The organism is Pseudomonas sp. S31, from assembly GCF_016648105.1.
Lineage (GTDB): Bacteria > Pseudomonadota > Gammaproteobacteria > Pseudomonadales > Pseudomonadaceae > Aquipseudomonas.
Genome location: NZ_JACVVE010000020.1, coordinates 57,672 through 110,375 on the forward strand (window position 1 = coordinate 57,672; position 52,704 = coordinate 110,375).

At 64.4% G+C, this 52,704-nt stretch carries 44 protein-coding genes and 2 pseudogenes (1 of these 46 cut by a window edge); 35 read left to right on the top strand and 11 right to left on the bottom strand.

Going from position 1 to position 52,704, the window contains the following annotated elements; genetic code table 11:
• Nucleotides 1–487, top strand: the final stretch of a protein-coding gene (gene glnL / locus IAE37_RS16025; RefSeq protein ID WP_201175114.1) for a nitrogen regulation protein NR(II). 599 nt of this gene lie to the left of the window's left edge; only the last 487 of its 1,086 coding nucleotides appear in the window; its start codon lies off the left edge, out of view; its stop codon occupies nt 485–487.
• Nucleotides 484–1,920, top strand: a complete 1,437-nt coding sequence (gene ntrC, locus IAE37_RS16030; protein ID WP_201175115.1) for a nitrogen regulation protein NR(I) — start codon at nt 484–486, stop codon at nt 1,918–1,920. Before glnL ends, ntrC begins: the two co-directional genes overlap by 4 nt.
• Nucleotides 1,921–2,254: 334 nt before the next feature.
• Here ntrC and IAE37_RS16035 read toward each other — a convergent pair whose 3' ends face one another.
• Nucleotides 2,255–2,692 (bottom strand): hypothetical protein, encoded by a 438-nt coding sequence (locus IAE37_RS16035; protein WP_201175116.1) that lies wholly within the window; start codon nt 2,690–2,692, stop codon nt 2,255–2,257.
• On the opposite strand from IAE37_RS16035, the gene trmL reads away from it, so the two are divergent.
• Nucleotides 2,691–3,152 carry a tRNA (uridine(34)/cytosine(34)/5-carboxymethylaminomethyluridine(34)-2'-O)-methyltransferase TrmL gene (gene trmL, locus IAE37_RS16040; RefSeq protein ID WP_201175117.1) on the top strand — a complete coding sequence of 154 codons (462 nt, stop codon included), beginning with the start codon at nt 2,691–2,693 and terminating at the stop codon, nt 3,150–3,152. The genes IAE37_RS16035 and trmL overlap by 2 nt on opposite strands.
• A gap of 144 nt (nt 3,153–3,296) precedes the next feature.
• On the opposite strand, the gene secB is transcribed toward trmL, so the two are convergent.
• From secB to IAE37_RS16055, 3 genes are read right to left on the bottom strand one after another with little or no spacing between them, the layout of a single operon-like run.
• Nucleotides 3,297–3,788: a protein-export chaperone SecB gene (secB, locus tag IAE37_RS16045; protein WP_201175118.1), complete on the bottom strand. Its 492-nt coding sequence runs from the start codon at nt 3,786–3,788 to the stop codon at nt 3,297–3,299.
• 39 nt (nt 3,789–3,827) lie between these two features.
• On the bottom strand, nt 3,828–4,082 hold the full coding sequence (gene grxC, locus IAE37_RS16050; protein WP_003249204.1) for a glutaredoxin 3: 255 nt from the start codon (nt 4,080–4,082) through the stop codon (nt 3,828–3,830).
• Between the two features lies 1 nt (nt 4,083).
• Nucleotides 4,084–4,497, bottom strand: a complete 414-nt coding sequence (locus IAE37_RS16055; protein WP_201175119.1) for a rhodanese-like domain-containing protein — start codon at nt 4,495–4,497, stop codon at nt 4,084–4,086.
• A 206-nt stretch (nt 4,498–4,703) separates the two neighbouring features.
• On the opposite strand from IAE37_RS16055, the gene gpmI reads away from it, so the two are divergent.
• The 4 genes from gpmI to IAE37_RS16075 all read left to right on the top strand — a co-directional run bounded on the left by gpmI (nt 4,704) and on the right by IAE37_RS16075 (nt 9,880).
• Nucleotides 4,704–6,239, top strand: coding sequence for a 2,3-bisphosphoglycerate-independent phosphoglycerate mutase (gene gpmI, locus IAE37_RS16060; RefSeq protein ID WP_201175120.1), 1,536 nt, complete (start codon nt 4,704–4,706; stop codon nt 6,237–6,239).
• A 141-nt stretch (nt 6,240–6,380) separates the two neighbouring features.
• Complete coding sequence (locus IAE37_RS16065) at nt 6,381–7,670, top strand: murein hydrolase activator EnvC family protein (protein WP_201175121.1); 1,290 nt, start codon at nt 6,381–6,383, stop codon at nt 7,668–7,670.
• A gap of 93 nt (nt 7,671–7,763) precedes the next feature.
• Nucleotides 7,764–9,083: a S41 family peptidase gene (locus tag IAE37_RS16070; protein ID WP_201175122.1), complete on the top strand. Its 1,320-nt coding sequence runs from the start codon at nt 7,764–7,766 to the stop codon at nt 9,081–9,083.
• A gap of 8 nt (nt 9,084–9,091) precedes the next feature.
• On the top strand, nt 9,092–9,880 hold the full coding sequence (locus tag IAE37_RS16075; RefSeq protein ID WP_201175123.1) for a divergent polysaccharide deacetylase family protein: 789 nt from the start codon (nt 9,092–9,094) through the stop codon (nt 9,878–9,880).
• Here IAE37_RS16075 and IAE37_RS16080 read toward each other — a convergent pair.
• From IAE37_RS16080 to IAE37_RS16090, 3 genes and pseudogenes are all read right to left on the bottom strand, one after another.
• The gene (locus IAE37_RS16080; RefSeq protein WP_236409998.1) at nt 9,864–14,591 is read right to left on the bottom strand and encodes a DUF6543 domain-containing protein; all 4,728 of its coding nucleotides are present in this window, start codon (nt 14,589–14,591) and stop codon (nt 9,864–9,866) included. The two genes, IAE37_RS16075 and IAE37_RS16080, sit on opposite strands and share 17 nt — an antisense overlap.
• A 67-nt stretch (nt 14,592–14,658) precedes the next feature.
• Entirely contained in the window at nt 14,659–14,850 is a 192-nt protein-coding gene (locus IAE37_RS16085) for a hypothetical protein (RefSeq protein WP_201175124.1), read from the bottom strand.
• Between the two features lie 232 nt (nt 14,851–15,082).
• Nucleotides 15,083–16,605, bottom strand: a pseudogene (locus IAE37_RS16090) (BCCT family transporter); the annotation flags it as partial.
• 360 nt (nt 16,606–16,965) lie between these two features.
• Here IAE37_RS16090 and betI point away from each other — a divergent pair.
• The 3 genes from betI (at nt 16,966) to betA (ending at nt 20,907) form a co-directional block, all read left to right on the top strand.
• Entirely contained in the window at nt 16,966–17,622 is a 657-nt protein-coding gene (gene betI / locus IAE37_RS16095) for a transcriptional regulator BetI (RefSeq protein WP_201175125.1), read from the top strand.
• A 38-nt stretch (nt 17,623–17,660) separates the two neighbouring features.
• On the top strand, nt 17,661–19,133 hold the full coding sequence (betB, locus tag IAE37_RS16100; RefSeq protein ID WP_201175126.1) for a betaine-aldehyde dehydrogenase: 1,473 nt from the start codon (nt 17,661–17,663) through the stop codon (nt 19,131–19,133).
• Nucleotides 19,134–19,209: 76 nt separating this feature from the next.
• Complete coding sequence (betA, locus tag IAE37_RS16105) at nt 19,210–20,907, top strand: choline dehydrogenase (protein ID WP_201175127.1); 1,698 nt, start codon at nt 19,210–19,212, stop codon at nt 20,905–20,907.
• Between the two features lie 56 nt (nt 20,908–20,963).
• Here betA and IAE37_RS16110 read toward each other — a convergent pair whose 3' ends face one another.
• Nucleotides 20,964–24,125: a DUF308 domain-containing protein gene (locus tag IAE37_RS16110; protein WP_201175128.1), complete on the bottom strand. Its 3,162-nt coding sequence runs from the start codon at nt 24,123–24,125 to the stop codon at nt 20,964–20,966.
• 193 nt (nt 24,126–24,318) lie between these two features.
• On the opposite strand from IAE37_RS16110, the gene IAE37_RS16115 reads away from it, so the two are divergent.
• From IAE37_RS16115 to trxC, 4 genes are all read left to right on the top strand, one after another.
• Entirely contained in the window at nt 24,319–26,061 is a 1,743-nt protein-coding gene (locus IAE37_RS16115) for a potassium/proton antiporter (protein ID WP_201175129.1), read from the top strand.
• A gap of 35 nt (nt 26,062–26,096) precedes the next feature.
• Nucleotides 26,097–29,405 (top strand): mechanosensitive channel MscK, encoded by a 3,309-nt coding sequence (mscK, locus tag IAE37_RS16120; RefSeq protein WP_201175130.1) that lies wholly within the window; start codon nt 26,097–26,099, stop codon nt 29,403–29,405.
• A gap of 180 nt (nt 29,406–29,585) precedes the next feature.
• On the top strand, nt 29,586–31,046 hold the full coding sequence (gene selO / locus IAE37_RS16125; protein WP_201175132.1) for a protein adenylyltransferase SelO: 1,461 nt from the start codon (nt 29,586–29,588) through the stop codon (nt 31,044–31,046).
• 129 nt (nt 31,047–31,175) lie between these two features.
• Nucleotides 31,176–31,610, top strand: a complete 435-nt coding sequence (gene trxC / locus IAE37_RS16130; RefSeq protein ID WP_201175134.1) for a thioredoxin TrxC — start codon at nt 31,176–31,178, stop codon at nt 31,608–31,610.
• Here trxC and IAE37_RS28830 read toward each other — a convergent pair.
• Both IAE37_RS28830 and IAE37_RS16140 read right to left on the bottom strand, forming a co-directional pair.
• Nucleotides 31,607–31,963, bottom strand: a pseudogene (locus tag IAE37_RS28830) (helix-turn-helix domain-containing protein). The gene trxC and the pseudogene IAE37_RS28830 sit on opposite strands and share 4 nt — an antisense overlap.
• A gap of 121 nt (nt 31,964–32,084) precedes the next feature.
• Nucleotides 32,085–32,858: a ParA family protein gene (locus IAE37_RS16140; RefSeq protein ID WP_201175138.1), complete on the bottom strand. Its 774-nt coding sequence runs from the start codon at nt 32,856–32,858 to the stop codon at nt 32,085–32,087.
• Between the two features lie 315 nt (nt 32,859–33,173).
• Here IAE37_RS16140 and IAE37_RS16145 point away from each other — a divergent pair, with 315 nt between their 5' ends.
• From IAE37_RS16145 to IAE37_RS16245, 21 genes are read left to right on the top strand one after another with little or no spacing between them, the layout of a single operon-like run.
• Nucleotides 33,174–33,890, top strand: a complete 717-nt coding sequence (locus IAE37_RS16145; RefSeq protein ID WP_201175140.1) for a beta-ketoacyl synthase chain length factor — start codon at nt 33,174–33,176, stop codon at nt 33,888–33,890.
• Nucleotides 33,866–34,684, top strand: coding sequence for a lysophospholipid acyltransferase family protein (locus IAE37_RS16150; RefSeq protein ID WP_201175142.1), 819 nt, complete (start codon nt 33,866–33,868; stop codon nt 34,682–34,684). The genes IAE37_RS16145 and IAE37_RS16150 overlap by 25 nt, the downstream gene beginning before the upstream one ends.
• Nucleotides 34,653–34,925 carry a phosphopantetheine-binding protein gene (locus IAE37_RS16155; protein WP_201175143.1) on the top strand — a complete coding sequence of 91 codons (273 nt, stop codon included), beginning with the start codon at nt 34,653–34,655 and terminating at the stop codon, nt 34,923–34,925. The genes IAE37_RS16150 and IAE37_RS16155 overlap by 32 nt, the downstream gene beginning before the upstream one ends.
• Before the next feature lie 9 nt (nt 34,926–34,934).
• Nucleotides 34,935–35,189 (top strand): acyl carrier protein, encoded by a 255-nt coding sequence (locus IAE37_RS16160; RefSeq protein WP_201175144.1) that lies wholly within the window; start codon nt 34,935–34,937, stop codon nt 35,187–35,189.
• Nucleotides 35,186–35,731 (top strand): hypothetical protein, encoded by a 546-nt coding sequence (locus tag IAE37_RS16165; protein ID WP_201175145.1) that lies wholly within the window; start codon nt 35,186–35,188, stop codon nt 35,729–35,731. Before IAE37_RS16160 ends, IAE37_RS16165 begins: the two co-directional genes overlap by 4 nt.
• Nucleotides 35,728–37,407, top strand: a complete 1,680-nt coding sequence (locus IAE37_RS16170) for an ApeI family dehydratase (RefSeq protein ID WP_201175146.1) — start codon at nt 35,728–35,730, stop codon at nt 37,405–37,407. The genes IAE37_RS16165 and IAE37_RS16170 overlap by 4 nt, the downstream gene beginning before the upstream one ends.
• Nucleotides 37,400–38,134, top strand: a complete 735-nt coding sequence (locus tag IAE37_RS16175; protein WP_201175147.1) for a glycosyltransferase family 2 protein — start codon at nt 37,400–37,402, stop codon at nt 38,132–38,134. Before IAE37_RS16170 ends, IAE37_RS16175 begins: the two co-directional genes overlap by 8 nt.
• Entirely contained in the window at nt 38,131–39,069 is a 939-nt protein-coding gene (locus IAE37_RS16180) for an LpxL/LpxP family acyltransferase (RefSeq protein WP_201175148.1), read from the top strand. Before IAE37_RS16175 ends, IAE37_RS16180 begins: the two co-directional genes overlap by 4 nt.
• Nucleotides 39,050–40,594 carry an HAL/PAL/TAL family ammonia-lyase gene (locus IAE37_RS16185; protein ID WP_201175150.1) on the top strand — a complete coding sequence of 515 codons (1,545 nt, stop codon included), beginning with the start codon at nt 39,050–39,052 and terminating at the stop codon, nt 40,592–40,594. The genes IAE37_RS16180 and IAE37_RS16185 overlap by 20 nt, the downstream gene beginning before the upstream one ends.
• Nucleotides 40,587–41,012 (top strand): acyl-CoA thioesterase, encoded by a 426-nt coding sequence (locus IAE37_RS16190; protein ID WP_201175152.1) that lies wholly within the window; start codon nt 40,587–40,589, stop codon nt 41,010–41,012. The genes IAE37_RS16185 and IAE37_RS16190 overlap by 8 nt, the downstream gene beginning before the upstream one ends.
• Entirely contained in the window at nt 41,009–41,602 is a 594-nt protein-coding gene (locus IAE37_RS16195) for an outer membrane lipoprotein carrier protein LolA (RefSeq protein ID WP_201175154.1), read from the top strand. Before IAE37_RS16190 ends, IAE37_RS16195 begins: the two co-directional genes overlap by 4 nt.
• Nucleotides 41,592–43,913, top strand: a complete 2,322-nt coding sequence (locus tag IAE37_RS16200) for an MMPL family transporter (protein ID WP_201175182.1) — start codon at nt 41,592–41,594, stop codon at nt 43,911–43,913. Before IAE37_RS16195 ends, IAE37_RS16200 begins: the two co-directional genes overlap by 11 nt.
• Nucleotides 43,910–45,067 (top strand): sodium:proton antiporter, encoded by a 1,158-nt coding sequence (locus tag IAE37_RS16205; RefSeq protein ID WP_201175155.1) that lies wholly within the window; start codon nt 43,910–43,912, stop codon nt 45,065–45,067. Before IAE37_RS16200 ends, IAE37_RS16205 begins: the two co-directional genes overlap by 4 nt.
• Nucleotides 45,054–46,301, top strand: a complete 1,248-nt coding sequence (locus IAE37_RS16210) for an NAD(P)/FAD-dependent oxidoreductase (protein ID WP_201175156.1) — start codon at nt 45,054–45,056, stop codon at nt 46,299–46,301. Before IAE37_RS16205 ends, IAE37_RS16210 begins: the two co-directional genes overlap by 14 nt.
• On the top strand, nt 46,298–47,029 hold the full coding sequence (locus tag IAE37_RS16215) for a class I SAM-dependent methyltransferase (RefSeq protein WP_201175157.1): 732 nt from the start codon (nt 46,298–46,300) through the stop codon (nt 47,027–47,029). The genes IAE37_RS16210 and IAE37_RS16215 overlap by 4 nt, the downstream gene beginning before the upstream one ends.
• On the top strand, nt 47,026–47,511 hold the full coding sequence (locus tag IAE37_RS16220; RefSeq protein WP_201175158.1) for a hypothetical protein: 486 nt from the start codon (nt 47,026–47,028) through the stop codon (nt 47,509–47,511). The genes IAE37_RS16215 and IAE37_RS16220 overlap by 4 nt, the downstream gene beginning before the upstream one ends.
• Complete coding sequence (locus IAE37_RS16225; RefSeq protein WP_201175159.1) at nt 47,508–48,701, top strand: beta-ketoacyl-[acyl-carrier-protein] synthase family protein; 1,194 nt, start codon at nt 47,508–47,510, stop codon at nt 48,699–48,701. The genes IAE37_RS16220 and IAE37_RS16225 overlap by 4 nt, the downstream gene beginning before the upstream one ends.
• The gene (locus IAE37_RS16230; RefSeq protein WP_201175160.1) at nt 48,698–49,168 is read left to right on the top strand and encodes a hotdog family protein; all 471 of its coding nucleotides are present in this window, start codon (nt 48,698–48,700) and stop codon (nt 49,166–49,168) included. Before IAE37_RS16225 ends, IAE37_RS16230 begins: the two co-directional genes overlap by 4 nt.
• Nucleotides 49,161–49,889, top strand: a complete 729-nt coding sequence (fabG, locus tag IAE37_RS16235) for a 3-oxoacyl-ACP reductase FabG (protein WP_201175162.1) — start codon at nt 49,161–49,163, stop codon at nt 49,887–49,889. Before IAE37_RS16230 ends, fabG begins: the two co-directional genes overlap by 8 nt.
• On the top strand, nt 49,889–51,115 hold the full coding sequence (locus IAE37_RS16240; RefSeq protein WP_201175164.1) for a beta-ketoacyl-ACP synthase: 1,227 nt from the start codon (nt 49,889–49,891) through the stop codon (nt 51,113–51,115). The genes fabG and IAE37_RS16240 overlap by 1 nt, the downstream gene beginning before the upstream one ends.
• Nucleotides 51,116–51,145: 30 nt before the next feature.
• The gene (locus tag IAE37_RS16245; RefSeq protein WP_201175166.1) at nt 51,146–51,592 is read left to right on the top strand and encodes an excinuclease; all 447 of its coding nucleotides are present in this window, start codon (nt 51,146–51,148) and stop codon (nt 51,590–51,592) included.
• Nucleotides 51,593–51,616: 24 nt separating this feature from the next.
• On the opposite strand, the gene IAE37_RS16250 is transcribed toward IAE37_RS16245, so the two are convergent.
• Complete coding sequence (locus IAE37_RS16250; RefSeq protein ID WP_201175168.1) at nt 51,617–52,510, bottom strand: LysR family transcriptional regulator; 894 nt, start codon at nt 52,508–52,510, stop codon at nt 51,617–51,619.
• Nucleotides 52,511–52,704 lie beyond the last annotated feature (194 nt).

Consider the following 52,704-nt stretch of genomic DNA (forward strand, 5'->3'; position numbering starts at 1 on the left):
CAACATCCACGAAGTGCTGGAGCGGGTCTGCAGCCTGGTCGAGGCGGAAAGCCAGGGCTGCATCACTTTGGTGCGTGACTACGACCCGAGCCTGCCGGACGTGCTGATCGACCGCGAGCAGATGATCCAGGCGGTGCTCAACATCGTTCGCAACGCCATGCAGGCGATCAGCTCGCAGAACGAACTGCGCCTGGGCCGCATCACCTTGCGCAGCCGCGCGATGCGCCAATTCACCATCGGCCATGTGCGCCACCGCCTGGTGGCCCGTGTCGAGATCATCGACAACGGCCCAGGCATTCCTGCGGAACTGCAGGACACTCTCTTCTATCCCATGGTCAGCGGACGCCCGGATGGCACCGGGCTGGGCCTGGCCATTACCCAGAACATCATCAGCCAGCACCAGGGCCTGATCGAGTGTGAAAGCCACGCAGGGCACACCGCCTTCTCGATCTTCCTGCCCCTGGAACAAGGAGCCACCGCCTCATGAGCCGAAGTGAAACCGTATGGATCGTCGATGATGATCGCTCCATCCGCTGGGTACTGGAAAAAGCCCTGCAACAGGAAGGCATGACCACCCAGAGCTTCGACAGCGCCGATGGCGTGATGGGCCGCCTGGCCCGGCAGCAGCCCGACGTGATCATCTCCGACATCCGCATGCCCGGCGCCAGTGGTCTCGATCTGCTGGCACAGATCCGCGAGCAGCACCCGCGCCTGCCGGTCATCATCATGACGGCGCACTCCGACCTGGACAGCGCCGTGGCGTCCTACCAGGGCGGCGCGTTCGAGTACCTGCCCAAGCCGTTCGACGTCGACGAGGCGGTGTCGCTGGTCAAGCGCGCCAACCAGCACGCCCAGGAACAGCAAGGCCTGGAAGAGCCACAGGCGCTGACCCGCACGCCGGAAATCATCGGCGAAGCACCGGCCATGCAGGAGGTGTTCCGCGCCATCGGTCGCCTCAGCCACTCCAACATCACCGTGCTGATCAACGGCGAATCGGGCACCGGCAAAGAGCTGGTGGCCCACGCCCTGCACCGCCACAGCCCGCGCGCGGCCTCGCCGTTCATCGCCCTGAACATGGCGGCGATTCCCAAGGACTTGATGGAGTCGGAACTGTTCGGCCATGAAAAAGGCGCCTTCACCGGCGCGGCCAACCTGCGTCGCGGGCGCTTCGAGCAAGCCGATGGCGGCACGCTGTTCCTCGACGAGATCGGCGACATGCCGGCCGACACCCAGACCCGCCTGCTGCGCGTGCTGGCCGACGGCGAGTTCTACCGCGTCGGGGGCCATGTGCCGGTCAAGGTCGACGTACGCATCATCGCCGCCACCCACCAGAACCTGGAGTCGCTGGTGCAGGCCGGCAAGTTCCGCGAAGACTTGTTCCACCGCCTCAACGTGATTCGTATCCATATTCCGCGCCTGGCCGACCGCCGCGAGGACATCCCGGCACTGGCCCGGCACTTCCTCGGCCGCGCGGCCCAGGAACTGGCGGTGGAGCCCAAGCTGCTCAAGCCGGAAACCGAGGAATTCATCCGCAACCTGCCCTGGCCCGGCAACGTGCGCCAGCTGGAGAACACCTGCCGCTGGATCACCGTGATGGCGTCCAGCCGCGAAGTGCTGATCGGTGACCTGCCGCCCGAATTGCTCAACCTGCCGCAGGACGCGGCACCGGTCACCAATTGGGAACAGGCACTGCGCCAGTGGGCCGACCAGGCACTGGCCCGCGGCCAGTCGAACCTGCTCGACAGCGCCGTGCCCAGTTTCGAACGGATCATGATCGAGACCGCCCTCAAGCATACCGCCGGGCGCCGGCGCGATGCGGCGCTGCTGCTGGGCTGGGGGCGCAATACCCTGACGCGCAAGATCAAGGAACTGGGGATGAACGTGGATGGCGGGGATGATGATGACGGCGACGATCATTAATCCCTAGGCAGCCTGCCCTGACGCATTCGCGGGTAAACCCGCTCCTACACGGCATCGTCTGTAGGAGCGGGTTTACCCGCGAATGCGTTCAGGGCTCCATGCACTGATGTTGTGCTTCACGCACCCCGCTAAGGCACAAATCCCCTCAAAACCTGGCCAAATCACCTGCAAACGCCGTGTTTACAGGGTTTTCAAAGTTGGCACGCCACCTGCAATAAGTACTGTATCTCCAGTTTTGGGGGCCTCGGTACAGGCAGGCCGGGTGAACCCCCCTTTTATTCGCAGTACGCCGTTTTGGGGACCTCGGTACAGGCAGGCCGGGAAATCCCCTCTTTTATTCGTGCAGCCTCACCTGCACACGCCAACGCCCAGCGTCCTCTGCACCGGCCCACTCGGCGTGCAGGGGACGCGCGGCAACCACCGTCAGCAACAACCCTTCCTTGCTCCTGCGCAGTTGCCAAGCCACCGGCTTGCCCTGCAAGTCGAGCTGCCCGCGCTGCACCTTGCCCTCGGCCTCGAACAACAGCGCCACGGTACCTTCCACGTTTTCGCCATGCAGCCTGGGTTCTTCGTTGAACCACAGGTCCAGGCCATCCTGCACCACCGCCACCTGCTCCAGCATGCGCTCATCAGGGGCAGTAAGGCGGCCGATCATCAGACCTACCAGCATGCCGAAAATGGCCAACGAAAACAGCACGCGCGGCCAAGCCTTCGAACGCTCGTCCGGTTCGAGGGTAGAATGCTCGTCATCTTCACGCTTGGAGCCGTGCATGTTTCACGTCATCCTTTTTCAACCTGAAATTCCGCCGAATACCGGCAATATCATTCGCCTCTGCGCCAACAGCGGTTGCGACCTGCACCTGATCGAGCCGATCGGCTTCGAACTGGATGACAAACGCCTACGCCGCGCTGGGTTGGACTACCATGAGTATGCCACGCTCAAGCGCCACGAAAGCCTGGCCGCATGCCTGGAAAGCCTGGGCAACCCGCGCCTGTTCGCCTTCACCACCAAGGGCTCGCACGCCTTCCACGAAACCACCTACCGGCCCGGCGACGCCTTCCTGTTCGGGCCCGAGAGCCGCGGCCTGCCGGCCGAGGTGCTGGACAGCCTGCCAGGCGAGCAGCGCCTGCGCCTGCCGATGCGGCCGGGGTGCCGTAGCCTTAACCTGTCCAACACGGTGGCGGTGACCGTGTATGAGGCCTGGCGGCAGAATGGGTTTGCCGGGAGTTGATCTACCGCCCGATGCGGCCCTTTCGCGGCTAAAGCCGCTCCTACAGGATGCGCACTGCTCGTGTAGGAGCGGCTTTAGCCGCGAAAGGGCCAGCACAGGCAACAAAAAAGCGCCCCGAAAGGCGCTTTTCTGAAACCAGCAAACTTACTGCACGGTCGGCGCTTCGCCAGCTTCCTGCATGCGCTGCATCTCTTGCGCGTACAGGGCATCGAAGTTGACCGGCGACAGCATCAGTGCCGGGAACGAACCACGGGTCACCAGGCTGTCGAGGGTCTCACGGGCGTACGGGAACAGGATGTTCGGGCAGAATGCGCCGAGGGTGTGACTCATCGAGGCCGCGTCGAGGTTCTTGATCAGGAAGATACCCGCCTGCTGCACTTCGGCGATGAAGGCCACTTCGTCACCGTTCTTGACGGTGACCGACAGGGTCAGCACCACTTCGTGGAAGTCGCCTTCCAGGGCCTTTTGCTTGGTGTTCAGGTCCAGCGCGACGCTCGGCTCCCACTGCTGGCGGAAGATCTGCGGGCTCTTCGGTGCCTCGAACGACAGGTCGCGCACGTAGATGCGCTGCATGGAGAACTGTGGGCTGTTGTCGTCTTCGGTGGCAGCAGCGCCGTTGGTCTGTTGGTCAGTCATGGCAGATCCTTATCCTAATGTTTTTCAATGCAGAGCAATTCAGGCCGCCAGCAGCGCGTCGAGCTTGCCGGCGCGCTCCAGGGCATAGAGGTCATCGCATCCACCGACGTGCGTGCTGCCGATCCAGATCTGCGGCACCGATGTGCGGCCGGCCTTCTGGCTCATCTCGGCACGCACCTGCGGCTTGCCGTCGACCTTGATTTCTTCGAACGCCACGCCCTTGCTCTCGAGCAGGTACTTGGCGCGCATGCAGTAGGGGCAATAGTCGCTGGAATAGACGATGACAGGCTTCATATCACTTCACCAAAGGCAGGTTATCGGCTTTCCAGCTGGAAACACCACCGCTGAGCTTGGCAGCGGTGTAGCCAGCCTTGAGCAGCTCGCGGCAGAGGGTGCCGGACTGCTGGCCCATCGCGTCGACGACGATCAGGGTCTTTTCCTTGTGCTTGTCCAGCTCGGTCATGCGGTTGACCAGCTTGTCCTGCGGGATGTTCAGCGCGCCGACGATGTGGCCGGTGGCGTATTCCTTGGCCGGGCGGATGTCGATGACCACGGCCTTGTCGGCGTTGACCAGCGCGGTCAGCTGGCCGTTGCTCAGGCTCTGGCCGCCACGGCGGACTTCATTGATGAGCAGCAGGACCAGCAGAACAACGAAAATCGCGACCAGGATGTAGTGATCTGTCGCGAATTGAATCAGGTGAGCAACCATCAGCGGTGTTCCAGGCGATTGAAAATGCCGGCCAGTATACACAGCCCCCCAGTGCCACCAAAGCCCGACGGGCGGGCGGCAAAGGTACCTTCATGTTGCCAGGTTGTCCGCGCCGGTCGGCCGGCGGGACGAATATTCGCCGTTGCTGGCGTATTTGCCCTAAAATGCGTGTCTTTATCATCTTTGAACAACCGTGAGTTTGATTGATGACGAGTACGCCCAAACCCCTGGTCCTGATCATCCTGGATGGATTCGGCCATAGCGAAAGCCCCGAATACAACGCCATCTACGCCGCCAACACACCGGTCTACGACCGCCTGCGCGCCACCCAGCCGCATGGCCTGATTTCCGGTTCCGGCATGGATGTCGGCCTGCCAGACGGGCAGATGGGCAACTCCGAAGTCGGCCACATGAACCTCGGTGCCGGCCGTGTCGTCTACCAGGACTTCACCCGGGTGACCAAGGCCATCCGTGACGGCGAGTTCTTCCACAACTCGGTGCTCACCGGCGCGGTAGACAAGGCCGCCAGTGCCGGCAAGGCCGTGCACATCCTCGGCCTGCTGTCCGACGGCGGCGTGCACAGCCACCAGGATCACCTGGTGGCCATGGCCGAACTGGCCGCGCAGCGTGGCGCCGAGAAGATCTACCTGCACGCCTTCCTCGACGGCCGTGATACCCCGCCGCGCAGCGCGCAGTCGTCGATCGAGCTGCTCGACGCGACCTTCGCCAAGCTCGGCAAAGGCCGCATCGCCAGCCTGATCGGCCGTTACTACGCGATGGACCGCGACAACCGCTGGGATCGGGTCAGCGCCGCCTACAACCTGATCGTCGACAGCACCGCCGAGTACACCGCCGACAGCGCCCTGGCAGGCCTGGAAGCGGCCTACGCCCGTGACGAGAGCGACGAGTTCGTCAAGGCCACGCGCATCGGCGAAGCGGTCAAGGTCGAGGACGGCGACGCGGTGATCTTCATGAACTTCCGCGCCGACCGTGCCCGCGAACTGTCGCGGGTGTTCGTCGAGCCCGACTTCAACGAGTTTCCGCGCCCGCGCCTGCCCAAGCTCGCGGCCTACATCGGCCTGACCCAGTATTCGGCGAAGATCCCGGCCCCGGCGGCGTTCGCCCCGGCCAGCCTGCACAACGTGCTCGGCGAATACCTGGCGAAGAACGGCAAGACCCAGCTGCGCATCGCCGAGACCGAGAAGTACGCCCACGTCACCTTCTTCTTCTCCGGCGGGCGTGAAGAACCGTTCGAAGGCGAGGAGCGCATCCTGATACCATCGCCGAAGGTCGCCACCTACGACCTGCAGCCGGAGATGAGCGCGCCGGAGGTCACCGACCGCATCGTCGAGGCCATCGAACAGCAGCGCTTCGACGTGATCGTGGTCAACTACGCCAACGGCGACATGGTCGGCCACACCGGCGTGTTCGACGCCGCGGTCAAGGCCGTCGAGGCCCTGGATGGCTGCGTCGGGCGCATCGTCGCGGCGCTGGACAAGGTCGGCGGCGAAGCGCTGATCACCGCCGACCACGGCAACGTCGAGCAGATGGAAGACGAATGCACCGGCCAGGCGCACACCGCGCACACCACCGAGCCGGTACCGTTCATCTACGTCGGCAAGCGCCCGGTGCAGGTCCGTGAAGGCGGCGTGCTGGCCGATGTGGCGCCGACCATGCTGAAGCTGCTGGGGCTGGAGAAGCCGGCCGAGATGACCGGCACCTCGATCCTGGTCGACGCCTGAATCGGTGCATCGGGGCCGCGTTGCGACCCCCTTGCACATGAATTCCAGACAAACGCCCCGCTGCGGCCCCAGCGAGGCGTTTTTTTTGCACGCCCAGGCGGGCATACTAGGCCAGTCTCCATCCTTGGTACGCCCAACCCCATGCTTCGCGCCCTGATCCCACTCGCCTTGTCATGCCTGCTCAGCCCGGCTTTCGCCGATGAGCGCGCACAGACCCAGCAACAACTGGACGCCACGCGCCAGGACATCGCCGAGCTCAAGAAAACCCTGGGCAAGCTCCAGGAAGAGAGGTCCGGCGTACAAAAGGACCTCAAGGCCACCGAGACCGACATCGGCAACCTCGAAAAACAGGTGGAGGCGCTGCAGCAAGAACTAAAAAAGACCGAGGGCGAGCTGGAGCGCCTTGATACCGAGAAAAAAAAACTCCAGAGCGCCCGCGTTGAACAACAGCGACTGATCGCCATCCAGGCCCGTTCGGCCTACCAGAACGGCCGCGAGGAATACCTCAAGCTGCTGCTCAACCAGCAGAACCCCGAGAAGTTCGCCCGCACCCTCACCTATTACGATTACCTCAGCAAGGCGCGCCTGGAGCAACTGCGCGCCTTCAACGAGACTTTGCGCCAGCTGGCCAATGTCGAACAGGACATCGGTCGCCAGCAGGAGCAACTGCTGACCCAGCGCGCCGACCTCGACACGCGCCGCCAGACCCTCGACGCCGAGCGCAGCAAGCGCCAGCAGGTCCTGGCCAAGCTCAACAGCGACATGAAGGACCGCGACCAGAAGCTCCAGGCTCGCCAGCAGGACCAGGCCGACCTGGCCAAGGTCCTCAAGACCATCGAGGAAACCCTGGCGCGCCAGGCCCGCGAAGCCGAGCAAGCGCGCCAGAAGGCCCTGCTCGCCCAGCAGGAAGCGGAAAAACGCCGCCAGCAGGAGGCCCTGGCCGCCCGCGATGCCGCCGACACCGAGCCGCCGAAGAAAGCCCGTACCACCCTCGGCCCGCTGGTTTCCAGCGATGGCGCGAGCTATGGCGGGGCTTTTTCTGCAGCGCGTGGAAAACTTCCTTGGCCAGTCAATGGTCGATTGCTGGCACGCTTCGGTGAAGCCCGCGGCAGCGACGCCCGTGCCAAGTGGGACGGGGTGATGATCAGCGCCAGCCCCGGCACCCAGGTACACGCCGTGCACGGCGGGCGCGTGGTGTTCGCCGATTGGTTGCGCGGCGCCGGGCTTCTGGTCATTCTCGACCACGGCAATGGTTACCTGAGCCTGTACGGCCACAACCAGAGCCTGCTCAAGAGCGCCGGCGACATCGTCAAGGCCGGCGAGGCCATCTCCACCGTTGGCGACAGCGGTGGCCAGGACAGCGCGGGCTTGTACTTCGCCATTCGCCAGCAGGGCCGGCCAACCGACCCTTCGCAATGGTGCCGGGGGTAGGGTTAAAAGCCTAAATCCATTTTGCCCGGCGTAGCGCTTGCGCTACGCCGATGCTCCGCAGGGAGCGCCTACAGGATCAGGAGTTCGTTCGACATGCTGCACTCGTCTCGCCTCACCCAGCTGGCCCTGGCCATCGCCCTGGTGGTCGCTGCGCCCCTGGCCACCGCCGCCGAGTCGGCAACGGTCAAGCCTGCCGCATCGCCAGCAACCGAGGCCGCCAAGGCGCCGCTGCCGCTGGAAGAGCTGCGCACCTTCGCCGAGGTCATGGACCGCATCAAGGCCGCCTATGTCGAGCCGGTGGATGACAAGACCCTGCTGGAGAACGCCATCAAGGGCATGCTCAGCAACCTCGACCCGCACTCTGCCTACCTGGGCCCCGAGGACTTCCAGGAGCTGCAGGAAAGCACCAGCGGCGAGTTCGGCGGCCTGGGCATCGAAGTGGGCCAGGAGGATGGCTTCATCAAGGTGGTGTCGCCGATCGACGATACCCCTGCCTCGCGCGCCGGCGTCCAGGCCGGTGACCTGATCGTCAAGATCAACGGCGCCCCGACCCGCGGCCAGAGCATGACCGAGGCGGTCGACAAGATGCGTGGCAAGGTCGGCGAGAAGATCACCCTGACCCTGGTACGCGACGGCGGCACGCCATTCGACGTGACCCTCGCCCGTGCGGTGATCCAGGTCAAGAGCGTGAAGAGCCAGCTGTTGGAGAACGACTACGGCTACATCCGCATCACCCAGTTCCAGGTCAAGACCGGCGAGGAAGTCGGCAAGGCCCTGGCCAAGCTGCGCAAGGACAACGGCAAGAAACTGCGCGGGGTGGTCCTCGACCTGCGCAACAATCCCGGTGGCGTGCTGCAGTCGGCAGTGGAAGTGGCCGACCACTTCCTGACCAAGGGCCTGATCGTCTATACCAAGGGCCGCATCGCCAACTCCGAACTGCGCTTCTCCGCCGACCCGGCCGACGCCAGCGAAGGCGTGCCGCTGGTGGTGCTGATCAACGGCGGCAGCGCCTCGGCCTCGGAAATCGTCGCCGGCGCCCTGCAAGACCAGAAACGCGCCGTGCTGATGGGTACCGACAGCTTTGGCAAGGGCTCGGTGCAAACCGTGCTGCCACTGGCCAACGACCGTGCGCTGAAGCTCACCACCGCGCTGTACTTCACGCCGAACGGCCGTTCGATCCAGGCCCAGGGCATCGTCCCCGATATCGAAGTGCGCCCAGCCAAGCTCACCGCTGAAGTCGACACAGAAAACTTCAAGGAAGCCGACCTGCAGGGCCACCTGGGCAACGGTAACGGCGGCGCCGACCGACCGACCGGCAGCAGCAAGCGCAAAGAGCGGCCACAGGATGATGACTTCCAGCTGAGCCAGGCACTGAGCCTGCTCAAGGGCCTGAACATCACCTCGGGCAAATGATCCAGCCCATGCGCTGTATGCTGTGCCTGCTGTTCTTTTTGTCGGCCGGTGTCGTATGTGCGGCGCCGGCCGGCAAGGCCTACATGAGTATCATCATCGACGACCTTGGCCAGAGCCCCGAGCGTGACAGCCGTACCCTGGCCCTGCCGGGGCCGGTGACCATGGCGATCATGCCAGACACCCCGCATGCCACCGATTTCGCACGTCAGGCGCACAAGGCTGGCAAAACGGTGATCCTGCACATGCCCATGGACCCGGCCAGCGGGCCGTATGCCTGGCACCCCGACTTGCCGATCGAGGTGCTGGCCCGGCGCCTGGACGCCGCGTTGGCCAAAGTGCCCCATGTGTCGGGGGTCAACAATCACATGGGCAGCCGTATGACCGCGGAGCCCGAGGCCATGGCCTGGCTGATGGGCGAGCTGCAGCGTAGGCACCTGTTCTTCGTCGACAGCCGCACCAGTGCAGCCACCGTGGCGGCGCCCAAGGCGCAGGCGATAGGGCTGGCGCATGTTTCGCGGGATGTGTTCCTGGACAACGTCCGCACCCCCGAGGCCATTGCCGCTGCGTTGCAGCAAGGTATCGAGCTGGCCCGCAGGCAGGGAACGGCGGTATTGATCGGCCATCCCTACCCACAAACCCTGGAAGTGCTCGCGCGAGAAATATCTCGCCTCAAGGGCCAAGGTATCGAGCTGATCACGCTGGAACAGATGATTGCCGAGCGAGGCAACCAGACGATGCCGGCTCACGCCGTGCATCGCTCCACCCCGGCGGTTAGGCGCATCAGCGGAAGGGAATGATCCCCCTGGCTTGCTCCAGGGTCAGCTTGCCGCGGTGTACCCGCTCGTTCGACCCCACTTCTCGGCTGCCGCTCATTTGCCCCTGACGCCAGGTCTTCAGGTGCCCTTGGGTGAACTCCTCGGCGAACGCGTCGGCTGATGGCAGGTGGAAGTGCGCAACCCACAGGTTACGCCCCCGCGCAGCGCCGGGCGTCGCCAGGCGCATGATCTTGTATTCGTCGAAGAAGCTGCCGTTGGCCATGGTCTTTCTCGCGACGTATTCCACCTTGAGCAGTTGCTGCGCGTGCAGGAACCGTAGCGCCTCGGCAGAGGGGTAGCGCGTATCGGTATAGAGCGTGGTCAGCAGCAGGTTCTTTTGCGAACGCAGCCGGTCGCCAGCCTTCTCCAGCGCCCTGACGAGGCTGTCGCTCACGCCCTCGTCACGCAAGCTGCCCATCGTCAGGTCGAGCTTCTCGAGCTGGCGCTCGAGCAGCAGCACCAACAATGAACCTTTGATATCGTTCGCCACGTACTCCTGAGCCTTGTCGAAGACAGCCTCGTTCTCATCCAGCAACGCCTGCACGCGCAGGCTGCTGTCCACCGGCGCCGAATCATCGGTCGAGGTCGTCCGCTCACGTCGACGCTGGCGCCACTCGCCATCGACCCAGTCGAACACGGCCAGTACAGCTTTGCTGAAAGACTCACGCACCTCGACGATACGCTGCCCCTCTTGCTCGATTTCCGTGCCAATGAGCAACTGCCCTTCTCTGTTACGTACCACTCGCTGCGCCTCACCTGACACGCGGTAAGGCGTGCGCCTGCTGGGCGCGCCGTCCCCTTCCTGCTCGCGGATCGCGTCCACCAGCCTACGACCGGCATCCAGCTTGAGTTTCCCTACATGCTCGCGGTAACGCTCAAGCATCTGGGGGTCTATCAATGCCCCGCCGGTCTTGTGAATACGTTCGCTGTTCAGCAGCGCAGCGGTGTATTCGTCCCAGGCTTCTTGCAAGATGGTGATCCTGTCCTCCAGCGAAAGGTTGGCGAGGTCGAGGTCGCCGTGCGCCTCCGCCGCGCTACGCAGAGAAATGCCTGACAACTCTTCACGGTATCCGAAGAGCAGGCTCTGGCTCGTGCCGTGGTCAAGGTGCAGGGCCAGGTCGCCCAGGTTGAGAACCTGCTGGAAGCGCAACTCCACCGTGCAGAACTGGCGTCGGTCGATCATCTGCCCGACCGTCTGCGCCTGCTCAGGCTTCGCGCCGGTAATGAGCAACTCCTCGGGGGCATCGGCCAACAGTTCATCCAAGTATTCGCCCATGACCAGCATACGGTCCTGGAAGTCCACGACCCTTCGCAGCTCATGACGAAATTCGACATAGCGGTCGACGACCTGTGGCAGGGGCTGCCCATCGATCTCTGCTTGCAGTTCGGCGAGGTGCTGGTAGTCCACCAGATCCAAGAGTTCGTTGAAAATTAACTCGCTATTACGGATCACGTTCACCTGAACGATAACCTGGCGCTGCGACAGCATTTCATCCCAATTGCCGAGCTGGCGCTCGCTGGCGAACTTGGGTTCGCGTAGGGTCGCCAACAGCGGGATCATCGCCATATCGCCGTGCACGGCCTTCTCCAAGTGCTGGATAGATTCGTTGCGTAAGCGGGTGATTTGCGCCTGCCACTCGGCGAGTCGTGTTTCATATTGCCCGATGAGCGCCAGGGAGGTTGTCGTGTCGCCAGCCTCTGGCGTTGCGTCGAGTTTTTCCTGCTCCTTTTCCTTGAGGCTCTTGAGCTTGCGGTGTCTATCCTGCAAAGCGAACAGGCTGTCGTTGAGCATGGAGAATTCGAGCGTCGCGCTCCTGATCTCCCGGTCGAGCCTGGCGGCGTCCTCACGTAGCGCCAGGAAGCGCTTGGCGAGCCGTGCCCGGCTGGTCTTCATTCCGCCAGCAAGACGAAGCGAGGCATCCACCCGCCAAGCCCCCTCGCTGAACACCAGCCAGGGCCCCTGGACACCCTGCTCATCGACGACACGAACACCGTCCGCCAGCAATTCCACTGGGTAGGTGTCCCCGGCCATGGCCACGTAGAGCCGCCCGTCGAGGCGGTACAGCCCCTCGCCAGCACCAGACGCTATCGGCGTCAGTCCATTGAGCGCTACGTTCGAGCGCATGCCCTGCAACATCCGGCGCCGCTCAGCAGGCAACCAGTTGAAGCCTTGCTGCCCGCGCCAGGCAAACTCCAGGCGCCGCTCAGGCAAGCTGGGCAGCGCCTGCGGCCCCATCGACGAACCTCCGACAGGCACCACGGCGATTTCGGAAAACGCCCCTCGCTGCGCAGCCGGCCCCTCGAGCATGGAGGTCTCGGGCAATGTCTCGACGGTGGTAAGCGCCTGAGCAGGCTGGCGCGCATGCAGCAACACCATCCCCATGTTCAGCAACAGATCGGCTATGGCGCCAGAGCGCTCGAACTCCCCGCCCTGTTCGAGCGCCCGCAGGTCGTTCTCCAGGGAAGCCAGCAATTGCACCAGCCATGCCACGCTAGCCACTGGCCCCCGCACTGCCAGGGTGACGACGTCGAACAGCAGCCAGGCGCCCTCGCACAAGGATTGCCAACGGTATTGCGCATTGGAAACCGACTGCATGCCGGCCAGTTCGACGAGTAGGTCACGGTTCGCCGTGTAGAGCCGCTCGTCCAGGTCGTTGTTCCAGAACTCGATGTCGAGCACAGCCGGCGCAGGCCGTTCAGGCAACGTATAAGGGTCAAGGCCCACGCTGGCGATGTGTGGCTCCATGAAGCCACCGAAGTCATAGATCGGTCGTACCTGTGGTGCCAGCCAATCGAGCAGGCTTTTCTGCAACAAGCTCGACTCACGGATGTGCTCCAGCAATGCACCGAGGCTTGCGTACTCTCGCACGGTATCCTGCTGGTACAAAGGCCGATAGAGCAGCACCCGCGCGGGCTCGGCACAGAACAGCAGGTACATGCCCCGCACCCTGTCGCGCTCAGCGGAGTGGGCGCTGCGCCTGAATGCCAACGGAATCAGCACTATCCTGGGGGTCGCTGGATCCAGGTGCCCTGAGCAGAAGTCGACCACACACTGCAGACCGACCTCCGAAACCTTGCCATCGAGCTTGGCGGAAACCGCGCTGAACAGCAGCGCGCTACGCCATTCCCTGGCAAAGCGCCCGACACGCTCCGCACGTCGTCCAGCGTCGTCCATTTCGCGGGCCACGTAAGCAGGGTAATGCGCGCCGATATCCACCTGGGTGACCAGCGCCTTGGCCGTGTCCGCGTTCAGCCATCCGGGGGCTTCACCGCCGTTCGCTCGACGCACCCGCCGAATGAGAGCGCCGTTGAGGGAGCCGAGGTTGCCTATAGCGAACTCGGTGAGGGTCTTGCTGCCCACGAACACCAGCGGTTCCCCACCACCGGTGCCGGTGGCCGCGCCTCCCGGCACGCCATGCGCCAGATACAAATCCAGCACCAGGTCATCCGCCGGGCTGTCGTCGCCGTGTGTCTGGCGTATCTGCTCGTCCAGTCGCTGGCGCGCGTAGTCGGTCAACGATTGCATGCCATCAAGAGCGGCAACGCCATCAGCCTCGAGCTGCTCGAGGGCGAGCCACAGCAACGCGGCGCTACAGGCAAAGCTGTCGGCCTCGCTGCCCAGCGCCAGGCCAGCGGGAGGCTTCAGCGCCGGGGTGTCGTCGAGGTAGCGAGCGAACCATAGCGCTGGGTCGCTCAGTTCGGCGAAACGGCGCTCCAGCTCGGCGCTATCGGCCAGTCGCCCATAGCGCAAACGTTCGATGCGATCGAACAGGCGCTCCAACAGCAACGCGGCCTGCTGGGCAAATACATTGCCTTCGACCGGAAGGCGCCGCCAGGACATCCGCTCGAAACGGTAACGCTGTGCCAATTCGTCCCTCAGGGCTTGGCCAAAGGCGTCCAACGAGGGGAAGCCACGCACCTGACCGGAAGGCGCACACCACAGGCATACCTGTCGATCGTCCCATTCCCCCAGCAGTAACAACTGGCACTGCACTTCATCGAATTGCAGGCCGCCACTGCTCAGGCTCGCCTGAACGAAGAACGCCAGCGGCTGGTCATCCCCTGCGCGCAGCAAGCCACGCACACATGCCTGCTCCTGGGGGTCCAGGCCTTGCAGTGGCAAGCCACGTAGCAATGCTGTCTTCAGCAGCAATTGCAGCCACTGGTCGCGGCTAACGCCTGCACTGCCTGGTGCACGCCAGTAGTCCAATTGGGCTTGGCAGAAAGCGTCCGGCAATCGTGCGAGGAGGTCGTTCAACGCGGCGGACAACCCCTTCAACTGCCGGGTATCGAACTCGCCATGCGATCCAGCGAAACGATAAGCCCCCGTTAACCCGAGGTTGTAATGGCGCCCATCGAGGGGCTCGATGTCTAGCGGCTTGGGGTCGAGCAGGGCTTGCAACATCCGCTCGACCAACGGCTGAGTGGTCCAGTAGGGCGTGTTGGGGTCAGGGCTGTCGAGCATCAACGGGTCGGCCGATGACAAGGGTGGCTCGACCGCCTTCAACCAGGGAAGCTGCTCCTCCAGTAGTCTGAGAAGCTGCCGGCTGAGCACCTGGCGTAATGTCGGGCGATCGCCGAACTGCCTGGCGACGGCGTGGCTGAAGTCGAAGGGTGAAATATCAGGACCGGTCATCTGCCTGGCCTCCTGGGGGGTTAACCCAGGAGTATCGTGAACCTGGCAGCAGCCCAAGCACTACATATTGCTAAGCCGAGAATAGGCCTGGCTCAAGCGAGCCGGGCCCTCGTCGGCAGGGTAATCAACTATAGACCCGACCCAATAGCTGGCGATGGCTCTCGAACTGGTCGAGTACATCACGCACGATCTGCTCCGGCGCGAAGCCCATCAGGTCGTACTCCTGGCTGCCATCGTGCAGGTACACCTCAGCGCGGTAGAAGCGCTGGCGCACTTGCGGTTCGCCATCGACCGGCGCCTCGCTCGGTGCAGCCATGTAGCCATCCAGGCTCACTTCGTAAACGAACGGGTTGCCTTCGTCCATCATCACCCGCAGGCCCATCATGCTGCGCGACTGGCCAACCCGGGTCTCCACCTCGAAGCCCAGCGTCTGCAACTGGGCGGCGGCTTCCTTCAACGCCGGGCTGACCTGCTTGTCCATGAAGCGCTGCACCATGGCCTGGGTCGGCTGCAGCTCCAGCTGGGTCAGCCGCTCGCTGAAACCACGGCGGCCACGGGCGGCCAGTTCTGCGCGCTCCTGTTCCACCGCCACGTCCTGCTTCATGGCCTTGTACAAGCCGAACATGAACAGCACCAGCACCACCGAGAACGGCAGGCCGGCCAGCACCACCATGGTCTGCATGGCCTCGAAGTTGCCGGCGAACAGCAGGCCGATGGTGACCAGGGTGATGATCACCGACCAGAACACCACCATCCAGTGCGGGGCGTCCTCGTCGACCTTGCCGCCCTTGCACGACAGGTTGGCCATCATCACCGCGCCGGAGTCGGCCGGGGTCAGGAACAGCACGAAGCCGACGAACACCGCCACGCCGATCACGAACTTGGCCGCCGGGAAGTATTCCAGCAACTGGTAGATCGACATCGACGGCTGTTCCAGCGCGGTCTTGCCCAGTTCCACGGCCCCGTGGTTGATCACCAGGTCCAGCGCGGTATTGCCGAAGATCGACAGCCAGGCCAGGGTGAAGCCCAGCGGGATCAGCAGCACGCCGCTGACCAGCTGGCGCACCGTGCGGCCCTTGGAGATACGGGCGATGAACATGCCGACGAATGGGCCCCAGGAGATCCACCAGGCCCAGTAGAACACGGTCCACAGGCCCAGCCAGCGCTCGGACTTGCCGGCTTCGCCCTCGTACACGTAGAGGTCGAAGGTCTTGAGCACGATGCCGTTGAGGTAGTCACCGACGTTCTGCACGAAGCCGTTGAGCAGGTGCAGGGTCGAGCCGCCCAACAGGACGAAGATCAGCAGGCCGCTGAACAGCGCGATGTTCAGGTTGGACAGGCGCCGGATACCGTTCTCCACGCCCGACACCGCCGCCACCGTGGCCACGCCGGCCATGACCAGGATCACCACCAGCAGGTTGGTCTTGCTGTGGTCCATGCCGAACAGGTATTCCAGCCCCGAGGCCACCTGCATCGAGCCGATCCCCAGGTTGGTCACCAGGCCCAGCAGGGTCACGAACATGCCGAAGATGTCCACCGCATTGCCGGCTGCGCCCTTGACCCAACGCTCGCCGACCAGCGGATACAGCGCCGAACGCAGCGCCAGCGGCTGGTTGTGGCGGTAGGCAAAGTAGCCCACGGCGAGGCCGACCAGGGCATAGATCGCCCAGCCGTGCAGCCCCCAGTGCAGGAAGGTCAGCTGCAACCCCTGGCGTGCCGCCTCGAGGCTGGCGGAAGTGCCCTCTGGCGGATTGAAGTAGTGGTCCAGCGGCTCGGAAGCGCCGAAGTACAACAACGAAATACCGATACCAGAGGAAAACAGCATGCCGGCCCAGGCGCCATAGCTGAAGTCGGGCTGGTCGTCCTTCCCGCCCAGCTTGAGCTTGCCGTAATCGGAGAAGGCCAGGTAGACGACGAACAGCAGGTAACCGCAGATCACCAGCATGTAATACCAACCAAAGGTGCGCGTCAGCCATTTCTGGGCCACGCCCAGCACCTGGCCGGCGGTTTCGGGTACGGCGATCAGCAAGGCAGTCAGAACGAGGATCATCAGCGCGGAGGTGAAGAACACCACGCGGTTGACCCGTACCCTCTCGGCGGGGGGCTTGGTTAGGGAGGCAGAACTCATTGCACGAAGGCTCCGGGGAGTGCGGCTTGTGGAGGCTAATCCGTCTTGTCCCGAGCAATTGGTGGAATACCCCCACTGCCACGGGTGTTATAAAAGCACCCTGGAAAGCGCGATCCCGGGGGATTGCGCAGTTTCCTGGAGCGTCAATCGGTGCCTTCTCGACCGCCTGAACAACTGTCAATGGCACAAATTGTCGCAGAGCTTATTCTTTATTGATTGAACGTTCAATCAAAACAAAATAGACTGGCCTTCGCCGAGTCAGCCGCTTGTCGTCTGCTCGTCGAGGCCTGAGGAGATAGCAAGATGCCCAAGGTCGGTATGCAACCCATCCGCCGCCAGCAATTGATCGAAGCCACCCTGCAGGCGGTCGATCAGGTCGGTTTGGGGGACGCCAGCATTGCGCTCATCGCCCGTTTGGCCGGGGTGTCGAACGGCATCATCAGTCACTACTTTCGGGACAAGAACGGCCTGATCGCAGCGACCATGAGCTACATCATGAAAATGCTCAGCGAGGGCGTGAACGCCCGCCGCGAGGCATTGCAGGACGACGGCCCGCGCGCTCACTTGCAGGCGATCATCGAGGGCAACTTCGATGCCAGCCAGGTGAATGGGCCGGCGATGAAAACCTGGTTGGCCTTCTGGGCTTCCAGCATGCACCAGCCCGACTTGCACAGGTTGCAGCGGATCAACGATCACCGCCTGTATTCCAACCTGTGCTGCCAGTTCCGCCGTGTCCTGCCGCTCTACCATGCGCGCAAGGCAGCCCGCGGGCTGGCGGCCCTGGTCGATGGCCTGTGGCTGCGTGGCGCCTTGTCGGGCGATGCATTCGACACCGAGCAGGCGATACGGATCGCCAACGAATACATGGATCTACAACTGGCTAAGCAGCACACCCTGGGCGCAATCGACCAGGCCGCTGAAAACCCGCGCACAGCGCTTGCCAACCCGGCAGGAGCGTGACGCGCCAGCCAACCACACACTGCACTTGCGAGGACACTATGGCCCGTTTCGGAACGCAAAAACTCTACATCGATGGTGGTTACGTCGACGCTGGCAGCGATGCCACCTTCGAGGCCATCAACCCCGCCACCGGCGAAGTCCTGGCGCACGTGCAACGTGCCACCGAGGCGGACGTCGAGAAGGCCGTGGAAAGCGCCGAGCGTGGCCAGAAGGTCTGGGCCGCGATGACCGCCATGCAGCGTTCGCGCATCCTGCGCCGCGCCGTCGACATCCTGCGCGAGCGCAACGACGAACTGGCCATGCTGGAAACCCTCGACACCGGCAAGTCGTACTCGGAAACCCGCTACGTCGACATCGTCACCGGCGCCGACGTGCTCGAATACTACGCAGGCCTGGTGCCGGCCATCGAAGGCGAGCAGATCCCCCTGCGCGAGTCGTCCTTCGTCTACACCCGCCGCGAGCCGTTGGGCGTGACCGTCGGCATCGGCGCCTGGAACTACCCGATCCAGATCGCCCTGTGGAAGTCCGCCCCGGCCCTGGCCGCCGGCAACGCGATGATCTTCAAGCCGTCGGAAGTCACTTCGCTGACCACCCTGAAACTGGCCGAAATCTACACCGAAGCCGGCCTGCCGGACGGCGTGTTCAACGTCCTGACTGGCAGCGGTCGTGAGGTCGGCACCTGGCTGACCGAGCACCCGCGCATCGAGAAGGTCTCCTTCACCGGCGGCACCACCACCGGCAAGAAGGTCATGGCCAGCGCCTCGAGCTCCTCGCTCAAGGAAGTCACCATGGAGCTGGGCGGCAAGTCGCCGCTGATCATCTGCGCCGACGCCGACCTCGACAAGGCCGCCGACATCGCCATGATGGCCAACTTCTACAGCTCGGGCCAGGTCTGCACCAACGGCACCCGCGTGTTCATCCCGGCTGAAATGAAAGCCGCCTTCGAAGCCAAGATCGTCGAGCGCGTAGCCCGCATCCGTGCCGGCAACCCGGAAGACGAGAACACCAACTTCGGCCCGCTGGTCAGCTTCCAGCATATGGAAAGCGTGCTCGGCTACATCGCCAAGGGCAAGGAAGAAGGTGCCCGCGTGCTGTGCGGCGGCGAGCGTCTGAGCGCCGGCGATTTCGCCAAGGGCGCCTTCGTCGCCCCGACCGTGTTCACCGACTGCAGCGACGACATGACCATCGTCAAGGAAGAGATCTTCGGCCCGGTGATGAGCATCCTCAGCTACCAGACCGAGGAAGAAGTCATCCGCCGCGCCAACGACACCGAGTACGGCCTGGCCGCCGGTGTGTGCACCAACGACATCTCCCGCGCCCACCGCATCATCCACCAGCTCGAAGCCGGCATCTGCTGGATCAACGCCTGGGGTGAGTCGCCGGCGGAAATGCCGGTCGGTGGCTACAAGCAGTCGGGTGTCGGCCGTGAAAACGGCGTCAGCTCGCTGGCTCAATACACTCGCATCAAGTCGGTCCAGGTCGAGCTGGGCGGCTACACCTCGGTTTTCTAAGCCCGGTCCAGCCACGCCCGTGCCCTCGCGCACGGGCGCTTTCGCTCCCTGATCACCGCCAAACGAGGGTACGTTCATGTCCCAAGAATTCGATTACATCATCGTCGGCGCAGGTTCCGCCGGTAACACCCTGGCCACCCGCCTGACCGAAGACGCCAGCGTCACGGTCCTGCTGCTCGAAGCCGGTGGCCCCGACTACCGCTTCGACTTCCGCACCCAGATGCCAGCCGCCCTGGCCTTTCCGCTGCAGGGCCGGCGCTACAACTGGGCCTACGAGACCGACCCGGAGCCGCACATGGACGGCCGCCGCATGGAATGTGGCCGCGGCAAGGGCCTGGGTGGCTCGTCGCTGATCAACGGCATGTGCTACATCCGCGGTAATGCCATGGACTTCGACGGCTGGGCGAAACTGCCAGGCCTGGAAGACTGGACCTACCTCGACTGCCTGCCGTACTTCCGCAAGGCCGAAACCCGCGACATCGGCCCCAACGACTACCACGGCGGCGAAGGCCCGGTCAGCGTGACCACGCCCAAGGCCGGCAACAACCCGCTGTTCCACGCCATGGTCGAAGCCGGCGTGCAGGCCGGCTACCCGCGCACCGAGGACCTCAACGGCTACCAGCAGGAAGGCTTCGGTCCGATGGACCGCACCGTGACCAAGCAGGGTCGTCGCTCGAGCACCGCTCGCGGCTACTTGGACCAGTCGAAGAAACGCCCGAACCTGACCATCGTCACCCACGCCCTGAGCGACCGCGTGCTGTTCGACGGCAAGCGCGCCGTTGGCGTGACCTACCTGGTCGGCGACAGCGAAGAGCGCGTCGAAGCCCGTGCGCGCAAGGAAGTGATCGTCAGCTCTGGTGCCATCGCTTCGCCGCAGCTGCTGCAGCGCTCCGGCGTCGGCCCGCGCGCCCTGCTCGAAAGCCTCGACATCCCGGTGGTGCACGACCTGCCGGGCGTCGGCGAGAACCTGCAGGACCACCTGGAGCTGTACCTGCAGTACGCCTGCACCCAGCCGGTATCGCTGTACCCTTCGCTGCTGTGGTGGAACCAGCCGGCCATCGGCGCCGAGTGGATGTTCAAGGGCACCGGCATCGGCGCCAGCAACCAGTTCGAGGCCGGCGGTTTCATCCGTACCCGCCCCGAGTTCGAGTGGCCGAACATCCAGTACCACTTCCTGCCGGTGGCGATCAACTACAACGGCTCCAACGGCGTCAAGGAGCATGGTTTCCAGGCGCACATGGGCTCGATGCGTTCGCCAAGCCGGGGCCGTGTCCAGGCCAAGTCGAAGGACCCGCGCCAGCACCCGAGCATCCTGTTCAACTACATGGCCACCGAACAGGACTGGCAGGAGTTCCGCGATGGTATCCGCCTGACCCGCGAGATCATGGCCCAACCGGCGCTGGACCCGTACCGTGGCCGCGAGATCAGCCCGGGCGAGCATGTGCAGACGGACGAGGAGCTGGACAAGTTCATCCGCGAACACGCCGAGACCGCCTTCCACCCGTCCTGCTCGTGCAAGATGGGCAGCGACGACATGGCCGTGGTCGACAACGAAGGCCGCGTGCATGGCATGCAGGGCCTGCGCGTGGTGGATGCGTCGATCATGCCGATCATCATCACCGGCAACCTCAACGCCACCACGATCATGATCGCCGAGAAGATCTCGGACAAGATCCGTGGTCGCAAGCCACTCCCACGCAGCACCGCCAAGTACTATGTAGCCGGTGATGCACCGGTGAAGGGCAAGGCGATGCGTGAGGTGAAGCAGGCCTGAGGACTGTTGCGAGCGTCAAAGGCACCTGAACGGGTGCCTTTGGCTTTTTCAGCGTCTCAGGTCTGCTGCCAGGAGCGCTCGGCGCCCATCTTCACCAGGTCCCTCAACGGGAAGTAGTGGTCCAGCACGGCAAGCCGCAGTTCGGAGTACACCTCAGCCTGCACTTTTATCTGTGGGTAGCCCCACGGAAACAGCATGTAGTCCGGCCGCAGGCGCCGCATGGTTTCCCCCATACCGGTCGGGCCGGTGACATGGAAAATCCTGTCGATGTAGTCCTTGTCAGCCTGGGTCAGGTTGTTGAAGTCGAACCTGGGCCTGGGGGCATCCAGGAACGAACGCGGCAATCCATCGAAACGGGTGTTGATATCGTCGACGATCTTGCGCAGCAGTGGGTTATTCCTTTGGCTGGCGAAATTGCTGTTGTTGGGGCCGAAGTAGAGCTTCCCGTCTGGCAAGCTCAGTTCAACGGGCTCTCCAAACAGCACATCATGAGCCGTTGCCCTGAGCGGCTTGCTCGATAACGGTTGGACAAGCTGGTCGTCGCAGTCCAGGTAAACGCCACCCTTTTCCTCGATCAGGCGAAAGCGCAAGGGGTCCGACGCCGCAGCATAGTTGTGGTTGCTGCCACGTCTGAAATACCGGTATGTCCGGCCATCCGCATGTTCCGACCATGTCGTGAACCAGGCCTCCTCGTGCAGGTTCTGCACGGTCACGCCAGCGTCACGCACGGCATCGAGCGAAACACCCGGCTCAACGTCGACATACAGAGTGAAAGCGTAGTCCGGGTTGGCGCCGACATTGGCGCGCATGCGCTCGACCAGCTTGGCACCAGGAGCCCGCTCACCCACCCAGATCATGCCGACTTCACGCGGTAACGGGGGAGCCTCGAGAGGCAACAGCGGCAGTTGAGGGAACGTGAAATGCTCTACGGTCTCAGGCTTGGGCAAGGTATGCCGCACTGCAGCGAAATCACTGGCACTGCCGCACTTCATCTGGTTGGCGGCAGGCTTGTTCAGGTAGACACCTTGCTTATCGAACTCAGGGCCTTCGACTTCCTTCGGCCCGCCCAGGTCGGTCCACACGTATTCGCCCTCTTGCACGGTTCGCCAGCAACTGGCATCTGCATCGAAAAAAACTCTTTGGGTCCCGGACGGCAAACGCGCCGTATACTCGCCGAGGTAGTCCTTGCCGATGCGGTCCATCGGCAAGGTGACGCTGATCTTCTCCATCAATGGCTGCTGGGCAATGCCTTCGATCTGCGTGGGGCTGGGGCGCAGCACGGCGGTGACGGTTGGCTTGGGCAACTTCACATGACGGCCACCGCCCCGCAGTTTCAGGCGTAGATCAAGGTCCCAGTAACCATTCTCCTGTGCCCGCAGGAAAGGCCCCCAGACCCGCGGATCTTGCGCCGAGCGAATACAAAGCTCCTGCTCATGTTCGACCCACTCGACACGGTATATCTCCTCGCGCAGGCTCACATACAGCCGCCCTTGATAGACGAATGTTCCTTTGCCGTCGCCCTTCACCGCCATCGGCTCGCTGATCTTCAACGCTTTCAGTTGCGCCTTGGCATCCGATGCCAGCGTATCCAGAACCGGCCGAACGGCGGTCATCTCCGGCTGCAGGCTCCAATCCGGTGCGGGGGGGTGTCCGATGTCGCGCAACTCGTCCAGTTCCTTCGATCGCGCTTTGTTCACGACCTTTGCCGCAAGCCGCTCCTCGGCCGTCATCACGGCCTCGGTGGCTTGCATCTGGGACGCCGCCTCCCCCACCAAAGGCAAGGCATTGAGCAAGCCGAACACGATACGCTGCAAACCTTGCTCGGTATCGTGCTTACGCTTGGCTGCGACCACTTCACCGATGCCCTCAGCCAGCAGCCCCGCCCCCAACACTGCAACCACCGGCACCAATGCCGGAAAGACCAACGCCACGCCACCCACCACGTTGATCATCAGCTCCAGGGCCGTAGCCAAGCGTTTGCCGTAGAAATCCCTGCGCGTGACGATTTCAAACTTGCCATCGGCATAGACTCGCGCCTTGACCTGTTCGGCCATGTGGGTGATGGGATCGGGTAGGCGCTTGCCGGCATCGATCATCGCGCGTGGGGACCAGATGCCGGTTGCCTGGTCGAGGATCTTCGGATACACCGAAATCCCTCGCAAAGCGGTATCCACACCACTGAGGAACGCCCCATCGACCCTGTCGCCCGCCTTGAAATGGCTCGCGAGCGAAGCGCGCTTTTGAGGGTCACGGCATAAATGGGTAATCCAGGCGCGCATCTCCTCAAAGTTGGCAAAGCCGTGCAACGGCGAGGAATTACCGGGCAGATACAAAACCACATCTGCAGCACCGTTGCGCTGAATGATCAAGATGTCGGTAGCCACGTAGCCGTAGATGCGCAGCTCTCGCAAGGAGTGATTGGCCGAAACGCGGCTGCCGGCGAAATAGCGGTAACTGGTGCTCTCCCAACGGGTGTCCCGATCCAGCATGAGGCTGCCAAGTACGATGTCGGCATGCAACTGGCTGAGTGAGCCCTCGCTGCGTTGCAGCAATACCGCACGTACCAGGTTGCCTTTGCACTGCATGGCGTAGTGCTGCTCATGCTCGGCCCAGAACCGATCCAAAGACTTCAGGTAGTGCGTCTGCAACTGCATGTCCCAGACAAACTGCTTGAACACCTGGGGATCGAGCTTCACCTGGTTGGATGGCGCGTATGCCTGAGGCGATGCGCGTCGGTAGATGGCATCGTACGAATCGCTATACGCCAGCTCCAGCTTGCTCAACGTACCCAGCTCACGCACGTCGTAACCAGCCTCTCGCCATGCCAGGGGATGGGCCAAGTGATCCCCCCAGCTACCGACACCGCGCTTCTGCCAGTTGCCGATCGCCGCCTGGATCAAGGACATGCTATGGCTCATCTGCGCTTTCCACGGGCCCGGCTTGACCGTCACATAGCGCAGCACCAGGGTGACGAGCAGCAGATCGTCCGGGTCATCGTCGATACCATGCTTGACCAGAAGCGTGCGCAGTTGCTGAGCGGCAAATGCCTCCGGAGTCTGTACGACCAGCGGTGTCTGGCGCTCGAACACCTGCTGGAGAGAGGGAGAAGGCGCCTGGCCGGTCGTGTCGCCGGCACCCTCGCTCAAAACGCGTCGGTGTGGGTTGTCCGGGCTGTTTGCCTGATCGAGATATCCGGGAAATCTGGGGGTATGGCTCATGATCGGTTCCTTGGAAGGACCCACATGGGTCCGCCAGTCAGCATCCCGATCTGCTGCACCCTCGATGCGGTAACTATGTCTACCCAATTGCGTTTTGACACATAACCAACGCAACAGGTTAAATCGACTGGCACGCGACCTGCAGGTACCTCCTATAGGTTCCTTTCCCATTGCCTCTTTGGAGTACTACCTTTTGGATGCCAGCACCATCAACAGCCTGTTCCTGATCGGCGCATTGCTGGTGGGCGCAAGTATCCTGGTCAGTTCGCTGTCGTCGCGCCTGGGCATCCCGATCCTGGTCATCATCCTCGCCGTCGGCATGGTCGCCGGGGTCGATGGTGGCGGCATCATCTTCAACAACTACCCGACCGCCTACCTGGTGGGCAACCTGGCGCTGGCGGTAATCCTGCTCGACGGCGGCCTGCGCACCCGCGTGGCCAGCTTCCGCGTGGCGCTATGGCCGGCCCTGTCGCTGGCCACTGTCGGGGTGATGATCACCACCGCCCTGACCGGCATGGTCGCCGCCTGGCTGTTCGACCTGAGCCTGATCCAGGGCCTGCTGATCGGCGCCATCGTCGGCTCCACCGACGCGGCGGCGGTGTTCTCGCTGCTCGGCGGCAAGGGCCTGAACGAACGGGTCACGGCGACCCTGGAAATCGAGTCGGGCAGCAACGACCCGATGGCGGTGTTCCTCACCGTCACCCTCATCGACATGATCGCCAGCGGCCAGACCGGCCTGCACTGGAGCCTGCTCACCCACCTGCTGCGCGAGTTCGGCATCGGCGGTTTGCTGGGCCTGGGCGGCGGCTGGTTGATGCTGCAACTGGTCAACCGCATCAACCTGGCCGGCGGCCTCTACCCGATCCTGGTGGTGGCCGGTGGCCTGGTGGTGTTCTCGCTGACCAACGCCCTGCATGGCAGTGGCTTCCTCGCCGTATACCTGTGCGGCCTGGTGCTGGGCAACAGGCCGATCCGCAGCCGCCACGGCATCCTGCACATGCTCGATGGCATGGCCTGGCTGGCGCAGATCGGCATGTTCCTGGTGCTCGGCCTGCTGGTCACCCCGCACGACCTGCTGCCCATCGCCCTGCCCGCCCTGGGCCTGGCGCTGTGGATGATCCTCGTCGCGCGGCCGCTGTCGGTAGTCGCCAGCCTGCTGCCATTCAAGGCCTTCCATGGCCGCGAGAAAGGCTTCATCTCGTGGGTCGGCCTGCGCGGCGCGGTACCGATCATCCTCGCGGTGTTCCCGCTGATGGCCGGCCTGCCGGACGCCCAGCTGTTCTTCAACCTGGCGTTCTTCATCGTGCTGGTGTCGCTGCTGGTGCAAGGCACCAGCCTGCCGTGGATGGCCAAGCTGCTGAAAGTCACCGTACCACCGGACCCGGCGCCGATCTCGCGCTCGGCGCTGGAGGTGCACATCACCAGCGAATGGGAGCTGTTCGTCTACCGCCTGGGCGCGGAAAAGTGGTGCATCGGTGCCGCCTTGCGCGAGCTGAAGATGCCCGAGGGCACCCGTATCGCCGCGCTGTTTCGCGGCGAGCAACTGCTGCACCCCTCGGGCAGTACCGTGCTCGAAGTCGGCGACATGCTCTGCGTGATCGGCCATGAACACAACCTGCCGGCGCTCGGCAAGTTGTTCAGCCAGGCACCGCAGCGTGGGCTCGACCTGCGCTTCTTCGGCGACTTCGTCCTCGAGGGCGATGCCGAACTGGGCGCGGTGGCGGCGTTGTACGGCCTGAAACTCGATGGGCTGGATGCGAAAATGCCGCTGGCGCAGTTCATCCGACAGAAGGTCGGAGGCGCTCCAGTAGTAGGCGACCAGGTCGAATGGCACGGGACGATCTGGACCGTGGCGACCATGGACGGGAACAAGATCCAGAAAGTGGGCGTCAGATTCCCCGAAGGAACGCGACCAGGTCCAGGATTGTTCCTCTAAACTCCCTCTCAGCCTGATCCACAAGTAGTCTGCCTATGTCCCTGCGCGTGTCCCTCCGCGCAGCCCTGCTGGGGCTGTGCCTATCCTTCTCGTTCACGACGTTCGCGGCCGAGGCGCCAACCACCGCCAGCATCCAGAACAGCCTCGACAAGATCGCCGAGCGCAAGCTGCCCGAGGCCGAGCAGAAGGCCTTGCAGCAGGTGCTCGAGCAGACCCTGGGCCTGCTTGCCAGCGCCGAGGACAGCGAGAGGAAGCTCGCCGACCTCAAGCAGCAATTGGCCAATGCGCCCAAGGAAACCACCGAAAGCCAGCGCGAGCTGTCCAAGCTCAAGGGCAGCAAGAGCGTGCCGGTAGCCCAGCGCTACGCCGACCTCAACGTGCCGCAACTCGAACAGCTGCTCAGCGAGCGCAGCACCCAGCAGGGCGAGCTGCAAAAAGCCCTGTCCGAAGCCAACAGCCTGATCATCAACTCGCAGACACGCCCGGAGCGGGCCCAGGCCGAGATCAGCAACAACCAGACCCGCACCCAGCAGATCAACAACGCCCTCAAGAGCGGCAAAGTCGACGGCAAGCCGATCAACGCCGACCAGCGCAACCAGCTCACCGCCGAGCTGGCCTCGCTCAATGCCCTGACCCTGCTGCGCCGCCAGGAGCTGGCCGGCAACGGGCAATTGCAGGACCTCGGCAACGCCCGCCACGACCTGCTGATCGAACGCGCCGCACGCCTGGAGCAGGAGATCCAGGACCTGCAGACGCTGATCAACGACAAGCGCCTGGCGCAGTCACAGCAAACCGTGACCCAGCAATCGATCGAGGCGCAGAAGGCCGGCGGCAGCACCTTGCTGGCCACCGAAAGCGCGGCCAACCTCAAGCTCTCCGACTATCTGCTCAAGAGCACCGACCGGCTCAACGAACTGACCCAGCAGAACCTGCGCACCAAGCAGCAACTGGACAGCCTGACCCAGGCCGACCAGGCCCTGGACGAGCAGATCAACGTGCTCAAGGGCAGCCTGTTGCTGTCGAAGATCCTCTACAAGCAGAAACAGGCACTGCCGCACCTGAAGGTCGACCGCGACCTGGCCGACCAGATCGCCGATATCCGCCTGTACCAGTTCGAGGTCAACCAGCAGCGCGAGCAGATGAGCAGCCCGCTGGCCTACGTCGACAAGCTGCTGGCCAGCCAACCCCAGGAGCAGGCCACGCCGCAACTGCGCAAGGCCCTGCTGGAAGTCGCGATCACCCGCAGCGACCTGCTCGAGCGGCTCAACCGCGAACTGTCGGCGCTGCTCAACGAATCGATCACCCTGCAGCTCAACCAGAAGCAGTTGCTCGGCACCGCCCAAGGCCTGCGCACCACCCTCGAAGAGCAGATGTTCTGGATCCCCAGCAACAAGGCGCTGGACTGGGACTGGCTGAGCTTCGTGCCCGAGCGCTTCGTCGACCAGGTCGCCAGCCTGCCGTGGAGTTCGGGGGTCAAGGAACTGGCCGATGGCCTCAGCCAGCGTCCGCTGCTGTTCCTGCCCCTGCTACTGGTGATCGGCGCGCTGCTGTGGCGGCGCAAGTACCTGTACCAGCGCCTGGACAAGGTGCACCAGGACATCGGCCATTTCCGTCGTGACAGCCAATGGCACACGCCCCAGGCGATCCTGATCAACATTCTCCTGGCGATGCCGGTCAGCCTGGGCCTGGCGCTGTGCAGCTATGCCCTGCAGATCGACGCCCGCGGGCAGAACGCCAACCTTGGCGCGGCGCTGTGGCAACTGGCCCAGGCCTGGCTGGTGTTCTACACCGCCTACCGTATCCTCGCGCCCGGCGGGGTGGCAGAGATTCACTTCCGCTGGCACAAGCCGCAGGTCGAGTTCCTGCGTGGCTGGGTGCGTCGCCTCGGCACCGTGGTGCTGGCGCTGGTCGGTGTGGTGGCGGTGGCCGAGCACCAGCCGTCGGCCTTGGCCGACGACGTGCTGGGCATCGGCATCGTGCTCACCTGCTATGCGCTGATGGCCTGGCTGCTCAGCCGCCTGTTGCTCAGCAGCCCGGCGCACCGCGACACCTCGCTGTTCCGCAAGGCGGTCGGAGTGGCCTTCACCGCACTGCCGATCGCCCTGTTCGTGGCGGTGTGCTTCGGCTACTACTACACGGCGCTGAAACTCACCGACCGGCTGATCTACACCCTCTACCTGCTGCTGTTCTGGCTGGTGATCGAGGCGGCGTTCGTCCGTGGCCTGTCGGTGGCGGCACGGCGCCTGGCCTACCAACGGGCCCTGAGCAAGCGCGCGGCGGCCAAGGAAGGGCTCGACGGCGAGGTGATCAGCGAAGAGCCGACCCTGGACATCGAGCAGGTCAACCAGCAGTCGCTGCGCCTGATTCGCCTGGCCCTGCTCGGCGGTTTCATCGCCGGCCTGTACTGGGTCTGGTCGGACCTGATCTCGGTGTTCGCCTACCTCAACAACGTCACCCTCTACGAATACACCAGCGGCACCGGCGCCGCCGCCAGCATGGTGCCGATCAGCCTCGGCGACCTGCTCGGCGCGCTGGTGATCGTCGGCATCACCTTCGCCCTGGCCGGCAACCTGCCCGGCCTGCTCGAAGTACTGGTGCTGTCGCGCCTGAACCTGGCACAAGGCAGCGCCTACGCCACCACCACGCTGCTGTCGTACACCATCGTCGGCGTCGGTATCGTCAGCACCCTGTCGACCCTCGGGGTCAGCTGGGACAAGCTGCAATGGCTGGTGGCGGCGCTATCGGTCGGCCTGGGCTTCGGCATGCAGGAGATCTTCGCCAACTTCATCTCCGGCATCATGATCCTGTTCGAGCGCCCGGTACGCATCGGCGACACCATCACCATCGGCAACCTGTCGGGCACGGTGAGCAAGATCCGCATCCGCGCCACCACCATCACCGACTTCGACCGCAAGGACATCATCGTCCCCAACAAGACCTTCATCACCGGCCAGCTGATCAACTGGTCGCTGACCGACACGGTCACCCGGGTGACACTGAAACTGGGCATCGACTACGGCTCGGACCTGGACCTGGTGCGCGAGTTGCTGCTCAAGGGCGCCCATGAAAACCCGCGGGTGCTCAAGGACCCGGAGCCGATCGTGTACTTCCTCAACTTCGGCGAAAGCTCGCTGGACCACGAGTTGCGCATGCACGTGCGCGACCTGGGCGACCGCAACCCGACGCTGGACGAGATCAACCGCTACATCAATCGCGAGTTCAAGGCGCACGGCATCAAGATCTCGGTCCGCCAGGTCGAGGTGTTCCTGATGGATGCCAAGGGTGGCAAGCAGCAGCTGATACCCATGGAGCAGCCGAAATCGGATGGCACTCAGCCGGTGTGAGTGGACTCCATAGGGCATGAACGCCCAGAATGCCAGCGAGGGCTTCGCCCTCGTTCGCGGGTAAACCCGCTCCTACAGGAGCCGCGCCGCTCTCAGGCGCGATACTGCCCCTGTAGGAGCGGGTTCACCCGCGAAGGGCCGCAACGCGGCCCCTGCCACCGAAAGCCAGGAGCCGGCCCCGTGAAAGCCCTCGACCAACTCACCTTCGACAACCGCTTCGCCCGCCTGGGCGATGCGTTCTCCACCCAGGTCCTGCCCGAGCCGATCGCCGAGCCGCGCCTTGTAGTGGCGAGCGAGTCGGCCATGGCCCTGCTCGACCTCGACCCGGCCCAGGCCGAGCTGCCCGTGTTCGCCGAGCTATTCAGCGGCGCCAAGCTCTGGGACCAGGCCGACCCGCGGGCGATGGTCTATTCCGGCCACCAGTTCGGCTCGTACAACCCACGCCTGGGCGATGGCCGAGGGCTGCTGCTGGCCGAAGCGCTCAACGATGCCGGCGAGCACTGGGACCTGCACCTCAAGGGCGCCGGCCAGACGCCGTATTCGCGCATGGGCGATGGCCGCGCCGTGCTGCGTTCGTCGATCCGCGAGTTCCTGGCCAGCGAAGCCCTGCATGCCCTCGGCATCCCGACCAGCCGTGCGCTGTGCGTGATCGGCTCGAGCACCCCGGTCTGGCGCGAAACCCGCGAGAGCGCTGCCATGCTCACACGCCTGGCGCACAGCCACGTGCGCTTCGGCCACTTCGAGTATTTCTACTACACCAAACAGCCCGAGCAGCAACGGCTGTTGATCGACCATGTGCTGGAACAGCACTACCCCGAGTGCCGTGACGCCGAACAGCCCTACCTGGCCATGTTCCGCACCATCGTCGAGCGCAACGCCGAGCTGATCGCGCGCTGGCAGGCCTATGGCTTCTGCCATGGCGTGATGAACACCGACAACATGTCGATCCTGGGCATCACCTTCGATTTCGGCCCGTTCGCCTTCCTCGACGACTTCGACGCCAACTTCATCTGCAACCACTCCGACGACCGTGGCCGCTACAGCTACGCCAACCAGGTGCCCATCGCTCACTGGAACCTCAGCGCGCTGGCCCAGGCGCTGACCACGGTGATCGAGGTAGAACCACTGAAGCAAGCGCTGGGCCTGTTCCTGCCGCTTTACCAGGCCCATTACCTGGACCTCATGCGCCGGCGCCTGGGCCTGACCACCGCCGAGGACGACGACATGGCGCTGGTCGAGCGGCTGCTGCAGCGCATGCAGAGCGGTGGCGTGGACTACAACCTGTTCTTCCGCCGGCTGGGCGAGCAGCCAGTGGCCGAGGCGCTCAAGGTGGTACGCGATGACTTCGTCGATCTGGCCGGTTTTGATGCGTGGGGTGTGGATTACCAGGCGAGATGCGAGCGCGAGGCCGGTAACGCCGAAGGACGCCGCGAGCGTATGCATGCAGTGAACCCACTGTACGTGCTGCGCAATTACCTGGCACAAAAAGCCATCGAAGCGGCAGAAGCCGGGGATTACAGTGAAGTGCGGCGGCTGCACCACGTCCTGACCAATCCCTTCGAAGAGCAAGCTGGCATGCAGGCCTATGCCGAGCGCCCACCTGAGTGGGGCAAGCACCTGGAAATCAGCTGCTCGTCCTGATCAACGCCGGCCCCTGTAGGAGCGGGTTCACCCGCGAACACCGGCAAAGCCGGTGCCATGCACCGCGTCGTATTCTTCGCGGGTAAACCCGCTCCTACAGGGGACCGTGACAGACCTACTGGAGATGAAATGTCCGACCCACTGGTAATCCCATGCCCCCATTGCAACGGCCTCAACCGCCTGCCGGCGGCGCGCCTGGGCGATGCGCCGAAATGCGGCCGCTGCAAACGGGACGTGCTGCTCAATACGCCCTTCGAACTCACTGAAGCCAGCTACGCCAGCCAGATCAAGGGCGACCTGCCGCTGCTGGTCGACGTCTGGGCCGACTGGTGCGGCCCCTGCAAGTCCTTCGCCCCGACCTTCGAACAGGCCGCCCGCCAGCTCAGCGGTCGCTGCCGCCTGGCCAAGCTCGACAGCGAAGCCAATCGCAACCTCGCCGGGCAACTGGGCATCCGCTCGATCCCCAGCCTGATCCTGTTCAAGAACGGCCGCGAAGTCAGCCGCCAGGCGGGGGCGTTTCCACTGCAGTCGTTGCTGGACTGGTTGCGCAGCCAGGGGGTCTAGGCGTTTGCCAACAAGGATTCGTAGGGGATGCGAAGGCCATCGTGCAGGCGCTTGATCATGGAAAGGCTAAGTCCACGCTTGCCATTCAAAACCTCCGATACCCGCCCACTCGGCCCGATAAACGGCTCGAGATCCCGAGGCGTAAGGCCTTGCTGATCCATACAAAACTTGATCGCCTCGATGGGGTCGGCTGGGTGGATAGGCTAGTGCTTGTTTTCGTACACTTCGATCAAAGCTACAAGCACTTCCATTTCATCAGCTTCAGGCGTGCCAGCTTCAGCCTGGAAAATGGCTTCAAGTCGCTGGAACGCTTCCCGAAGATCATCATCATTGCGGATCGGCTTAATATTCACAGATTGTCTCCACGTCAATCTCGTCATAGCGCTTTTGCAATCACACGCACCCAAGCAGATCTCCCGTTTTGGGAGATCATGGAGGGGGCTCAGGTGTTGCGCAACGATTGGAATGTAACGATTACTCACTGCCCTCAAGCAGGTCGTGCAACTCGACAAACTGCTGGGTCAGCTTGTGCCGCGGCTCCAGGTGGATCAGCGGCAGGCTGGCGTGGTGAGATTCGCGCATCTTCACCGAGCTACCCAGGTACACCGGCAGCACCGGCAACCCCTCGGCCAGCAGCTCGTCGAGCATCTGCTGGGGCAGGCTGGCACGGGACTGGAACTGGTTGACCACGATGCCCTCGACCACCAGGTCCTCGTTGTGGTCGTCCTTGAGCTCCTCGATCTCGGCCAGAAGGCCGTACAAGGCCTGGCGCGAGAAGCTGTCGCAGTCGAAGGGAATCAGCACTCGATCTGCGGCGATCAACGCTGAAACCGCGTAGAAATTCAACGCCGGTGGCGTATCGATATAGATCCGCTCGTAGTCCTCGTCCAGCTCGTCGAGCAACTTACGCAGCTTGTTGATCTTGTGCTTGGCCTCGAGCTTGGGCTGCAGGTCGGCAAGCTCCGGGGTGGCCGTGACCACGTGCAGGTTGTCGAACGGCGTTTCGTAGATATCGACCTTGTTCTTCTTGCTGAACGGCCCGCTGGAGAGGCTCTGCTTGAAGAAGTCGGCGATGCCCATGGGAATGTCCTCACCGGTCAGGCCGGTCAGGTACTGGGTCGAGTTGGCCTGGGCATCCAGGTCGATCAGCAGGGTCCGGTAGCCTTCACTGGCACTGACCGCCGCCAGGTTGCAGGCGATGCTCGACTTGCCCACGCCACCTTTCTGATTGAACACCACACGCCGCATGACAGACCTCCGTGTATCAACGAATGCCCGAGTATGTGGCGGGGAAGCGGCATTGGCCAGCATTCTTCATTCAAGTTGGATGCGCTGCCGACCGACAACCTTGCTCGGACCGACTGTCGGAAAAGGCGCACATATCGAATCAGAGCATGTCATGCCGAGCCGTAGTGAATGTCTGATTGAAACGCTATGCATTGATACATGACCTCAGCACCGGGATAATGCGCGCCACTCGATGAATGCGCCACCCTGCCAGGTCGTTTCGCCGAGTCATCCCCTCGGCAAGGAAGTCCCTCAGGGCGGGAATCAAGAAACACCGTGATCACTTTCGATATCAGCCATTGGCGCGCTTGGGCCCCGGGCCTCTCGACGCCTGCCGATTGGCAGGCCTGGGCCAATGGCCAGCAGCCCACCAGTGGCACCGCTTGCGCACCGGACGTGGCGTTCCTGCCAGCCATGCAGCGTCGCCGCCTCAGCCATCTGGCACGCATGGCCTTCGCCGTGGCTTGGCCACTGGCCGAAGGCCATGAGCAACTGCCGCTGGTATTCGTCTCGCGTCATGGTGAAACGCCACGGACCTTCTCGATCCTCAGCGACCTTGCCGCTGGCCAGCCGCTGTCGCCTACCCAGTTCAGCCTGTCGGTGCACAACGCGGTGATCGGCCTGTGGTCGATCCTGAAGGGTTCGACCAGCGAGATGACCGCCCTCGCAGCAGCCGGTGACGGGTTCGAGAACGGCATGATGGAGGCCGCGACGCTGTTGGCCGAAGGCGTACCCGCCGTACTGCTGGTCGTCACCGAGGAACAGCCACCCACTGCCTACAGCCCGTGGGTCGAGGACGTGCCGTTTTCCTATGCCATGGCGCTGCTGATAACGCCCGGCCAGCAATGGCAACTGAGCCTCGGAGGCGACTCCGGCGGCCAGCCCACCGAGCTGCCCAACGGCCTCAGCTGGCTGAAAGCCTCGCTGACTGGCTGCAACTCTTTCACTCACTCATGGAAACGTCGTACATGGAACTGGCAACGACAGCCGTGAGCAGGCCGCGCGACGCCTACCATTGGCGTCTGCTGGCGACCGCCGCGAGCTTCTTCCTGTTCGGCCTGGGTGGCCTGTGCCTGCGCCTGCTGGTATTCCCACTACTGGCCTGCCTGCCCGGCGGCGCCGAACGCCATCGCCAGCGTGCACGCCGGACCATAAGCTGGTTGTTCTGGCGCTTCGTGCGCTTCATGCAGGCGAGCGGTGTGCTCACCTACCAGATCGATGGCGCCGAACGGCTCGGCAGACCCGGCCAGATGATCATCGCCAACCACCCATCGCTGATCGATGTCGTGTTCCTGATCGGCCTGGTCCGCCAGGCCAACTGCGTGGTCAAGCAAAGCCTGTTCGACAACCCCTTCACCCGTGGCCCAGTCAGCGAGGCGCAGTACATCGGCAACGACGGCAGCATGGACATGCTCGATGCCGCGGTCGATTCGCTGCGCCAAGGCCAACCGCTGGTGATCTTCCCCGAAGGCACGCGTACCGCGCCAGGCCAGGCACCGGCCTTTCATCGCGGCGCGGCTGCGATCGCCCTGCGCGGTGCCAAGATCATCACACCGGTCACCATCACCGTCAGCCCCAGCACACTGACCAAGAACGAGCCTTGGTACCGCATTCCCGGCCGCCGCGTGCACTTCAGCCTCAGTGTCGGTACCGATATCGACCCACAGACCTTCGCCGCCCTGGGCCCTGCGCCCAAGGCGTCGCGTCTGCTCAACGATTACCTGCATCAATACTTCATCAAGGAGCTCGCCGCCGATGAGCGCGCCACAGCAAGACCTGAACCGTGATCTCAAGCAATTGATCATCGACGCCCTCGGCCTGGAGGACATCAGCGTCCAGGATATCGGCGACGAACAGACCCTCTTCGGCGAGGGCCTGGGCCTGGACTCGGTGGATGCGCTGGAACTGGGTCTGGCGATCCAGAAGCGCTACGGCATCAAGATCGATGCCGATGCCAAGGACACCCGCAACCATTTCAGCAACGTCGCCACCCTGGCGTCATTCGTCACCGCCCGTCAGGCCGCCTGAGACCGTACCATGCAAACCCGCGAAGACATCTTCAACATCCTGCGCGACGCCCTGGTCGAACTGTTCGAACTGGAGCCGAGCAGCATCAGCCTGGAATCGAACCTGTACCAGGACCTGGAAATCGATAGCATCGATGCTGTCGACCTGATCGACCACATCAAGCGCCAGACTGGCAAGAAGATCGCCGCCGACGACTTCAAGTCGGTGCGCACCGTCAATGACGTGGTCGAGGCGGTATTGCGCCTGGTAAACCCCGCGGCATGAAACGCCTGATCGGCGTCGGCCTGCTACTGGCCGGCCTGCTGTACCCCTTTGCGGTGCATTTCGGCATGGCCCACTTCGCCCCCTGGCAATTCGGCCTGCTGCTCGGCGCTTTGTGGCTAGGCCGTGCCCTGAGCGCCCCACGTCGTCCCGGCGGCCTTTGGATGGCGCTGGCTGCGTTGGCGTTCTGCGCCCTGCTGGGGCTGTCCGACAGCGCGCAGCTGCTGCGATGGTACCCGGTATTGATCAGCCTGTTCATGCTGGCCTTGTTCGGTGCCAGCCTGCTGCACGGCATGCCGATGGCTGAGCGCCTGGCTCGCCTGCGCGAGCCAGAATTGCCGCCCAAGGCCGTGCACTACACGCGCCAGGTCACCCAGGCTTGGAGCTTGTTCTTCCTGGTCAACGGCCTGATCGCCGCAAGCCTGACGCTGTGGGCGCCGCTGAGCTGGTGGACCCTGTACAACGGCGTGATCGCCTATGCCGCGATGGGCCTGCTGTTCGTCATCGAATGGCTGATAAGACAACGTGTGCGAGGACGCTCATGAACTGGATCAACCTCGAACACCTGCTGCGCCCGCTGGACGCGCCGCGCCAGGTGACCCAAGCGCCAGAACTGGACCATGCCCGGCTCTGCCAGCAGGCTCTGCAGCTGGCCGGCGGCCTGCGCCAGCGGGGTGTCTCGCGCCTGGCCGTGCACCTTGACGATGCCGCGCAACTGGCCGTGGCCCTGCTCGGCGCCTGGCGTGCAGGTGTCCAGGTGCTGCTCCCGGCCGACCTGCAGCCGGCCACCCGCGAGCGCTGGAACGCCGAGGTGGACCTGTGGCTCAGCGACCAGCCCGGCGACTTGATGCCGAGCGACTTGCCAGGCCCAGCGCTACCTGCCGGCGACCTGGACCTGGAGCAGTGCCGGATCAGCCTGTGCACCTCGGGCTCCAGTGGCGAGCCCAAGCGTATCGACAAGCAACTGCGCCAGTTGGCCAACGAAGTGACGGCGCTCGAACGGCTGTGGGGCAGCACCCTGGGTGATGCCTGGATCATCGGCAGCGTCGCCACCCAGCATATCTACGGGCTATTGTTCCGCGTACTCTGGCCACTGTGTGCCGGGCGTGGCTTCGAGCGGCGCCAACTGCCATTCCCGGAAGACCTGCAGCGGGCCAGCCGTGAGCACCCGAGCTTCGCCTGGGTCGCCAGCCCGGCGCTGCTCAAGCGCATGGGCGACAACCTCGACTGGCCGGCGCTGCGCCAGGTGCGCCAGGTGTTCTCATCCGGCGGCGAACTGCCAGCGCTGGCAGCCGAACGCTTGCAGCAATGCCTGGGCCAGTGGCCGACGGAGATCCTTGGCAGCTCGGAGACCGGCGGCATCGCCTGGCGTCAGGGCGAAGCCTTGTGGCAACCGTTCGCCGACGTGCACCTGAGCCAGGATGAGCACGGCGCCCTGCGCATTGCCTCGAGCTACCTGCCCGCCGGGCATGTCGAGCAGAGCGCAGATGCCGCCGAGTTCGCCGAGAATGGGCGTTTTCGCCTGCTGGGGCGCCTTGACCGAATCGTCAAACTGGAAGAAAAGCGCATCTCCTTGCCCATGCTGGAGCAAGCCTTGTGCAGCCACCCTTGGGTCGCCGAGGCCCGTCTGGGCATGATCGAGGAAGGCCGCGCCTACCTTGGCGCCGTGCTGGTGCCGACCCCAGCGGGCCTGCATGCACTGCGTAACCAAGGTCGCCGGGCGCTGGTCGAGGCGTTGCGCACACACCTGGCCGGGCACTGCGAAACCTTGGCCCTGCCGCGCCGCTGGCGGCTGCTCCGGCAACTGCCGCTGAACACCCAGGGCAAGCTGCCTCAGGCCACGTTGCAAAGGTTGCTGCTGGCCCAGCGCAACATGGCCCCCGAAGTGCTGGAGCGCCGCCGCGAAGGCGAAGAGCTACACTTGCGCCTGGCGGTACCGCTGGACCTGGCCTGCTTCCCTGGGCACTTTCCGCAGACCCCGGTACTGCCTGGCGTGGTGCAGATCGACTGGGCCATCGCGCTGGCCAGCGACCTGTTGCAAGTCGAACGCCGTTTCGCCGGCATGGAAGTGCTCAAGTTCCAGCAATTGGTGCGCCCAGGCGACGAACTGGCGTTGGCCCTGCGCCTGGACCACGAACGGGGCAAGCTGTACTTCGCCTTCACCTGTGCCGGGCAGCCGTGCTCCAGTGGCCGCATCCTGCTGGAGGCCGCCTGTGCATAAGCCCTGCGCGGTGATCCCGGTGTACAACCATGAGCAGGCCGTGCCGAGCGTGGTCGCCGACCTGCTGCGCGCGGGCCTGCCCTGCGTGCTGGTCGATGATGCCAGCCACGCACCTTGTGCCCTGGTACTGAGGCAGTTGGCCGAACAGCCTGACGTGTACCTGATGACCCTGGCGGTCAACCAGGGCAAGGGCGGCGCGGTCATGGCCGGCCTGCGCGAAGCGGCGCGGCTAGGCTTCAGCCATGCCCTGCAGGTCGATGCCGACGGCCAGCACGACCTTGCCGACGTCAGCCGCTTCCTCGAACAATCGCAAGCGTGCCCACAAGCATTGGTATGCGGTTATCCACAATACGATGCCAGCGTGCCCAAGGGCCGCCTCTACGCCCGTTACCTGACGCACGTGTGGGTGTGGATCAACAGCCTGTCGCTGCAGATCCCCGACTCCATGTGCGGCTTCCGCGTCTACCCGCTGCCCGCCACCCTGGCCATGATCGACAGCGTCCAGTTGGGCAAACGCATGGACTTCGATCCGGAAATCCTCGTGCGCCTGGCCTGGCGTAACCAGCCGATGCGCTGGTTGCCGACCCGCGTGCACTACCCGCAGGACGGCCTGTCGCATTTTCGTCTGTTCCACGACAACGCACTGATCTCGAAAATGCACGCCAAGCTGTTCTTCGGCATGTTGCTACGAGCGCCGCTGATCCTCTGGCGTAGGTGGCGGGCATGAGCGAACAGTCGCCGCACTGGGCCGAGCACCAGGAACGGGGCAGTTTCTGGCTGATGAAGCTGACCGCGACCTTGGTCCGCCTGCTCGGCCGCCGTGTGCTCAGCCCACTGATCCATGTCATCGTCGCCTACTTCTTCCTGTTCGGTGGACGCGCTCGACGCAGCGCCTGGCAGTATCAGCAGCGGCTGCGACAATGGAATGCCGATCGCACTCCCGCACCCAGCCAGTGGCAGGTTTTCCGTCAGTTCATGGCCTTCGCCGACGCGCTGCTGGACAAGCTCGATGTGTGGAACGGCAAGCTGCGCCTCGAAGACATCGAGATCCACGACCCAGCCGGTCTACGCCAGCAACTGCGCGGCGCGCGCGGGCAGATGCTGGTCGGCGCGCACCTGGGCAACCTGGAAGTGTGCCGGGCCCTGGCCGAGCTGGGCGAGCAAGTGACCATGAACGTGCTGGTGCACACCCGCCACGCCGAGCGCTTCAACCGCCTGCTGGGCGAGGCCGGGGCCACCAACCTGCGGCTGATCCAGGTCAGCGAACTGGACCCGGCAGTGATGCTGCAACTGTCCGAGCGCCTGGAGCGTGGCGAGTGGCTGGCGATCGCTGGCGACCGCGTGCCACTGCACGGTACACGTACCGTCGAAGTGGATTTCCTCGGCCACCCGGCGGCCTTCCCACAAGGCCCGTGGTTGCTGGCAGGCATGCTCGAATGCCGGCTCAACCTGTTGTTCTGCCTCAAGCAGCAAGGCCGCTACCACGTCACCCTCGAACCCTTTGCCGAACGCCTGCAGTGGCGCCGCGGCCAGCGCGATCAGGTCATCACCGAATGGGCCACGCGCTACGCCGAACGCCTGGGCCACTACTGCAGCCAGGCACCGTTGCAGTGGTTCAATTTCTACCCTTTCTGGAAGACCGATGACGATGCATCCGCATGAGCCTGTCACCTTCGGCGAATCGCCGCTGGCAATCGAAGATGTCCTCGCGCTGGCCGAACGCCGCACCTCGGCATGCCTGCAGGATGATCCCGCCTACCGTGAGCGCATCGCCCGTGGCGCGCGCTTTCTCGACACCTTGCTGGATAAGGAAGGGGTCATCTATGGCGTGACCACCGGCTATGGCGACTCCTGCGTGGTGGCAGTGCCGCTCGAACATGTCGAAGCACTGCCGCAACACCTGTACACCTTCCACGGTTGCGGCCTGGGCAAGCTGCTCGACGCCCGCGCCACCCGCGCCGTGCTAGCCGCACGCTTGCGGTCGCTGAGCCACGGCGTGTCCGGCGTTCGCCTGGAGCTGCTGGAAAGACTGCGCGATTTCCTCGCCCACGACATCCTGCCGCTGATCCCCGAAGAAGGCTCGGTGGGCGCCAGCGGCGACCTGACCCCGTTGTCCTATGTCGCCGCGACCTTGTCTGGCGAGCGTGAGGTGATGTACCAGGGCCAGCGCCGCAGCAGTGCCGAGGTGCACCGCGAACTGGGCTGGCAGCCACTGGTGCTAAGGCCCAAGGAAGCTCTGGCACTGATGAACGGCACCGCTGTGATGACTGGCCTGGCCTGCCTCGCCTATGCCCGCGCCGATTACCTGCTGCAACTGGCCACGCGTATCACCGCGCTCAACGTCATCGGCCTGCAGGGCAACCCGGAACACTTCGACGAGCGCCTGTTCGCCGCCAAGCCGCACCCCGGTCAGACCCAGGTCGCTGCGTGGCTGCGCCAGGACTTGGCCATCGACGCGCCACTGCCTGCGCTGCACCGCCTGCAGGACCGCTACTCGCTGCGCTGCGCGCCCCATGTGCTGGGCGTGCTGGCCGACAGCCTGGGCTGGCTGCGCGGCTTCATCGAGACCGAACTGAACAGCGCCAACGACAACCCGATCATCGACGGCGATGCCGAGCGCGTGCTGCACGGTGGGCACTTCTATGGGGGGCATATCGCCTTCGCCATGGACAGCCTGAAAACCCTGGTGGCCAACGTCGCCGACCTGCTCGACCGCCAGCTCGCGCTGTTGGTTGACGTACGCTACAACCACGGTCTGCCGAGCAACCTGTCCGGTGCCCCCACCGAGCGGGCGATGATCAACCACGGCTTCAAGGCCGTACAGATCGGCGCCAGTGCCTGGACCGCTGAAGCCCTCAAGCAGACGATGCCTGCCAGTGTGTTCTCACGCTCCACCGAATGCCACAACCAGGACAAGGTCAGCATGGGCACCATTGCCGCGCGCGATGCCCTGCGTGTGCTGGAACTGACCGAGCAGGTCGCCGCGGCCAGCCTGCTGGCAGCCAATCAGGGGGTCTGGCTGCGCACTCGCCAGGCACACGCCCATGCCCTGCCCCCGGCGCTGGCGCGCATGCACGAAGCACTGCTTGAAGACTTCGCTCCGGTCATCGAAGACCGCGCCCTGGAAAGCGACCTGCGCCTGTGCCTGCAACGCATTGGCGAGCGCCATTGGAGGCTGCATGCGTAACCCAGGAGTGTTCCATGTCGACAGCGAGGTCATTGTGCCTTTCTTCGATGTCGACAGCATGCACATCGTCTGGCACGGCCATTACGTCAAGTACCTGGAAGTAGCCCGTTGCGCGCTGCTCGACCGCCTGGCTCACAACTACCTGCAGATGCAGGCCAGCGGCTACGCGTGGCCTGTGATCGACCTGCAGCTGCGCTACATCCGCGGTGCTACGTTCGGCCAGCGCCTGACCGTGCGCGCCAGCCTGGTGGAATGGGAAAATCGCCTGAAAATCCACTACCTGATCAGCGATGCCGCTACCGGTGAACGCATGACCCGTGCCAGCAGCGTACAGGTGGCCGTGCACATCGCAAGCGGCGAGATGCAGTTGGCCTCGCCGCAGGTACTGCTCGATGCCGTGCAGCAGGTGCTGGCATGAAGCGCGCCCTGATGGCCATGGCACTGCTGATCGCGAGCCCACTGGCCTTCGCCTTCAACCTCGACGACCTGCAAAAGCAGTTGAGCGAGCCGGCAGTGGTCAAGGGCCCGTTCATCCAGGAAAAACACCTGCGCGCCCTGCCACAGCCCTTGCTGAGCAAAGGTCGCTTCGTGCTGGCCCGCGACCACGGTCTGCTGTGGCTGCTGCAAACACCTCTGCCCCAGGACTACCGTATCGACGCCCAGGGCATCGCCCGCCGCGACCCGAGCGGTTGGCAGAACTTGCCCAGCCGCAGCGCCGGGGCAGAGCAGAACCGTCTGTTCTTCGCCGTGCTGCAAGGCGACAGCAGCGGCCTGCAGCGTGACTTCGAGCTGAGCCTCAGTGGCGAAGCCGGGCACTGGCAGTTGCACCTGACACCCCGTTCGCTGCTGCTCAAGCAAATCTTCACGGGCATCGACATCAGCGGCGGGCGCTATGTCGAGCGCATCGAGTTGCGTGAGACCCAGGGCGACAGCACCGTGCTGCGCATGCCAACGAGCAGCGGCGCCGCCACCCTGAGCGATGCGGAGCGCAGTGACTTTGCAGACTGAACGCCTGTTACCACGCCTGTTCCTGTGCCTGCTGCTGGCCGTGCTGTCGTTCGCCGCCTGGCAGTGGCACCGTGGCGCGCCGCTTTCGGCCGACCTGATGAGCCTGGTGCCAGGCGCGACGCAAGACCCATTGGTCAAGCGGGCCGAACAGCGTATGCAAGAGCCGCTCAATCGTGAACTGCTGGTGCTGGTCGGCCACCCCGATCGCCAGCAGGCATTGGCCTTGGCCACGTCCCTGGCGGGCCGCTGGCAAGCCAGCGGGCTGTTCGAGAAGGTCCAGTGGAGCCTGCAGACCGACCTGCAAGCCGTGCGAGCGCAGCTGCTGCAAGGGCGCCTGGCGATGCTCGCGGCCAAAGACCGCCAGCAACTGCTCGAACAACCCGACGCCTTTATCGAGCAGCGTGTGCAAAGCTTGTTCGACCCGTTTGCCGGCTTTAGCCTGGTCGCCAGCCAGGACGATTGGCTGGGCCTGACCGGGCGCATCCAGAACAGTCAGCCGAAACCGGCCAACGTCGAACTGGACACCGCCAGCGGCGCGTTGATCGCCCAGGCCGATGGCCAGCAGTGGGTGCTGTTGCGCGCCCGCACCCTGGGCAATGCGTTCGACCTGCAGTTACCCCAGCAGGTGGCTGAGTTACTGGCTAATGGCCGCATCCAGGCCGACCAGGTCGGGGGGCGGCTGCTGGCGGCAAGCGGCCTGCTGTACGCCGCCGCGGGTCAGCAGCAGGCCAGCCGGGAAATCACCTGGGTCGGTGGCGGGGCTACGCTGGGTATCCTGCTGATGTTGCTACTGGCCTTCCGCCGCTGGCGGGTACTGTTGGCGTTCGTCCCAGTGCTGGTGGGCATGCTGTTCGGGTCGGTGGTATGCGTGGCGTTGTTCGGCCAGATGCATGTGATGACCCTGGTGCTCGGCTCCAGCCTGATCGGCGTGGCGGTCGACTACCCGCTGCATTACTTGTCCAAGAGTTGGAGTCTCGTGCCCTGGCGCAGTTGGCCAGCGGTTCGTCTGACCCTTCCAGGCATGAGCCTGAGCCTGGCGACCAGTTGCATCGGCTACCTGGCCCTGTCCTTCACACCGTTCCCCGCGCTGACCCAGATCGCCGCATTCTCCGCCGCCGGCCTTGCCGGCGCGTATCTGAGCGCGGTATGCATGCTGCCGGCGCTGCTCGCCAAGGTCGAACTGCAACCGGCACGCTGGCCGCTGCAGCTTGCCGAAACCCTGACCACCTGGCGCGAGCGCCTGCTCGACAAGGTGCCCAGCAGTGCCTTGCTGGCCCTGATGCTGGTGTTTTGCGCCACCGGCCTGTGGCATCTGCAGACACGCAACGAGATCCGCCAGTGGGTCGGTACGCCGCCACACCTGCTCGAAGAAGCCCAGGCCGTGGCACGCATCACGGGCTATCAACCGACCAGCCAGTTCTACCTGGTACGCGCGGCCGACCAGCAGCAACTGCTCAGGCGCTTGCAGGCACTGGACGGCAAGCTCGATGAACTGGTCGAACTGGGCAAGCTCAAGGGTTTCATGAGCCTCGATCAGATAATCGCCAGCCCAGCCGAGCAAGCCCAGGCTCGCCACGCCCTGGCCGCCCTGCCCGCGCACTGGCAGCCGCTGCTGGCACTGGGCGTGCCCGAGGCAGCGCTGGCCGCTGAAATCGAACGGTTGCGCCAGCTGCCGGAACAATCCATCGAGCAGGTCCTGGCCGGCCCGTTGGGCGAAGCCTGGCGGCCCTTGTGGCTGGGCCGCGATGGCGTGGGCGTAGCCGCCATCGTCAGCTTGCAAGGGTTAGGCGACAGCGCGCTGCTGCGCCTGCAGGCCGACGGTCTGGAAGGCGTGCAGTTGGTCGACCGTCTCGGTGAGTTGAATCGATCGTTCGCCGCCACCCAGGTGAGCGCGGCAGAGCTCAAGCTGCTGTCGTGCGTGCTGATCCTGGTGCTGCTGATGCTACCTTTCGGCCTGCGTGGGTCATTGCGCATCGTCGCCTTGCCTCTGTTGGCGGCCATGTGCAGCCTGGCCAGCCTGGGCTGGCTGGGCCAGCCGCTGACGTTGTTCAGCCTGTTCGGCCTGCTGCTGGTAACCGCCATCAGCGTCGATTACGCGATCCTCATGCATGAACGCATCGGCGGCGCCGCCGTGAGCCTGCTGGGCACCCTGCTGGCAGCGCTCACCACCTGGCTGTCGTTCGGCCTGCTGGCCCTGTCGAGCACGCCGGCCGTGAGCAACTTTGGCCTGGCCGTCAGCCTCGGCCTGGCCTTCAGCTTTCTCCTGGCGCCCTGGGCCGCCCCCCGCGATGGAACGCGAACTTACCCATGACCCTCGTTCTTTTCTGGGCTTTGGCCCTGCCGTTGTTCACGCTAGCCAGTGCGCTGGGCAGGCGCCTGGGGCTGATTCCGATCGTCAGCCAGCTGCTGCTGGCGGCCCTGGTACTGCCACTGCTCATGCTGCTGTGGGTCGAACCGCACTGGCACCTTGACGGCGCCGCGCTGGTCGCCCCGGCCTGGGTCAAGGCCTTGTACGGTTGCAGCTTCGCCCTGCTGCTGGGGCACATCCTCACCGAGGTGATGGCGCTGCGGCCGGATCGCGAGGCGCTTAAGCTGGCCATCCCGAGCTTTTCGCTGCCGTTCGCCTGCGGCCTGGCGTGCGCAGTGTGGCTTCTCGACCAGGAAGGTATCACCGCCCTGGCCTTGGGCCTGGTGTTCGCCATCACTGCGGTCCCGGTGTTGTACCTGTACTTGCGCGCCATCGACTACCCCGCCGCCGCGGGCCGGCGCCTGTTGCAGGCAGCCATCCTCATCGACCTGCTCTGCTGGTTGCTGCTCAGCCTGGGCCAGGGCAGCCTGCAACCGGGCAGCCTGGCCTGGCCACTGCTGTTAGCGCTATCGCCGCTGCCGTTGAAGTCGCTCGGCCTGCGCGCGCCGAAGGCCTATGGCCTGCTGTTGCTGGTACTGCTATTCGTCGCAGAGCACTACAAACTCAATGCCCTGCTCCTGGGTATCGGTTACCTGGGCTGCCTGGCCTGGCTCAAGGTACCGGTATGCCTGCCATTGCCCGAGGCACGCAACCGCCAACTGCAGCAGGCCCTGGCGATACCGCTGGTGCTCACCTATGGCGTGGTGCAAATCGATGTGCGGCATGCCCTGAGCGGTTTCGACGCCTGGCAGTTGGCTGCCGTGCTGGTGCTGCCGATCGCCAGCAAGCTGCTTGGCAACTGGCTCGGCCTGAGCTGGGCCGCAGCGTCGTTCCCTGGCGCCAGTAAATGGCGCGAAAGCCTGCTGCTGAACATCCGCGGCCTGAGCGAAATCGTTTTCCTCAACCTGCTGCTGTCGCAGCAGTTGATCAGCCCGGCGCTTTACTTCGCTCTGATGCTGATGAGCCTGGTCGCCACCCTGATGCCGGCGCTGGCTGGCCTGCACCGTCTTCCCCTGAAATCCGTTTCCATGGCAAGGAGCCCTTATGCCGAACCTTGAACTGCAACAACGCCAGGTACTGGTGATCGGTGCCGGGCCGTCCGGCGCCATCGCAGCCGCGCTGCTCAAGCGCCAAGGCCATGATGTGCTGGTCATCGAACGCCAGCGCTTCCCACGTTTTTCCATCGGCGAAAGCCTGCTGGCCCACTGCATCGACTTCGTGGAAGAAGCAGGCATGCTCGAGGCCTTGCAGGCTGCAGGCTTCCAGTACAAGAACGGCGCGGCTTTCGCTTGGGGCGAGGCGTACACCGACTTCGACTTCGGCCAGACATTCAACCAAGGCAAGCCAAGCACCTTCCAGGTGCAGCGCGCACGCTTCGACAAGCTGCTGGCCGACCAGGCCGAGGCCCAGGGTGTGGAGATCCGCTACGAGCACGAGATCGTCAGTGCCGACATGATGGGCGACCAGCCACGCGTGCGTGCACGCCGCCCGGACGGCAGCGAATATGACGTGCAGGCGCAGTTCGTGCTCGACGCCAGTGGCTACGGCCGTGTGCTGCCGCGCTTGCTCGATCTGGAGGCGCCCTCGGACTTCCCGGTCCGCCAGGCGGTGTTCACCCACATCGAGGATCGCATCGACCACCCTGGCTTCGACCGTGACAAGATCCTCATCACCACCCACCCCGAACACCGCGATATCTGGTTCTGGACCATTCCGTTCAGCGATGGCCGTACCTCGCTGGGCGTGGTCGCCGCCGCCGAACGTTTCGCCACCGCGCCCAAGGACCTGGATGCCTGCCTCGAACACTTCGTGGCGCAGACCCCGAGCTTGGCCAAGGTGCTGGCCAACGCCGTATGGGACACCCCCGCACGCAGCATCGGAGGCTACTCGGCCAACGTCAAGGCGCTACATGGCAAGGGTTATGCGCTGCTCGGCAATGCCGCCGAGTTCCTCGACCCGGTATTTTCCTCCGGCGTGACCATCGCCATGCGTTCGGCGAGCATGGCCGCCGGCCTGCTGCACCGCCAACTGCAGGGCGAGACAGTGGACTGGCAGCGCGAATTCGCCGAGCCGCTCAAGCGCGGGGTCGACACCTTCCGCGTGTATGTCGAGGGCTGGTACGACGGCAGCTTCCAGGACGTGATCTACCACCCCGGCAGTTCGCCAGAGATCCGCGCCATGATCAGCTCGATCCTCGCCGGCTATGCCTGGGACACCCGTAACCCATTCGTCGCCGAGCCCAAGCGGCGCCTGCGCACCCTGGCCGAACTCTGTGCAAGGGAGCCAGCATGAGCCAACGCCCATTCCTCAGCGATACCTATGTCGAGGAAACCCGCATCGGCTTTCGCTTCCTTAGCAGCCACATCTGGCAGCACCATGTACTGCGGGTAGCGATCAACGACCTGCGCCGGTTGTTCGGCAGTGAACCACCCCAGGCACCGGTGTTGCTCGATGCAGGCTGCGGCCAAGGCAAGTCGTTCAAGCATCTGCATCAGGTGTTCGCACCTTCGCGGCTGCTGGGCACCGATGCCGACCCGCACAGCCTTACGCTCAGCGCCGCCGAAGCTGAGCGCCTGGGCCTGGACGTCGAGCTGCGCGGCAGTGATTGCGCCCAGCTGCAGTACCCGAACGCCAGCGTCGACATTGTCTTCTGCCACCAAACCTTCCACCACCTGGTGGAGCAGGAAAAAGCCCTGGCCGAGTTCTACCGCGTGCTCAAGCCTGGTGGTTTCCTGCTGTTCGCCGAGTCTACCGAGGCCTACATCGACACCTGGGTGATCCGCTGGTTCTTCCGTCACCCCATGCACGTGCAGAAGAGCGCTGCAGGCTACCTGCAGATGCTGCGTGAACAAGGCTTCGAGTTCGGCCCGAGCAATATTTCGTACCCCTACCTGTGGTGGAGCCGCGCCAGGGATTTCGGCCTGCTCGAACGCCTGGGCCTGCGCAAGCCACCACCGGTCGGCCAACGTGAAGAGACACTGGTCAACGTGGTGGCGCGCAAGCCCCTGGAGCAACCATGAAACAGCTGCTGGCGATCGCCCTGTGCCTACTGCTCGGCGCCTGCGCCGCACGCCCGCCGCTGCCCACGCGACTGCCAGCACTGCAACTGCCGCAGCAACTGCACATCGAGCGCGAACAGGCCGGGCAGCGCCAGGACTGGCTGCTGGTGATCCAGGACGAACACGGCCGCCTGCGCTGGTCGTTGCTCGACCTGTTAGGTATCCCCCAGGCCCGGCAAGTGCTCGATGGCCAACAGTGGCAGGCTGACGGCCTGTTGCCGCCGAACCCGGCCGCACGCGAGCTGTTCGCCGCCGTGCTGTTCGCCCTGACCCCGCCCGGCCAACTGCCACAGCTTTATCCACAAGCGCAGCAACAGAACGAACGGCGCTGGCTGGACGACCGCTGGCAGGTCACCTATCGGGCCGCCGATGCCTTCGACTTGAACCTCGGTCAGGGTCTGCGTTATGTAGTCGACCCTCTGCCTCGCGAGAACACACCATGACCGCCTACCTCAACGCCCTCGGCCTGGTATGCGCCCTCGGCCAAGGCCAGGCCGAGGTGGCCGCACGCCTGTTCGCCGGCGACTGCTCCGGCATGCAGCCCGCCGAGGGCTGGATCCCCGAACGCCGGCCACCGGTCGGCACGGTCCCAGGTAGGTTACCAACCCTGCCGCTGCCAGAGCAGCACAGCCGCAACAACCAACTGCTGTACGCTGCCGCCCTGCAGATCGAGCCGGCTATCGGCCAGGCCATCGCCCAGTACGGCGCCCACCGTGTCGCAGTCATCCTTGGCACCAGCACCTCGGGGATCGCCGAAGCCAGCGAGGGCATCGGCCAATACCTGCAGACGGGGCATTTTCCCGCAGATTATCGCTACGCCCAGCAAGAGCTGAGTGCACCGGCCAATTTCCTTGCCGACTGGCTGCATCTAAGCGGCCCGGCCTACGTGATTTCCACGGCCTGCACCTCCAGCGGCCGGGCCCTGCTCAGCGCACGACGCCTGCTCGACCTGGGCCTGTGCGACGCCGTGCTGTGCGGTGGGGTCGACAGCCTGTGCGGCCTGACCCTCAATGGCTTCGGCGCCCTGGAAGCCGTCAGCGAAAAGCGCTGCAATCCGTTTTCAGCCAACCGTGACGGCATCAACATCGGCGAGGCCGCAGCGTTGTTTCTGATGACCCGCCAGGGCAACCCGCAAAGTGCCAACATCGCCTTGCTCGGTGCCGGCGCCAGCTCCGATGCCCACCACATATCCGCCCCCGACCCCACGGGTGCGGGCGCCTTGCAGTGCATGAGCAAAGCACTGGACAATGCCGGCCTTACGCCCTCGCAGATCGACTACCTGAACCTGCATGGCACCGCAACGGCGCACAACGACGCCATGGAAAGCCTCGCCGTGCACACCTTGTTCGGCGCCACGCTACCCTGCTCCTCGAGCAAGCCGCTGACCGGCCATACGCTAGGTGCCGCCGGGGCGCTGGAGGCGGCCTTCTGTTGGCTGAGCCTGAGCGGACACAACCGACACGGGCTGCTGCCACCGCATGTGTGGGACCAGCAGCAGGACCCCGCGCTGCCATCCCTGGCCCTGGTGGACGGTAGCCAGCGCCTGGACCTGCGGCGGCCACGCCGCTTGATGAGCAACTCGTTCGCCTTCGGCGGCAACAATGTAAGCCTGATTCTCGGAGACACCGCATGATCCCCTGGCCCCTGGCCGAGCTGCTGCCCCACGCCGGCGACATGATCCTGATCGACCAGGTCGAGCGTTGCGACGATGAGCAGATCCATACCCGTACCACCGTGCGCCCCGGCGGCCTGTTCAACCGCGCCGACGGCAGCCTGCCGGCCTGGCTCGGCGTCGAGCTGATGGCGCAGAGCGTCGCCGCCTATGCCGGCTGCCGCGCCCGGCGCAATGGCGAGGCGGTCGAGCTGGGCTTTCTGCTCGGCACGCGCAAGTTCGAGTGCGATGTCGAACACTTTCCCGTCGGCGCCGAACTGCACATCCACGCCCTGCGTTCGCTCGAAGACGACAACGGTATGGGCGTGTTCGAATGCCATCTGCGCGGGCCCGGTATCCATGCCAGCGCCCGCCTGAATGTCTACCGCCCCCCGCAAGTGGCCAGCTACCTGGTCGAACCGGGCCCAGAGGAGTCCTCCAATGACTGAAACCATTCTGGTCACCGGCTCGAGCCGGGGCATCGGCCGCGCCATCGCTCTGCGCCTGGCACGAGCCGGCTACGACCTGGTGCTGCACTGCCGCAGCGGGCGCGCCGAGGCCGATGCCGTGGCCGAGGAAGTGCGGGCACTGGGCCAACAGGCACGGGTGTTGCAGTTCGACATCAGCGACCGTGCCGCCTGCCGAGCCATCCTCGAAAGCGACGTGGAGCGCTTCGGCGCCTATTACGGCGTGGTGTGCAACGCCGGGCTGACCCGCGACGGCGCCTTCCCGGCGCTCACCGATGAAGACTGGGACCAGGTGCTGCGCACCAACCTCGATGGCTTCTACAACGTCCTGCAACCGCTGACCATGCCGATGATCCGTCGCCGCGCGCCGGGACGCATCGTCTGCATCACCTCGGTTTCGGGGCTGATCGGCAACCGCGGCCAGGTCAACTACAGCGCCTCCAAGGCCGGCCTGATCGGCGCCGCCAAGGCCCTGGCGATCGAGCTGGGCAAGCGCCGCATCACCGTCAACTGCGTGGCCCCTGGGCTGATCGACACCGCCATGCTCGATGAGCACGTGCCAGTGGAGGAACTGATGAAAATGATCCCGGCCGGGCGTATGGGTACCCCAGAAGAGGTGGCAGGTGCAGTGAATTTCCTGATGTCGCCGGAGGCGGCGTACATCACTCGCCAGGTGCTGGCAGTCAATGGAGGGCTGTGCTGATGCGCCGCGTCGTCGTCACCGGCATGGCCGGCATCACGTCCCTGGGCAGCGACTGGGCGACCATCGCCAGGCATTTTGCCAACCAGCGCAGCGGCATCCGGCGCATGGATGAATGGGACCGCTTCGAGGAACTGAACACCCGCCTGGCCGGCCCCATCGATGACTTCAAGGTGCCCGGGCACTGGACCCGCAAGCAGCTGCGCAGCATGGGCCGGGTTTCGCGCCTGGCCGTGGCTGCCGCCGAACGTGCCCTGGCCGACGCCGGCCTGCTCGACGACCCGAGCATTCGCGACGGGCGCATGGGCGTGGCGTGTGGCTCGTCCACCGGCAGCACCGACGAGATCAAGGCGTTCGGCAACATGCTGCTCAACTCGGTGGCCGATGGCCTCAATGCCAATTCCTACGTGCGCATGATGCCGCACACCACCGCCGCCAACATCAGCATCTTCTTCGGCCTCACCGGACGGCTGATTCCTACTTCCAGCGCCTGCACCAGCGGCAGCCAGGGTATCGGCTACGCCTACGAGGCGGTCAAGTACGGGCGCTTGCCGATGATGCTCGCCGGCGGTGCCGAGGAACTGTGCCCGACCGAAGCGATGGTGTTCGACGCGCTGTACGCCACCAGCCTGAAGAACGAGACCCCGCACCTGAGCCCACGCCCCTATGACGGCGGGCGCGATGGCCTGGTGATCGGCGAAGGTGGCGGCATGCTGGTGCTCGAAGAGCTGGAACACGCCCTGGCCCGCGGCGCGAAGATCCACGCCGAGATCGTCGGCTTCGGCAGCAATGCCGACGGCCAGCACACCACCCGTCCCGAACAGGTCACCATGCGCCGGGCCATGGAACTGGCCTTGGAAGACGCCGGCCTGCCCCCCCAATCGATCGGCTACGTCAACGGCCACGGCACCGCCACCGAACAAGGCGACATCGCCGAGACCCTGGCCACCCACAGCCTGTTCGGCCCAAGCATGCCCATCAGCTCGCAGAAAAGCTTCCTCGGCCACACGCTGGGGGCGTGTGGAGCGCTGGAATCCTGGTTCAGCATCGAGATGATGAACAGCGACCGCTACGTGCACACACTCAACCTGGACCAGATCGACCCCCGCTGCGGCGAGCTCGATTACCTGCGGGGCGAGTTCCGCACCATGAACAATCAATACGTCATGAACAACAACTTCGCCTTTGGTGGGGTCAACACCTCGTTGATCTTCCGCCGCTGGCCGTGAACGACCCTTAACCACACCAAGGAAGACCCAATGCGTATCAAATCCCTTACCACAGCTACCGCTTTGCTGCTGTGCGCCCTGCCAGGCTTGAGCCAGGCCCGTGACACCGCGCTGTACCTGCCATTTGAAAAGGTCGTGCAGCAGATGCAGGCCGAGAAGAAGCTCGACGGTTCGGTGAAGTTTTACCTCGCTGGCGTGCAGCCACGCGGCAAGGTCAAGGTGATCAGCGCCAATGCTGTCACCAACAAGAAGACCAATGCCTTCAACAAGAGCGACGAAGCCGCCTGCGAGTGGGCACTGCAATCGGCTCTGCTGACCCTGCAGGATGCCGCGCACAAGGCAAACGCCAACGCCGTGACCAACATCGCCAGCTACTACAAGAAGAATGAGCGCAAGGATGCTTCTACCTACGAGTGCCATGCCGGTGCGGTGATCGCAGGCGTAGCGCTCAAGGGTGATCTTGCGCGCGTCGACTGACGCCCCAAGCTGAGCGGCTGCCCCTCAGCCGCTCAACTGGCCGGTTAGCAACTCGGCGAAGGCCCTGGCCATCGCCGATGCGCCGCGCTCGCGCTGCACCAGCCACACCGCCGAAACGGCCTCGGCGTCGAGCAGGGTTCGATACACCACGCCATCGATGCGCATGCGCTGGTACGACGCGGGCAGCACCGACACCCCCAACCCCGCCGAAACCAGGCCGATGATGGTCATCGCCTCGCCGGCTTCCTGGGCGAAGTGCGGGCTGAACCCGGCCTGCCGGGCCAGGCTCTGCAACTGCGCATACAGGCCACTGCCGTAGCTGCGCGGGAAGAACACGAAAGGCTCATGCGCCAGCGCGGCCATGTGCACGCCTTGCTCGTTGCCCTCGGCCAGTGGATGCGAGGCATTGACCACCGCCACCAGCGGCTCGCGGAACAGCTCAGTGGCCAGCAATCCGTCTGGTAACGGCATCGGGCGCATCAAGCCGACCTCGATGGATTCGTCGAAGACACCCTCGGCCACCGCGCGGCTGCTCATCTCCTGGAGGTGCAGGTGCACCGCCGGGAAGCGCTGGCGAAAAGCGTGTATTGCCTTGGGAATCTTCGAAGTGAACGGCGCCGACGACGTGAAGCCGATCTTCAGTTCGCCCAGCTCGCCGAGTTGTGCCCGGCGCGCCACATCGGCGGCCTTTTCCACCTGCGCCAGCACCTGGCGGGCCTCATCGAGGAACAGCCGGCCCGCCTCGCTCAACTCCACTCGTCGGTTGGTGCGCTCGAACAGGCGTGCGCCGAGCTCCTGTTCCAGTGCCTGGATCTGCTGGCTCAGCGGCGGCTGGGAGATGCCCAGCTGCTGTGCGGCCCGGCCAAAATGCAGTTCCTCGGCGACGGCGATGAAATAACGCAGGTGGCGCAGCTCCATGTTCGGCTCCAAACAAGTCGTGAAAGCTCTCAAATAGGTCGAACAATATATTGGATCTAATCATTAGGGAGCTATATGCTTTTTTCATTGCCCCAGAGGTATCCCCTGTGAAAACTGCTGTAGCTCGACTCCCCACCGACCCCGCCGCCGAGGGGCGTTGCCGCTACCTGGGCGTGGCCTACCAGCTGCAGGAC

Excerpts from the sequence above, each read along its gene's own strand:
- ntrC (WP_201175115.1), top strand. The coding sequence starts at position 484 with ATGAGCCGAAGTGAAACCGTATGGATCGTCGATGATGATCGCTCCATC.
- trmL (WP_201175117.1), top strand. The coding sequence starts at position 2,691 with ATGTTTCACGTCATCCTTTTTCAACCTGAAATTCCGCCGAATACCGGC.
- IAE37_RS16035 (WP_201175116.1), bottom strand. The coding sequence starts at position 2,692 with ATGCACGGCTCCAAGCGTGAAGATGACGAGCATTCTACCCTCGAACCG.
- secB (WP_201175118.1), bottom strand. The coding sequence starts at position 3,788 with ATGACTGACCAACAGACCAACGGCGCTGCTGCCACCGAAGACGACAAC.
- grxC (WP_003249204.1), bottom strand. The coding sequence starts at position 4,082 with ATGAAGCCTGTCATCGTCTATTCCAGCGACTATTGCCCCTACTGCATG.
- IAE37_RS16055 (WP_201175119.1), bottom strand. The coding sequence starts at position 4,497 with ATGGTTGCTCACCTGATTCAATTCGCGACAGATCACTACATCCTGGTC.
- gpmI (WP_201175120.1), top strand. The coding sequence starts at position 4,704 with ATGACGAGTACGCCCAAACCCCTGGTCCTGATCATCCTGGATGGATTC.
- IAE37_RS16065 (WP_201175121.1), top strand. The coding sequence starts at position 6,381 with ATGCTTCGCGCCCTGATCCCACTCGCCTTGTCATGCCTGCTCAGCCCG.
- IAE37_RS16070 (WP_201175122.1), top strand. The coding sequence starts at position 7,764 with ATGCTGCACTCGTCTCGCCTCACCCAGCTGGCCCTGGCCATCGCCCTG.
- IAE37_RS16075 (WP_201175123.1), top strand. The coding sequence starts at position 9,092 with ATGCGCTGTATGCTGTGCCTGCTGTTCTTTTTGTCGGCCGGTGTCGTA.
- IAE37_RS16085 (WP_201175124.1), bottom strand. The coding sequence starts at position 14,850 with ATGGCTGCACCGAGCGAGGCGCCGGTCGATGGCGAACCGCAAGTGCGC.
- betI (WP_201175125.1), top strand. The coding sequence starts at position 16,966 with ATGCCCAAGGTCGGTATGCAACCCATCCGCCGCCAGCAATTGATCGAA.
- betB (WP_201175126.1), top strand. The coding sequence starts at position 17,661 with ATGGCCCGTTTCGGAACGCAAAAACTCTACATCGATGGTGGTTACGTC.
- betA (WP_201175127.1), top strand. The coding sequence starts at position 19,210 with ATGTCCCAAGAATTCGATTACATCATCGTCGGCGCAGGTTCCGCCGGT.
- IAE37_RS16110 (WP_201175128.1), bottom strand. The coding sequence starts at position 24,125 with ATGAGCCATACCCCCAGATTTCCCGGATATCTCGATCAGGCAAACAGC.
- mscK (WP_201175130.1), top strand. The coding sequence starts at position 26,097 with ATGTCCCTGCGCGTGTCCCTCCGCGCAGCCCTGCTGGGGCTGTGCCTA.
- trxC (WP_201175134.1), top strand. The coding sequence starts at position 31,176 with ATGTCCGACCCACTGGTAATCCCATGCCCCCATTGCAACGGCCTCAAC.
- IAE37_RS16140 (WP_201175138.1), bottom strand. The coding sequence starts at position 32,858 with ATGCGGCGTGTGGTGTTCAATCAGAAAGGTGGCGTGGGCAAGTCGAGC.
- IAE37_RS16150 (WP_201175142.1), top strand. The coding sequence starts at position 33,866 with ATGGAACTGGCAACGACAGCCGTGAGCAGGCCGCGCGACGCCTACCAT.
- IAE37_RS16155 (WP_201175143.1), top strand. The coding sequence starts at position 34,653 with ATGAGCGCGCCACAGCAAGACCTGAACCGTGATCTCAAGCAATTGATC.
- IAE37_RS16160 (WP_201175144.1), top strand. The coding sequence starts at position 34,935 with ATGCAAACCCGCGAAGACATCTTCAACATCCTGCGCGACGCCCTGGTC.
- IAE37_RS16165 (WP_201175145.1), top strand. The coding sequence starts at position 35,186 with ATGAAACGCCTGATCGGCGTCGGCCTGCTACTGGCCGGCCTGCTGTAC.
- IAE37_RS16170 (WP_201175146.1), top strand. The coding sequence starts at position 35,728 with ATGAACTGGATCAACCTCGAACACCTGCTGCGCCCGCTGGACGCGCCG.
- IAE37_RS16180 (WP_201175148.1), top strand. The coding sequence starts at position 38,131 with ATGAGCGAACAGTCGCCGCACTGGGCCGAGCACCAGGAACGGGGCAGT.
- IAE37_RS16185 (WP_201175150.1), top strand. The coding sequence starts at position 39,050 with ATGACGATGCATCCGCATGAGCCTGTCACCTTCGGCGAATCGCCGCTG.
- IAE37_RS16190 (WP_201175152.1), top strand. The coding sequence starts at position 40,587 with ATGCGTAACCCAGGAGTGTTCCATGTCGACAGCGAGGTCATTGTGCCT.
- IAE37_RS16195 (WP_201175154.1), top strand. The coding sequence starts at position 41,009 with ATGAAGCGCGCCCTGATGGCCATGGCACTGCTGATCGCGAGCCCACTG.
- IAE37_RS16205 (WP_201175155.1), top strand. The coding sequence starts at position 43,910 with ATGACCCTCGTTCTTTTCTGGGCTTTGGCCCTGCCGTTGTTCACGCTA.
- IAE37_RS16210 (WP_201175156.1), top strand. The coding sequence starts at position 45,054 with ATGCCGAACCTTGAACTGCAACAACGCCAGGTACTGGTGATCGGTGCC.
- IAE37_RS16215 (WP_201175157.1), top strand. The coding sequence starts at position 46,298 with ATGAGCCAACGCCCATTCCTCAGCGATACCTATGTCGAGGAAACCCGC.
- IAE37_RS16220 (WP_201175158.1), top strand. The coding sequence starts at position 47,026 with ATGAAACAGCTGCTGGCGATCGCCCTGTGCCTACTGCTCGGCGCCTGC.
- IAE37_RS16225 (WP_201175159.1), top strand. The coding sequence starts at position 47,508 with ATGACCGCCTACCTCAACGCCCTCGGCCTGGTATGCGCCCTCGGCCAA.
- IAE37_RS16230 (WP_201175160.1), top strand. The coding sequence starts at position 48,698 with ATGATCCCCTGGCCCCTGGCCGAGCTGCTGCCCCACGCCGGCGACATG.
- fabG (WP_201175162.1), top strand. The coding sequence starts at position 49,161 with ATGACTGAAACCATTCTGGTCACCGGCTCGAGCCGGGGCATCGGCCGC.
- IAE37_RS16240 (WP_201175164.1), top strand. The coding sequence starts at position 49,889 with ATGCGCCGCGTCGTCGTCACCGGCATGGCCGGCATCACGTCCCTGGGC.
- IAE37_RS16245 (WP_201175166.1), top strand. The coding sequence starts at position 51,146 with ATGCGTATCAAATCCCTTACCACAGCTACCGCTTTGCTGCTGTGCGCC.
- IAE37_RS16250 (WP_201175168.1), bottom strand. The coding sequence starts at position 52,510 with ATGGAGCTGCGCCACCTGCGTTATTTCATCGCCGTCGCCGAGGAACTG.